General features: G+C 69.5%; 32 protein-coding genes. 12 read left to right on the forward strand and 20 right to left on the reverse strand.

Going from position 1 to position 47,452, the window contains the following annotated elements; all coding sequences use genetic code 11:
- On the reverse strand, positions 1-349 hold a 349-nt coding region (locus ABZ070_RS09520), incomplete at its 3' end, for a hypothetical protein (protein WP_356631688.1).
- Positions 350-466: 117 nt separating this feature from the next.
- Between ABZ070_RS09520 and ABZ070_RS09525 the strand changes: the two genes are divergently transcribed.
- On the forward strand, positions 467-2,068 hold the full coding sequence (locus ABZ070_RS09525) for an alpha/beta hydrolase (RefSeq protein ID WP_356631690.1): 1,602 nt from the start codon (positions 467-469) through the stop codon (positions 2,066-2,068).
- Positions 2,069-2,148: 80 nt separating this feature from the next.
- Here ABZ070_RS09525 and hemQ read toward each other — a convergent pair whose 3' ends face one another.
- Together hemQ and hemG are read right to left on the reverse strand one after the other, a co-directional pair.
- Complete coding sequence (hemQ, locus tag ABZ070_RS09530; RefSeq protein ID WP_356631692.1) at positions 2,149-2,862, reverse strand: hydrogen peroxide-dependent heme synthase; 714 nt, start codon at positions 2,860-2,862, stop codon at positions 2,149-2,151.
- 4 nt (positions 2,863-2,866) lie between these two features.
- A complete protein-coding gene (gene hemG / locus ABZ070_RS09535; protein WP_356631694.1) occupies positions 2,867-4,297 on the reverse strand; it encodes a protoporphyrinogen oxidase in 1,431 nt (476 codons plus the stop codon).
- Positions 4,298-4,427: 130 nt separating this feature from the next.
- On the opposite strand from hemG, the gene ABZ070_RS09540 reads away from it, so the two are divergent.
- On the forward strand, positions 4,428-5,366 hold the full coding sequence (locus ABZ070_RS09540; protein WP_356631696.1) for a DUF4349 domain-containing protein: 939 nt from the start codon (positions 4,428-4,430) through the stop codon (positions 5,364-5,366).
- A 28-nt stretch (positions 5,367-5,394) separates the two neighbouring features.
- The gene (locus ABZ070_RS09545) at positions 5,395-6,777 is read left to right on the forward strand and encodes an FAD-dependent oxidoreductase (RefSeq protein ID WP_356631698.1); all 1,383 of its coding nucleotides are present in this window, start codon (positions 5,395-5,397) and stop codon (positions 6,775-6,777) included.
- Between the two features lie 54 nt (positions 6,778-6,831).
- On the opposite strand, the gene hemE is transcribed toward ABZ070_RS09545, so the two are convergent.
- Complete coding sequence (gene hemE, locus ABZ070_RS09550) at positions 6,832-7,839, reverse strand: uroporphyrinogen decarboxylase (RefSeq protein ID WP_356631749.1); 1,008 nt, start codon at positions 7,837-7,839, stop codon at positions 6,832-6,834.
- A 149-nt stretch (positions 7,840-7,988) separates the two neighbouring features.
- On the opposite strand from hemE, the gene ABZ070_RS09555 reads away from it, so the two are divergent.
- The 5 genes from ABZ070_RS09555 to ABZ070_RS09575 all read left to right on the forward strand — a co-directional run bounded on the left by ABZ070_RS09555 (position 7,989) and on the right by ABZ070_RS09575 (position 15,208).
- Positions 7,989-8,672, forward strand: coding sequence for a DUF3000 domain-containing protein (locus ABZ070_RS09555; protein ID WP_356631700.1), 684 nt, complete (start codon positions 7,989-7,991; stop codon positions 8,670-8,672).
- Positions 8,673-8,915: 243 nt separating this feature from the next.
- Positions 8,916-9,578 carry a response regulator transcription factor gene (locus tag ABZ070_RS09560; RefSeq protein ID WP_005310513.1) on the forward strand — a complete coding sequence of 221 codons (663 nt, stop codon included), beginning with the start codon at positions 8,916-8,918 and terminating at the stop codon, positions 9,576-9,578.
- A 78-nt stretch (positions 9,579-9,656) separates the two neighbouring features.
- The gene (locus ABZ070_RS09565) at positions 9,657-10,937 is read left to right on the forward strand and encodes an HRDC domain-containing protein (protein WP_356631703.1); all 1,281 of its coding nucleotides are present in this window, start codon (positions 9,657-9,659) and stop codon (positions 10,935-10,937) included.
- Positions 10,938-11,858: 921 nt separating this feature from the next.
- Positions 11,859-13,085 (forward strand): acetyl-CoA C-acyltransferase, encoded by a 1,227-nt coding sequence (locus ABZ070_RS09570; protein WP_356631705.1) that lies wholly within the window; start codon positions 11,859-11,861, stop codon positions 13,083-13,085.
- Entirely contained in the window at positions 13,082-15,208 is a 2,127-nt protein-coding gene (locus tag ABZ070_RS09575; RefSeq protein WP_356631707.1) for a 3-hydroxyacyl-CoA dehydrogenase NAD-binding domain-containing protein, read from the forward strand. Before ABZ070_RS09570 ends, ABZ070_RS09575 begins: the two co-directional genes overlap by 4 nt.
- Before the next feature lie 104 nt (positions 15,209-15,312).
- Here ABZ070_RS09575 and ABZ070_RS09580 read toward each other — a convergent pair whose 3' ends face one another.
- The 3 genes from ABZ070_RS09580 to ABZ070_RS09590 are packed head-to-tail and all read right to left on the reverse strand — an operon-like array spanning position 15,313 to position 19,975.
- Positions 15,313-16,824: a hypothetical protein gene (locus ABZ070_RS09580; protein WP_356631709.1), complete on the reverse strand. Its 1,512-nt coding sequence runs from the start codon at positions 16,822-16,824 to the stop codon at positions 15,313-15,315.
- Between the two features lie 43 nt (positions 16,825-16,867).
- Positions 16,868-18,409 (reverse strand): hypothetical protein, encoded by a 1,542-nt coding sequence (locus ABZ070_RS09585; RefSeq protein WP_356631711.1) that lies wholly within the window; start codon positions 18,407-18,409, stop codon positions 16,868-16,870.
- A gap of 45 nt (positions 18,410-18,454) precedes the next feature.
- Positions 18,455-19,975, reverse strand: coding sequence for a hypothetical protein (locus ABZ070_RS09590; protein ID WP_356631713.1), 1,521 nt, complete (start codon positions 19,973-19,975; stop codon positions 18,455-18,457).
- 148 nt (positions 19,976-20,123) lie between these two features.
- On the opposite strand from ABZ070_RS09590, the gene ABZ070_RS09595 reads away from it, so the two are divergent.
- Complete coding sequence (locus ABZ070_RS09595; protein ID WP_356631715.1) at positions 20,124-21,041, forward strand: endonuclease/exonuclease/phosphatase family protein; 918 nt, start codon at positions 20,124-20,126, stop codon at positions 21,039-21,041.
- A 151-nt stretch (positions 21,042-21,192) separates the two neighbouring features.
- Here ABZ070_RS09595 and ABZ070_RS09600 read toward each other — a convergent pair whose 3' ends face one another.
- The 3 genes from ABZ070_RS09600 to galU form a co-directional block, all read right to left on the reverse strand.
- Positions 21,193-25,212, reverse strand: coding sequence for a CDP-glycerol glycerophosphotransferase family protein (locus tag ABZ070_RS09600; protein ID WP_356631717.1), 4,020 nt, complete (start codon positions 25,210-25,212; stop codon positions 21,193-21,195).
- A gap of 331 nt (positions 25,213-25,543) precedes the next feature.
- Entirely contained in the window at positions 25,544-26,701 is a 1,158-nt protein-coding gene (locus tag ABZ070_RS09605; protein ID WP_356631719.1) for a hypothetical protein, read from the reverse strand.
- A gap of 142 nt (positions 26,702-26,843) precedes the next feature.
- Complete coding sequence (gene galU, locus ABZ070_RS09610; protein ID WP_356631721.1) at positions 26,844-27,746, reverse strand: UTP--glucose-1-phosphate uridylyltransferase GalU; 903 nt, start codon at positions 27,744-27,746, stop codon at positions 26,844-26,846.
- Positions 27,747-27,960: 214 nt separating this feature from the next.
- On the opposite strand from galU, the gene ABZ070_RS09615 reads away from it, so the two are divergent.
- A complete protein-coding gene (locus ABZ070_RS09615) occupies positions 27,961-29,058 on the forward strand; it encodes an LCP family protein (RefSeq protein WP_356631723.1) in 1,098 nt (365 codons plus the stop codon).
- An 88-nt stretch (positions 29,059-29,146) separates the two neighbouring features.
- Here ABZ070_RS09615 and ABZ070_RS09620 read toward each other — a convergent pair whose 3' ends face one another.
- Positions 29,147-30,220: a hypothetical protein gene (locus ABZ070_RS09620; RefSeq protein WP_356631725.1), complete on the reverse strand. Its 1,074-nt coding sequence runs from the start codon at positions 30,218-30,220 to the stop codon at positions 29,147-29,149.
- A 114-nt stretch (positions 30,221-30,334) separates the two neighbouring features.
- On the opposite strand from ABZ070_RS09620, the gene ABZ070_RS09625 reads away from it, so the two are divergent.
- Positions 30,335-30,742 (forward strand): NTP pyrophosphohydrolase, encoded by a 408-nt coding sequence (locus ABZ070_RS09625; RefSeq protein WP_356631727.1) that lies wholly within the window; start codon positions 30,335-30,337, stop codon positions 30,740-30,742.
- A 60-nt stretch (positions 30,743-30,802) separates the two neighbouring features.
- Here the strand turns inward: ABZ070_RS09625 and ABZ070_RS09630 are convergent, their stop codons facing one another.
- The 9 genes from ABZ070_RS09630 to ngcE form a co-directional block, all read right to left on the reverse strand.
- A complete protein-coding gene (locus ABZ070_RS09630) occupies positions 30,803-32,317 on the reverse strand; it encodes an amino acid permease (RefSeq protein ID WP_356631729.1) in 1,515 nt (504 codons plus the stop codon).
- 195 nt (positions 32,318-32,512) lie between these two features.
- Complete coding sequence (gene dxs / locus ABZ070_RS09635) at positions 32,513-34,426, reverse strand: 1-deoxy-D-xylulose-5-phosphate synthase (protein ID WP_356631731.1); 1,914 nt, start codon at positions 34,424-34,426, stop codon at positions 32,513-32,515.
- 199 nt (positions 34,427-34,625) lie between these two features.
- Positions 34,626-35,915 (reverse strand): sugar ABC transporter permease, encoded by a 1,290-nt coding sequence (locus tag ABZ070_RS09640; protein WP_356631733.1) that lies wholly within the window; start codon positions 35,913-35,915, stop codon positions 34,626-34,628.
- Positions 35,912-36,700, reverse strand: a complete 789-nt coding sequence (locus tag ABZ070_RS09645) for an ATP-binding cassette domain-containing protein (RefSeq protein ID WP_356631735.1) — start codon at positions 36,698-36,700, stop codon at positions 35,912-35,914. The genes ABZ070_RS09640 and ABZ070_RS09645 overlap by 4 nt, the downstream gene beginning before the upstream one ends.
- A 211-nt stretch (positions 36,701-36,911) precedes the next feature.
- Positions 36,912-38,024 carry a substrate-binding domain-containing protein gene (locus ABZ070_RS09650; protein WP_356631737.1) on the reverse strand — a complete coding sequence of 371 codons (1,113 nt, stop codon included), beginning with the start codon at positions 38,022-38,024 and terminating at the stop codon, positions 36,912-36,914.
- Positions 38,025-38,146: 122 nt separating this feature from the next.
- Positions 38,147-39,355: an ROK family transcriptional regulator gene (locus ABZ070_RS09655; protein ID WP_356631739.1), complete on the reverse strand. Its 1,209-nt coding sequence runs from the start codon at positions 39,353-39,355 to the stop codon at positions 38,147-38,149.
- Positions 39,356-39,600: 245 nt separating this feature from the next.
- Positions 39,601-40,533 (reverse strand): carbohydrate ABC transporter permease, encoded by a 933-nt coding sequence (locus ABZ070_RS09660; protein ID WP_356631741.1) that lies wholly within the window; start codon positions 40,531-40,533, stop codon positions 39,601-39,603.
- A gap of 1 nt (position 40,534) precedes the next feature.
- Positions 40,535-41,476 (reverse strand): sugar ABC transporter permease, encoded by a 942-nt coding sequence (locus ABZ070_RS09665; protein WP_356631743.1) that lies wholly within the window; start codon positions 41,474-41,476, stop codon positions 40,535-40,537.
- 49 nt (positions 41,477-41,525) lie between these two features.
- Positions 41,526-42,974 (reverse strand): N-acetylglucosamine/diacetylchitobiose ABC transporter substrate-binding protein, encoded by a 1,449-nt coding sequence (gene ngcE / locus ABZ070_RS09670; RefSeq protein WP_356631745.1) that lies wholly within the window; start codon positions 42,972-42,974, stop codon positions 41,526-41,528.
- A gap of 512 nt (positions 42,975-43,486) precedes the next feature.
- On the opposite strand from ngcE, the gene ABZ070_RS09675 reads away from it, so the two are divergent.
- The gene (locus ABZ070_RS09675; RefSeq protein ID WP_356631747.1) at positions 43,487-47,326 is read left to right on the forward strand and encodes a GH92 family glycosyl hydrolase; all 3,840 of its coding nucleotides are present in this window, start codon (positions 43,487-43,489) and stop codon (positions 47,324-47,326) included.
- Positions 47,327-47,452 lie beyond the last annotated feature (126 nt).

Raw genomic sequence — 47,452 nt, forward strand, 5'->3', positions numbered from 1 at the left:
GGGCCGGGCACGCCCGGCCGCAGTCGCCGGCCGAGCTGGTGGCTCGGCACGGCCTGCGCGGTGTGCCGGATCCGGCTCTGCGGGCGCAGTTGGGGGCGGCGGCCCGGTTCCGCGCGACGCCGACGGGGACGCACGGGGGCTCGTGGTCCCCCACCTCGTACGGCCCGGAGCCCGTGTGGTGCGCCGGTTCGTCGCCGGGCTCCGGGTGCGGCAGCTCGAGCGGATCGAGCTGCGGCGGCTCGAGCGGGTCCGGCTGCGGCGGCTCGAGCGGGTCCGGCTCCGGTTGTGGCGGTTCGAGCGGCGGCTCCAGCTGCGGCGGCTCGAGCAGCAGCTCCTGACGCACCGGCATCGGAGTCATTGATCCTGAAACCGCCGAGCCGGTGCTTTACTTCGCGAACCTCCCCTGCCAAAGATCCCTTTCGTCCCATGGCTGCCGCCCGGCCGCCCCGCGCACGAAGGGAACGCGATGAGAGCATCTGCGAAGTACGGGGCCGTGGCAGGCCTCAGTTCCTTGGTCCTCGCGTCCGTCGCCGTCGCCCCCGCAGGCGGCGCGGCCGTCATTGACGCCGCGTTGCACGGCACCGTGGTGGCCGCGGGGCGTGCCGCGGCGGCCGGTATCGCGTTCGGCCGCTGCCCCGCCGTGGAGAAGCTGCCCAAGTCGGTGCAGTGCGGCACGGTGAAGGTGCCGCTCGACTACACCGACCCGTCGGGCCGGCAGATCGAACTGACGGTCAGCCGCGTCAAGGCGAGCGGCAAGAAGGCCGAGCGTCAGGGTGCCTTCGTCTACAACCCCGGCGGCCCCGGGGCCTCCAGCATGCACTTCCCCCTCGCCGCGGAGACTCCAGAATGGCGGCGGATCGCCAAGGCGTACGACATCGTCGGCTACGCACCGCGCGGCGTCGGCCGGTCCGCCCCGCTGTCGTGCCAGGACCCCGTGGACTTCCTCGAAGCGCCCACACTCGCGCCGACCCACCCCTCCGCGTCGTACAAGATGGAGCGCGTCGCCGAGGCCCAGGCGTACGCCAAGGGCTGCGCGGACAAGGCGGGCGCGACGCTGCGCCACTACACCTCGCTCAACAACGCCCGCGACCTCGACGTGCTGAGGGCCGCGCTCGGCGAGAAGAAGCTCACCTTCATGGGCGCCTCCTACGGCACCTACTTCGGTGCGCTGTACGCGACGATGTTCCCGTCCCATGTGCGCCGCATGGTCTTCGACTCGGCGGTCAACCCCGCACCCGAGCAGATCTGGTACCGCAACAACCTGGACCAGTCGGAGGCCTTCGAGAGCCGGTGGGCCGACTTCCGTGCCTGGGTGGCCAGACACGAGCGCACGTACCACTTGGGGGCGACGCCCGAGGAGGTGGCACACAGCTACGAAGAGGTGCGCGCCCGGCTCGCGGAGAAGCCCGCGGGCGGCAAGGTCGGTCCCGGCCAACTGCACGCCGCGTTCCTGGGCGCCGGCTACTACGACGAGTACTGGCCGATGCGCGCGAAGGCTTTGGCGGAGTACCTGAAGGGCGATCCGCAGCCGCTGATCGACCAGGCCGCCCCCGACCCCGACGGGGCGAAGGCGGCGGAGAACGGCAACGCCGTCTACACGGCGGTCGAGTGCAACGACGCCCCGTGGCCGGAGGACTTCTCCGTCTGGGACCTCGACAACACACTGCTGGCGCAGCGCGCGCCGTTCGAGACGTGGGACAACGCCTGGATGAACCTGCCCTGCGCCTTCTGGCCGGCGCCCCGGCAACAGCCACTGGACGTCCGCACGGAGCCCCGAGAGCTGCCCGACACGCTGATTTTGGCCGCGGAAAGGGACGCCGCCACCCCCTACGCGGGGGCGCTCGAGCTGCAGCGGCGACTGGCCGGCTCCGTGCTGATCACGGAAGAGGACGCGGGTACGCACGGCATCGGCGCCGGCAGCAACAGCTGCGTCAACACCTACCTGGAGGACTATCTGCTGCGGGGTGAGACACCGGTGCGGCGCGCATCATGCGCGCCGCACCCGGAGCCGGACCCGGTGTCGCTGGACCGGCGGGCGGAGCAGCGGAAGCTGCCGCACACCGTCTGATCTTCCGGGTCACACGGACGGCTGAGTATCCGCCTGGAACGGGCGGAAACTCAGCCGTCAAGTCGTTCGCGGACGGGACCTTACGCGAGTCCCGCCACGAGGTCCGCCACGCTCTTGCGGCGGCCGGTGTAGAACGGCACCTCTTCGCGGACGTGCATGCGGGCCTCGGAGGCGCGCAGGTGACGCATCAGGTCGACGATGCGGTACAACTCGTCCGCCTCGAAGGCCAGCAGCCACTCGTAGTCGCCGAGCGAGAACGAGGCGACCGTGTTGGCCCGGACGTCCGGGTAGCCGCGTGCCATCTTGCCGTGGTCCGCCAGCATCCGGCGGCGGTCCTCGTCCGGCAGCAGGTACCAGTCGTAGGAGCGCACGAACGGGTACACCGAGACGTAGTTGCGCGGCGTCTCGTCGGCCAGGAAGGCCGGGATGTGCGACTTGTTGAACTCGGCGGGGCGGTGCAGCGCCATGTTCGACCACACCGGTTCGAGTGCGCGGCCGAGGCGGGTGCGCCGGAAGCGGTTGTACGCGTCCTGCAGCTCGTCGGCCGTCTCGGCATGCCACCAGATCATCACGTCGGCATCGGCGCGCAGCCCGGAGACGTCGTAGGTGCCGCGCACGGTGACGTCCTTGGCGGCGAGCTGGTCGAACAGCTCCTGGACCTCGTCGGCGTAGCCGGAGCGGTTCTCGGGCAGCACGTCGCGCAGCTTGAAGACGGACCACAGCGTGTACCGGATGACCTCGTTGAGGTCCTTGGCCTTCTTGCCTGCGTTCGGGATCTTTTCTGGCGCACTCATACGGCTATTGTCCCGCCTCCGGATCAGTGCCCCGCGCCAGGGTCGGCGTGGCGAGAATCTCGTCGGCCGCGCGCTGTCCGCTCGCGATGCAGGCGGGGATGCCGACCCCGTCGTACACGGCGCCGCAGACCCTGAGGCCCGGCAGCTCGGCGATCTCGTCACGGATACGGGCGACGCGGGTGAGGTGCCCCACCGGGTACTGCGGCAGGCCCCCGGTCCAGCGGGTGACGTCGGCGGCGACCGGACGGGCCGTGAGACCGACCGCGGCGGCGAGGTCGGTCAGGGAGACGTCGACCAGCTCGGCGTCCTCCCGTTCGAGGGCCTCCTCCTCGCCGTAGCGGCCGACGGAGGTGCGCAGCACGAACAGGTCCCCGGCGCCCCGCGCGACCCAGCCCCACTTGTGGGAGGAGAAGGTGGACGCCTTGATCGTGCGGCCGTCCACGGGCGGGACGAGGAACCCGCTACCGGCCGGCATCCCGGCCACGTCGGAGCGCCGGAAGGCCATGGTGACCAGCGCCATGGAGGCGTACTCGACCTGCCCCAGCTCGGCCGCCGCGACGGGTGACTCGGCGGCGAGCAGCGCCGACGCGGACCACGCGGGGGTGGCGAGCACGACGCCGTCGGCGGTGAGCGTCTCGCGGTCGGTACGGATCTGCCAGCACGTCGCGCCGCGGGTCAGGCCGAGGACCGGTGCCTCGGTGCGGATGTCGCCGCCCTGCGCGCGCACGGCGTCGGCGACGGCGCCCGGCAGGGTGCCGATACCGCCGTCGATGCCCATGAAGACCGGTCCGCCCGTCTGCTGCCCGGCGGCGGCACGTGCCTGGATGTCGCGCACCCCTTCGAGCAGCGAGGCGTGGCTCCTGGCGGCCTCGAAGAGCTGGGGGACGGCCGCGCGCATCGAGATGCGGTAGGCGTCCCCCGCGTACACCCCGCCGAGGAGCGGTTCGACGAGCCGGTCGACGACCTCCCTGCCGAGACGTTCCGCGACGTAGGCGCCGACGGCCACGTCGTCACCGAGTTCCGCCGGCGCGAGGTCCTTCTCATGCTCGATGCGGGCGAGGCCCTCCGGCGAGAGCAGTCCGGCGAGCGCGGACGGGTCGCCCGGGACGCCCATCACATGCCCCTTCGGCATGGGCCGCAGTGCGTCACGGGTCCAGACCGAGGAGGTCGCCGTGGCCGGCGGTTCGAGCCGGTCGCCGAGACCGACCGCGCGGGCGAGATCGGTGCCCTCGGCGCGGCGGGCGAGCATCGACTCGGCGCCGAGGTCCACGCGTACGCCCTCGATCTCGCCGGAGTGCAGCTTGCCGCCGACCCGGTCGGTGGCCTCGAGGAGGGTGACGCGCAGGCCGGAGGCGAGCAGCCGGTGAGCGGCGGCGAGACCGGCGATGCCGCCGCCGATGACCACGACGTGACGCGCTGATGTGTCCACGTTCATGGTCCAACTCTCTCAAACGCCGTTCCGAGTCCTGACCGTGACCGCTTCGGGACCGTAACCGGGCAACCCGGCCCTGCGCCGCCACGTCGAACCTGCAAACACGTTCACAACCCAATCCCGGGGGGCCGGTATGCGTGCACGGCGTGCGTTCGCGGTACTACTTCTCACTGCCTCGCTCGGCCTCGCCGGGTGCGGCGCAGGCGATTCGTCCGGCGACGCCGCGCAGAGCGCGGAGAAACCCGCCGCGGCCGACGCCAGGGAGGGTGCGGCCGGCTCCGGCTACGCCGCCGACGAGGCTGCCGGGAAACCGGCGGAGGGCGGGACGGGGCAGGACGGCGCCGCCAAACCGTCCGCGCTGCCGAAGACGCACGTCATCCGCACCGCCGAGCTCGCCGTCGAGGTCAAGGACGCCACGAAGGCGCTCGCCGCCGCCCGGCGTGCGGCGGAGAGCGCCGGCGGCCGGGTCGAGAACGAGACCACGGAGCGGATCGACGACACGCACATCACCTCCCATGTCGTGCTGCGCGTCCCCCAGGAGCGGTACGACTCCGTCCTGGCCGAACTCGCGGGCGCGGGCAAGCTGTTGTCCCGCAAGGCCGACGCGAAGGACGTCACCGACCAGATGGTGGACGTGGAGAGCCGCATCGCGACGCAGCGGGCGAGCGTGGCAAGGGTGCGGGAGCTGATGGACCGGGCGACGCGGCTGTCCGACGTCGTCACCCTGGAAGCGCAGCTGAGCACCCGTCAGGCCGATCTCGAGTCGCTGCTGGCACAGCAGGCGGCGCTGAAGGACCGCACGTCCCTGGCGACGATCACGCTGACGCTCTCGGAGAAGGAACGCAAGGAGACCAAGAAGGAGGACGACGGGCCCGGCTTCCTGGACGCGCTCGGCGGCGGCTGGGACGCGCTGGTCGCGACGCTGCGCTGGATCACGGTGGCCATCGGCGCGGTGGCGCCGTTCGCGGCGGTGGGCGCGGTGCTGTACGTGCTGTGGCGGTGGCTGGTGCGGCCCCGGCTGCGCAAGCGTCCCGCCGCCGCTTCCCCGGCTCCTCCGGCCGCGCAGGACTGAACCTCCGCTTGTTTGTAGCGTGTTCCCCATGACAGCGACCGAGCGTCTGGTAATCATCGGGGGCGATGCGGCGGGCATGTCCGCCGCATCGCAGGCACGCAGGATGAAGAACGCGGACGAACTGGAGATCGTGGCCTTCGAGCGGGGTCACTTCAGCTCGTTCTCCGCGTGCGGCATCCCGTACTGGGTGAGCGGCGACGTGGCCGAGCGCGACGCGCTGATCGCCCGGTCACCGAAGGAGCACCGCGAGCGCGCCATCGATCTGCGGATGCGCACCGAGGTGACGGAGATCGACGTCCCGGGCGGGCGGGTGCGCTCGCGCGACCTGGCAAGCGGCGAAGAGTCCTGGACCGGCTACGACAAGCTGGTGATCGCCACCGGCGCCCGGCCCGTCCGCCCCGCGCTTCCCGGCATCGACGCGCCGGGCGTCCACGGTGTCCAGACCCTCGACGACGGTCAGGCGCTCCTGGACTCCCTCTCCCGGACAAAGGGGCGGCGCGCGCTGGTCGTGGGCGCCGGATACATCGGCGTCGAGATGGCGGAGGCGCTGCTCAAGCGGGGCTACGAGGTGACGGTCGTCGACCGCGGCGAACAGCCCATGTCGACGCTCGACCCGGACATGGGCCGTCTGGTCCGCGAAGCGATGTCCCGGATGGGCATCACGACGATCTCGGGAACGGCCGTCAGCAAGATTCTGACCGGGGACGACGGCCGCGTCCGGGCGGTCGCGACCGATGACGCCGAGTACCCCGCGGACGTGGTCGTCCTCGGGATCGGCGTCGAGCCGGAGACCGGCCTGGCCCGCGCGGCGGGCCTGCCGCTGGGCCGCCACGGCGGCATCCTCACCGACCTGGCGATGCGCGTCCGCGGCCACGACAACATCTGGGCGGGCGGCGACTGTGTCGAGGTCCTCGACCTCGTGTCAGGCCGCGAACGCCACATCGCGCTCGGCACCCACGCCAACAAGCACGGCCAGATCATCGGCGCGAACGCGGGCGGCGGCTACGCCACCTTCCCGGGCGTGGTCGGCACAGCGGTCAGCAAGGTCTGCGAACTGGAGATCGCCCGCACGGGCCTGCGCGAGAAGGACGCACGCGCGCAGGGTCTGCAGTACGTGAGGGCGACGATCGAGTCGACGAGCCGCGCCGGCTACTTCCCCGGCGCGGCCCCGATGACCGTCAAGATGCTCGCGGAACGCCGCACGGGCCGCCTGCTGGGCGTGCAGATCGTGGGCCGCGAGGGCGCCGGCAAGCGCGTCGACATCGCGGCGGTGGCCTTGACGGCCCGCATGACGGTCGAACAGATGACGACCCTTGACCTCGGCTACGCCCCGCCGTTCTCCCCGGTCTGGGACCCGGTCCTCGTGGCGGCCCGCAAGGCGACGGCGGCGGTCCGGAAGGCGGGGGCGTAGCCGCTGCGGCGGTACCGGGCGCGGGCGGCCGCGCCGGCCGCTGTCACGTCCGGCCTACCGCGCCGTCTGCTCGTGCACGTACGACACCAGCCGGGTCAGCGCGTCCGGGTCCGTCGTCGGGAGGACGCCGTGGCCCAGGTTGAAGATGTGGCCCTCGAGACCGGCCGCCGCGTCCAGGACCTCGCGTGTCCGCGTCCGGACCGCCTCAGGGGTGGAGAACAGCACGGCCGGGTCCAGGTTGCCCTGGAGCGCCTTGCCGGGGCCGACCCGGCGTGCGGCCTCGTCCAGCGCGACGCGCCAGTCGACGCCGACCACGTCCGCGCCCGCCTCGCCCATCAGGCCGAGGAGCTCGCCCGTACCCACGCCGAAGTGGATGCGCGGGACACCGTAGGACGCGACGGACTCGAAGACCTTCGCCGACGCCGGCATCACCGAGCGCCGGTAGTCGGCCGGGGCGAGGGCGCCGACCCACGAGTCGAAGAGCTGGACCGCGGAGGCGCCCGCCTCGATCTGGACCTTCAGGAAGGCGGAGGTGATCTCCGCGAGCCGGTCCAGCAGGTCGGCCCACAGCTGCGGGTCGCCGTACATGAGGGCCTTGGTGTGCTCGTGGTTGCGCGACGGGCCGCCCTCCACGAGGTAGCTCGCGAGGGTGAACGGCGCTCCCGCGAACCCGATCAGCGGAGTCGGCCCGAGCTCACGGGTGAGCATCCCCATCGCCTCGGTGACGTAGGGGACGTCCTCCGGTGTGAGGTCCCGCAGCCGGGCGAGGTCGGCCCGCGTACGGATCGGCTCCGCGATCACCGGGCCGACGCCCGGCTTGATGTCGAGGTCGACACCGATCGCCTTCAGCGGCACCACGATGTCGCTGAAGAAGATCGCCGCGTCGACCTTGTGCCGCCGTACCGGCTGCAGTGTGATCTCGGTGACGAGCTCGGGCCGCATGCACGACTCGAGCATCGGGATGCCCTCGCGCACCTTCATGTACTCGGGCAGTGAGCGCCCCGCCTGACGCATGAACCACACCGGCGTGTGCGGAACCGGCTCGCGGCGGCACGCCTTCATGAAAGCGGAGTCGTACGTCGTCGTCTGGTGGCCCAGGGGGCGGATGTTGGCGCTCACGCCCTGAATCTTCGCATGCAGGCGAGAAGTGGCCGCCCCGGCCCGGGTGTCCCTCCCTGCGCGAAGCGCCCGTTCCGCCTACTCTTCCCCGCATGGCTGCGGCTCAGGGACATTTTTCCGATCATTCCAACAGCGCTGAGGACAAGGGGAGTGCCGAAGCGAGCGCCGAACCCGATGCCGTGCCGCACGCGTTCCGTCAGGCGGTCGAGGCGCTGCGGTCGGCGCGGTTGCGACCGGAGCTCGAGATCGAACCGACACGGCCTCCGCAACGGCTCGCCCCGCACGCGTACGCGCTGGAGGCGGCGGTCGTCGACGGCGACGACGACCTGGCGGACGGCCGTCTGGTCCTGCTGCACGAGCCGGCGGGCCACGACGCGTGGCACGGCACGTTCCGGATGGTGACGCTGGTGCGCGCGGAACTGGAACCGGAGATGGCGGCCGACCCGCTGCTCCCCGAGGTGTGCTGGTCGTGGCTGACCGGCGCGCTGGAGGCACGCGGGCTGTCGTACGGGGAGCCGAGCGGCACCGTCACCCGCGCGGGGTCTCACTATTTCGGAGGACTCGCGGACCGCCGTCCCGCGACCCAGATCGAGATCCGTGCGTCATGGACCCCGCGCGAGGGCCAGGGCGGCGTCCCGGACGCGGCCGCACACCTCGCGGCCTGGTGCGATCTGCTCTGCCAGGTGGCCGGGCTGCCGCCGTCGACGGCGGGTCCGGCGGACAACGCGACGGGTGTGGTGAGCCTGCCGCAGCGCCGCGGCCCGCAGCAGGCCTGAGAGGGGGCGGACCGCGGTCCGGGGAGACTGGCCGCGGCCGTGCGCAGGAACGTCGCGCTGGAACGGTTCGCTCGTAGGATGATCGATCGCCTGTCCGAATTGCCCCGATAATTACTCACCAAATCGTGATCATTCTCTAAAGGCGGACGGGTTCGGTGCCGAAGAGGTCAATGACCTAACTGCACGGTTCGCCCCGGCTTCATCCCCGAGCCGGCTCCGTCCCGCACCTTTCCAGGAGGCCTGGTGTCCGTTCTTCTCGAGCAGCCCGCAAGCCTGGTCGCCTACCGCCCGAACAAGCCGACGGCCATGGTCGTCGTGGCCGACCCGCGCGTCCGCTCCACCGTCACCCGCCACCTGTGGGCACTCGGAGTCCGTGACGTCATCGAGGCATCGTCCATCGCGGAGGCACGTCCCCGCGTCGGCAACCCGCGCGACATCTGCGTGGCCGACGTCCACCTGCCCGACGGTTCCGGGCTGACCCTCCTCTCCGAGACCCGCGCGGCGGGCTGGCCCAACGGCCTGGCACTGTCCGCGGCCGACGACATCGGCGCCGTGCGCAACGCACTGGCCGGCGGTGTCAAGGGCTACGTCGTCACCGGCACCCGTACCAACATCGGACACCCCACCCGCCCCGGCGCCGCCCCCATCGGCGCCGCGGCAAACCGTATGCACCGCCGCCCCCCGGGTGCCCCGAGCCACCCGGGCGGCTACCGCGAGCTGTCCGGCCGGGAGGTCGAGGTGCTGCGCCTCGTCGCGGAGGGGCAGTCCAACAAGGCCATCGGTGTCTCGATGGGCCTGTCCGCGCTGACCGTCAAGAGCCACCTCGCACGTATCGCACGCAAGCTGGGCACGGGCGACCGGGCCGGAATGGTGGCCGTGGCGCTGCGCACCGGAATCATCCACTGATCCCCTGACCTGTCTTCCGCGCCCGTCGACGGAACGTTCCGTCGACGGGCGCGTTCCGTTCACAGATACCCTTGACACGTGACCGACGCCCAAGAGACCGCAGCAGACACCGCACTGCGAACCACCGGGGGCGCTCCCTCGGACGACGTCGAATCGGCGCCGATCCCCTTGTTGGAGCCCAGGGAGGGCATCCCGCCGGTGGTCGCCGACGAGGACGCCCTCGCCGCGGTGATCGCCGCCTTCGCGGCGGGAACCGGCCCCGTCGCCGTCGACGCCGAGCGCGCGTCCGGCTACCGGTACGGCCAGCGCGCCTACCTCGTACAGCTGCGCCGTGAGGGCGCGGGCACCGCGCTCATCGACCCCGTCGGCTGCCCCGACCTGTCGGGGCTCGGTGACGCGCTCGCCGGCGCGGAGTGGATTCTGCACGCCGCCACACAGGACCTGCCGTGCCTGCGCGAAATAGGCATGGTGCCCACCCGGATCTTCGACACCGAGCTCGCCGGGCGGCTCGGTGGCTTCCCGCGGGTCGGCCTCGGCGCGATGGTCGAGGGCGTCCTCGGCTACGCGCTGGAGAAGGGCCACTCGGCGGTCGACTGGTCCACCCGCCCGCTGCCCGAGCCCTGGCTGCGGTACGCGGCCCTCGACGTGGAGCTCCTGGTCGACCTCCGCGACGCGCTGGAGAAGGACCTGGACCGGCAGGGCAAGCTCGAATGGGCCCGCCAGGAGTTCGACGCGATCGCGTCCGCCCCGCCGCCGCCTCCGCGCCGCGACCCCTGGCGGCGTACGTCCGGGATGCACAAGGTGCGCCGGCGTCGGCAGATGGCGGTCGTACGGGAGATGTGGACCGTCCGCGACCGGGTCGCCCAGCGCCGTGACGTGTCCCCCGGCAAGGTGCTCAGCGACGCCGCGATCGTGGAGGCGGCGCTCGCGCTGCCGGCGAACGTGCACGCGCTCACGGCGCTCCCCGGGTTCGGGCACCGGATGGGCCGACGCCAGCTCGAGCAGTGGCAGGCCGCGGTCGAGCGGGCGAAGGCACTGCCCGACGCCGAGCTGCCGCAGCCCGGCCAGCCGCTGAACGGCCCGCCGCCCCCGCGGTCGTGGGCCGACAAGGACCCGGCCGCCGCCTCGCGGCTCTCCGCCGCGCGCGCGGCGATCTCCGCGCTGGCGGAGGAGCTGAACATGCCGCAGGAGAACCTGATCACGCCGGACACGGTGCGGCGGGTGTGCTGGGAGCCGCCGGTCGCCGAGGTGACGGTGGCGTCCGTCGCGGACGCGCTGACCGAATTGGGCGCACGTCCGTGGCAGGTCGAACAGGTCTCGCCGCTGCTGACGCAGGCGCTGAGCACGGGCCCGGTGTAACCGGGGGCGCCCTTCGGCGCCTTGTCGGGGCTCCGCGTCCTTCGGGGCTCCGCCCCGTACCCCCGCGCCTCCAACGCCGGCGAGGCTCCAGTTGCCCGCCGGCGCAGCCGGGTCGTCACGCAGCGGCAAGATCAGCCCCGCTGCCGACCCGGCCTTGGAACACTCCCGACGCAAGCAGCACCAGCCTCCGCCGCCCGTCCCGCCGCGGAGGCCGGCCCGAGGCGCCGTGCCCTCTCGCCTTCCGAGAGCTGCGCATTCGCCAGGTCCCGAGGCGTTGCTGCTGTTCTTGGTTGAGCTGGTTCCCGTCGCGGCGCTGCCGGGCGACACATTGGCCGATGTCATCACCGCGCCAGGTGACCCTGGGTTGAATGTCTTCGAGGCCGGTGTCGTCTTCGAGGAGCGCGCGTGGGCGGGTCCGTACCGGACAGGACTGCGCGAGGACTCGAGGGGATGCGCGGGGCCCGGGAGACGAAGCCACCGAGACAGGGCGGCTGCCCCTGGGCGGAGCCAGCCCCGGTCTTTCAGGCCGAAGAGCAGACCTGTGCTGCCGGAGGGACGGAGCCCCTGGAACGCCATGTGCACGCAGTGGCGGTCCGGGCGGAGCCCGACGGGGCAAGCTCCGGCGCACCACAGCCGCTGGGCCGCAGGCCCGAGGGCGGCGGGGCTCCACAGGGGAGGCTGCGGCACCGAGCCCCCGCGGGGCGCGGGACCGGGTCCGGGCGGAGCCCGGTTTCGGGGAGGGGCGGGGTGGGGAACAAGCCCGCCGCGGGCGTCGCCCGTGCCCCGCCCCGTGTGACGTTCACCGCTCCCGCCCCCGGGACTGTGCACTCCGGTTACCCGCAAGTAGCATGAGGGAAGCAAGCGCACGCTCAGGCGTGTGCGCCGCAGCAGTGCCACCCCGCACCCTGGAGGAGAGCCATCGTGCCTCGTACCGTCAGGGACGTCGTCTTCGTCGACGGCGTCCGCACCCCGTTCGGCAAGGCGGGCCCGAAGGGCATCTACCACGAGACCCGCGCCGACGATCTCGTCGTGAAGGCCATCCGGGAGCTGCTGCGGCGCAACCCGGCCCTCGACCCGAAGAAGATCGACGAGGTCGCCATCGCCGCGACCACGCAGATCGGTGACCAGGGTCTGACCCTCGGCCGTACCGCCGGCATCCTCGCCGGTCTGCCGCAGTCCGTGCCCGGCTACTCGATCGACCGTATGTGCGCCGGCGCTCTGACGGCCGTCACGAGCGTCGCCGGTTCCATTGCGTTCGGTGCGTACGACGCCGTCATCGCCGGTGGTGTCGAGCACATGGGCCGCCACCCCATGGGCGAGGGCGTCGACCCGAACCCGCGCTTCGTCAGCGAGAAGCTCGTCGACGAGTCGGCCCTCTTCATGGGCATGACCGCGGAGAACCTGCACGACCGGTACCCGCAGATCACCAAGCAGCGCACCGACGAGTACGCCGTGCGCTCGCAGGAGAAGGCCGCGAAGGCGTACGCCGACGGCAAGATCCAGCAGGACCTCGTACCGGTCTCGGTGCGCCGTACCAACCCCGAGGCCGGCGAGACCGGCTGGGGCCTGGTCACCGCCGACGAGCCGATGCGCCCGGGCACCACGCTCGAGTCGCTCGCGGGCCTGAAGACGCCGTTCCGCGTCCACGGCCGCGTCACCGCCGGCAACGCCGCGGGCCTGAACGACGGCGCCACCGCCTCGATCATCGCCTCCGAGGACTTCGCCCGCGAGAACGGTCTCCCGGTCAAGATGCGCCTCGTCTCGTACGCCTTCGCCGGTGTCGAGCCCGAGGTCATGGGCTACGGCCCGATCCCGTCGACCGAGAAGGCGCTCGCCCAGGCCGGTCTGTCGATCGAGGACATCAACCTCTTCGAGATCAACGAGGCCTTCGCCGTCCAGGTCCTCGCCTTCCTGGACCACTACGGCATCGCCGACGACGACCCGCGCGTCAACCAGTACGGCGGCGCCATCGCCTACGGCCACCCGCTCGCCTCCTCCGGTGTGCGTCTGATGACGCAGCTGGCCCGCCAGTTCGAGGAGCAGCCCGAGGTGCGCTACGGCCTGACCACCATGTGCGTCGGCTTCGGCATGGGCGCCACGGTCATCTGGGAGAACCCGAACCACAAGGACGCCGGAGGCAACAAGTGAGCACCACCGAACTCCTGAAGGGCGCGGCCGAGCTGTTCCCGGACGAGGTCGTCACCAGCGCGCACGTACGCCACCTCGACCTCCCCTCCGGCGCCGGGCGCTTCGCTCTCATCACGCTGGACAACGGCCTGGACCACACCAAGCCGACCACCTTCGGCCCGCAGTCGCTCGCGAACCTGAACGCCGCGATCGACCAGGTCGAGGCCGAGGCCGCGGCCGGCGACATCGTCGGTGTCGGCGTCACCGGCAAGCCGTTCATCTTCGCGGTCGGCGCCGACCTCAAGGGCGTCGAGCTGCTGAAGCAGCACTCCGACGCGCTGGCCATCGGCAAGGGCGGCCACGACGTCTTCAAGCGCCTCGCGGGCCTCGCGGTGCCGACCTTCGCGTACTACAACGGCGCGGCCATGGGCGGCGGTGTCGAGGTCGGCCTGCACTGCTCGTACCGCACGGTCTCCCAGGCGATCCCGGCCTTCTCGCTGCCCGAGGTGTTCCTCGGTCTCGTCCCCGGCTGGGGCGGCTGCACGATCCTGCCCAACCTGATCGGCGCGGACCGCGCGGTCTCGGTGATCATCGAGAACTCGCTCAACCAGAACAAGCAGCTCAAGGGCGCTCAGGTCTACGAGCTGGGCATCGCCGACGCGATCTTCGAGGGCGCCGACTTCCTCGAGCAGTCCCTCATCTGGACCGCGTGCGTCCTCAAGGGCGAGATCGTCGTCGAACGCGCCGACGTCGACCGCGGTGAGGGCTGGGACCAGGCCGTCGCCCGCGGCCGGTTCATCGCCGACTCCAAGGTGCACGGCGCGGCCCCGGCCGCCTACCGCGCCCTCGACATCATCGAGGCGTCCAAGGACGGCGACCTGCAGAAGGGCTTCGACGCCGAGGACCTGGCGCTGGCCGACCTCATCATGGGCGGCGAACTGCGCTCCGGCATCTACGCGTTCAACCTGGTGCAGAAGCGCGCCAAGCGCCCCGCCGGCGCCCCGGACAAGAGCCTGGCCCGCCCGGTCACCAAGGTCGGCGTCGTCGGCGCCGGCCTGATGGCCTCTCAGCTCGCCCTGCTGTTCCTGCGCCGCCTCGAGGTGCCGGTCGTGCTGACCGACATCGACCAGGAGCGTGTCGACAAGGGTGTGGGCTACGTCCACGCCGAGATCGACAAGCTGCTCGGCAAGGGCCGCATCAACCAGGACAAGGCCAACCGTCTCAAGGCCCTGGTGAGCGGTGTGCTGGACAAGGCCGAGGGCTTCGCGGACGCGGACTTCATCATCGAGGCCGTGTTCGAGGAGATGAGCGTCAAGCAGAAGGTGTTCGCGGAGGTCGAGGCGGTCGCCCCGGCGCACGCGATCCTCGCCACCAACACCTCGTCGCTGTCGGTGTCGGAGATGGCCTCCAAGCTCCAGCACCCCGAGCGTGTGGTCGGCTTCCACTTCTTCAACCCGGTCGCGATCCTCCCGCTCCTGGAGATCGTCCGCGGCGAGAAGACGGACGACGCGTCGCTGGCCACCGCTTTCGGTGTCGCGAAGAAGCTGAAGAAGACCGCGGTGCTCACCAAGGACGCCCCGGCGTTCGTCGTGAACCGCATCCTCACCCGCTTCATGGGCGAGATCCAGAACGTCATCGACGAGGGCACCCCGGTCGTCACGGCCGAGAAGGCGATCGAGCCGCTCGGTCTGCCGATGTCGCCGCTGGTGCTGCTGGAGCTGGTCGGCCCGGCGATCGGTCTGCACGTGTCCGAGACGCTGAACCGCGCCTTCCCGGAGCGCTTCACGGTCTCCCCCAACCTGAAGGCGGTCGTCGAGGCCGGCAAGCGCGGCTTCTACGTGTACGACTCCGGGAAGCCGGAGCTGGACCCGGAGGTCGCCGCACTGCTGAAGCAGGGTGACAGCGTCCTGACGGAGGAGCAGGTTCGCGACCGCGTCCTGGACGCGGTCGCGCAGGAGATCGGCCTGATGCTGGAGGAGGGTGTCGTTGCCGAGGCCCAGGACATCGACCTCTGCCTGATCACGGGCGCCGGCTGGCCCTTCCACCTGGGCGGCATCACGCCGTACCTGGACCGCGAGGGTGTCTCGGAGCGCGTGAACGGCAAGCGGTTCCTGGCGCAGGGCGTGGCGAGCGTTCCCGCGTAACACCTGTACGGAAACGAAGAAGAGGGCTCCCGCTCCTGCGGGGGCCCTCTTCTGTTGTGCCGTTGGATCAGTGCCGCGGCGCGCGGAGCGCCGTGCCGCGCGGGTCAGTAACCGAAGTGCGACGCACCGGCCGCGGCGGGCAGCACCGAGAAGGGCACGAGGGCCGCCGGGGACTCCATGCCGTGCACGTCCACGGCGAACACCTCCACCGTGTGCATGCCCTCCTGCCAGGGCCAGCCGGATTCCCACGTCCACCGTCCGTCGGCGGCGACCGGGCTGCCGCCGAGGAGCGTTCCGCCCGCTCGGAAACCCACCCGAGACGCTCCGGCCGCGAAGCCGGTGAACTGTACTGCCGCCCCCATCACGTGCTGGTACGCCTCGGGAGCCTGAACCACCGGCGCCCCCGCCGGCTGCCCGTGCACACCGGGCGCGACGCCCTGGGCACCGGCCGGCACCGGCATCCCGGGCGCCGCGGCCGCTGCCGCCCCGTCCACCGTGGTGAACGCGACCTCGACGCCCTTCGTGTGGCCTCCCGCCGCGTCCCACGCGACGCACTTGACCCGGTGTTCGCCCTTGCTCCACGGCTTGCTCAGTTTCCAGGACCAGGTGCCGTCCGGCGCCACGGAGGGCGAGCCCAGGAACTTGCCGTGCTCCCACAGGCTCACCCGTACAGCACCCCTGGCGGTGCCACTGAAGTACACACCGTCCCGGGGAAGCCGGGTACCGGGCACCGGGTGCAGGACGACGGGCGGCAGGATGTCGGTGCCCTTGTCCCGGGAGTTCGCGGACAGGTAGGCGTCGATGGCCGACGTGTCGCGGTCCGGCTCCTCGTAGCCGTTGCGCACCATGCCCAGCCGCGGGGGGAGTCCGTCGGCGAGCATGTTCACCAGTCCCATGAGGAACGGCACATTGCGTCGGGTGACCTGGGCGTGGCCGGTGATGAAGGGGGACTCGCTGTAGATGAAGTTGAAGTTGTCGTATCCCTGGAAGAGCCCCAGGAACGGCTCGACCTGCTCCGGGTACTGCTCGTCCTGCGGGGAGGAGAGCAGGTAGATGTTGGTGTGCCGGCTGTGTCCCGACCGCACGAGGTCGGGAATGATCGAGTCGACGATCCGTACGTTCTGCTCCGGCACCCCCCCGCCGAGCATGAACCGGGCGACCTTGGGGTGCACCTTCTGCACATAGGTGCCGACGAGGAACTGCGGCACGAGGGAGACGATGTTGCGGAACCCGTAGCGCAGGCCGAAGAAGAGAGCCGCGCTGCCGCCCTTCGAACCTCCCCACATCGTGACGTCGTCCGGTGTCAGGTCCAGGGCTTTCATCACCTTGGTGATGACCCCGGCCACGGACTGCTCCAGGCCGAAGTCCATGTCCTTGCACAGGTAGTAGCTGTTCATGCCGTGGAACTTGTCGCGGATCCACAGGATGTTGGCCCGCACCGGGTCGAGGACGCCGTTCGACCAGCCGTAGTCGTCAGTGACCGCGAAGTTGGCGAACACGACGACAAGATGCCGGTTGCCGCCCTTCGCGTGGGCGAACCGGTACTCGACGGGATACGCACCGGAGGTGTCGATCCCCTGGATCAGCTCGCGACCCTTCGACGCTGCTTTGGGCATGTGTGGCTTCCACTCGTGAGTTGTTCGAAAACGACGAAGGCGTTCAGTGCCGCGGGCTGAAGTACCCGGCCGGTTCGGACGCGTTCATGACGGTGAAGGTCACCGTGGCCGGCGGTGACTCCATGCCGTTCGCGTCCACCCCGATGACCTCCACCAGGTGCGGCCCCGGCGGCCACGCCCAGCCCGGCTCCCAGATCCAGGCGCCGTCCGGCCGGACCCCGCTCCCGCCCAGCAGCGCACCGTTCTGCCGGAACCTGACCTGCACCGCACCGGCGGCGGCGCCGTGGAAAGCGACCGTCGTCCCCGCCACCGCCTGCTGCGGGCCGGGGGCCGAGACGACCGGCGTCGGCACGCCCTGGGCGGCGGGGTCCGGTCCTCGCACCGGCGCCGGCGTGCCGAGCGCGACGCCCGCGGCCACGGCCTCGGCGGGCACGGCCGTCGGAGCGACGGCGGCCCCGTCCGCCGCCGTGAAGGGGATCTCCGTCGTCGGCGAGTGGTACCCGGCCGGGTCCACGGCGAAGATCTTGACGCGGTGCTCCCCCTTCGCCCAGGGCTTGGCCGGCTCCCAACTCCAGGTGCCGTCCGGGCCCACGGGCGGTGAACCCAGGAACTTGCCCTTCTCCCACAGGCTCACCCGGACCGCCCCCGAGGCGTACCCGGTGAAGCGCGAACCGGTGAGCGGCACCAGGCCGCCCGCCGCCGGAACACTCACCACCGGGGGCGGGAACGCGTCGGCCTGCACCTTGGCGGTGGAGGCGAGGAAGGTGTCGATGGCCGACGTGTCCCGGTCGGGCTCCTCGTAGCCGTTGCGGATCGTGCCGATGCGCGGCGCGATTCCGTCGACCAGCAGGTAGCCGATCCCCAGGAGGGGAGGCACGTTCCGCACGGTCACCTTGTTGTGCTCCGTGATGAACGGGGACTCGCTGAAGACGAAGTTGAAGTGGGGGTACCGCTGCAGCATCCCCAGGAACGGCTCGATCTGCGTGGGGTACTGCTCGTCCTGCGGCGACGACACCAGGTAGATGTTGGCCTCCTGGTTCGCGCCCGCCATCAGCAGATCGGGGAGGACGGAGTCGAGGACCCGCACGTCCTGCTCGGCGAGGCCCTCCCCGAGCAGGCTCCGGCCGACCTTCGGATAGACGTCCCGGACGAAAGTGCCGATGCGGAACTGCGGCGCGGAGGCCACGATGTTCCGGAAGCCGTACCGAAGCCCGAAGTAGAGGGCGGCGCTGCCGCCCTTCGAGCTGCCCCACAGCGTGACGTCGTTCGGCGTCAGGTCGAGGGACTTCATCACTTTGGTGATGAGGTCGATCACGGACCTCTCGACGCCGAAGTCCATCTCCCTGCACAGGTAGTAGGTGAGCCCGCCCGCGAAACGGTCACGGATCCAGAGGATGTTCGACCGCAGGTCGTCGAGGACTCCGGTCGACCAGCCGTAGTCGTCCGGAGCGGCAAGGTTGGCGAACACCACGGTGAGGTGGCGGTTGCCCTTCTTGGCATGGGCGAACCGGTACTCGACGGGATACACACCGGACGTGTCGATCCCGGTGACGATGTCGCGCCCCTTCGACGCTGCTTTGGGCATGTGCGGCTTTCCTCGTGAGTAGTTCGGAATCGGCGCCGTGGGCGGTCAGTACCGCGGCGTGAAGTAACCGGTCGGCGCGGAGGCGGCCATGACGGTGAAGGCGGCCAGGGTGGGCGGGGACACCATGCCCGTCGTGTCCACCGAGACGGCCTCGACCAGATGCGGGCCCTCCGGCCACGCCCAGCCCGGCTCCCAGCCCCAGTGCCCGTCCGGTGCGACCCCGACCGAGCCCAGCACCACGCCGTTCTCGTGGAACCGGACCTCCGCCGCGCCCGTCGCGTGCCCGTGGAAGGCGACCGCGGTCGCCACCTGGTGCTGCGGGCCGGGCGCCGTGACGACCGGCGGGCGGAGCAGCCGGCCCTGATGCAGCCCGCTGTCCGCGGCGAACGGGGCGCCGGGGCCGGGGTTCGCGCTCGTGACGGGAGCCGCGGCCCGGTCCGACACCGTGAAGGGCACCTCGACCCGGGCCGAATGGAAGCCGGCCGGGGACACCGCGAAGATCTTGACGAGATGCTTCCCCTGTGCCCATGTCCTCTCCGGCTGCCAGGACCAGGCACCGTCGGGGGCGACCTGCGGCGATGCCAGGAACTTGCCGTTCTCCCACATGCTCACGCGCACCGCGCCGGGGGCCCGCCCGGTGAAGCGGACGCCGGTGGCGGGAACCTCACTGTCGGCGCCCGGGGTCGTCACGGCCGGGGGCGGGAACGCGTCGGTGTTCTGGACCTTGGCGGTCGAGGCGAGGTAGGCGTCGACGGCCGACTGGTCGCGGTCGAACTCCTCCTGGGCGTGGCGTGCGAACCCGAGGCGCGGGGCGTAACCGTCGGCCAGCAGGTTCAGCAGGCCGACCAGCGCCGGCACGTTGCGCCTCGTCGCCGTGGCGTGGCCCTGGATCGTCGGCGATTCGCTGTGCAGGTAGTTGAAGTTCTCGTAGCCCTGGAACATGCCGAGGAAAGGCTCGACCTGCACGGTGTAGTGCTCGTCCTGCGGGGAGGAGAGCACGTAGATGTTGGCGCCGCGGTTCGCCTGGCGCCGCACGAGATCGGGGAGGAGCGCGTCCAGGACCCGTGCGTTGTGCGCCGGCGCACCTTCGCCGAGCATGTAGGCGGCGACCTTCGGGTGCCGCTTCTCCAGTGCGTCGCCGATGAGGAACTGGGGCACGATGGCCACGATGTTCCGGTAACCGTGGGTCAGACCGAGGTACAGGGCCGCGCTGCCGCCCTTGGAACCGCCCCACAGGGTGACCTGGTCCGGCGTCAGCCCCAGCGCCCGCATGAAGTTCGCGATCAGGGCCTGCACCGAGTCCGCCAGGCCGAAGTCCATGTTCCGGCACAGGTAGTAGGCGTTCATCCCGTCGAAGCGGTCGCGGATCCACAGGATGTTGGCACGGACGTTGTCGAAGACGCCGTTGGACCACCCGTAGTCCTCGGGCGCCGAGAAGTTGGCGAACACCACGACGAGGTGACGGTTGCCGCTTTTCGCGTGGGAGAAGCGGTACTCGACCGGAAACGTGCCCGAGGCCTCGATCCCGTTGAACAGCTTCCGCCCGCTCGAGGGTGCTTTGGACATGTACGGAACTCCAGTCTCATGACGGTTCGGTGGAGCCGGCCGGGCGGGCACAGCAGGGGCGCAGGCGCTTCGTGGACGGGGGCGGGGCGGGGGCGGGGGCGGATCGGCACATTTGCGGCCGGAGCGGCGAAGCGGACATGATGGCGGGATGCTTCTGGTGGCCTCCCCGCTCCAGGCCGCCCTGCGCCGGCACCGCCGTCCGCTCGCCGCGGCCTCGGCTCTCGCCCTGTCGCTGGTCCTCGCCGCCGTGACGTACGTGCAGAGCGCCGCGGATCCGGCGCGGACCCTCTCCGCGAGCCGCACCCTGACGGTGGCGACGTGGAACATGTGCGGCGTCCAGCGGTGGGGCTGCGCGGACACGGGAAGCGACGACGCCAAGAGGCAGGCGGTGAAGCGGCTCGCCGACGCCGGGGCCCACGTCGTCCTTCTTCAGGAAGCCTGCGCCGGTCAGATCGAGACGGTACGCGGGGAACTCGGCCGGTCCTGGCACGTGTCCTTCCGGCCCTACTCCTGGAGGGACGGAACCGGGCGCTCCAGCACTGCCCCGTGCGACGGACGCGGCCAGGGCGCGGCCGGCTTCGCGATTCTCTCGGCCCACCCGCTGTCCTCGGTGCGTGTCGTGCCCGCGCCGCAGCCCGTGGTGGGGCTCCAGCGGGGCATCCTGTGCGCGACGGTCGCGGCCCACGACGTCCGGCTGTGCAACGCCCACCTGAGTGTGCCGGACAGCGACCAAGCCCATCCCGGTCGGGAGTACCGCGACGACCAGTTGCGGGCGTTGATGGCGGCGGTGCCGAAGCGGCGCACCGTGTTCGGCGGCGATTTCAACGTCACACCGCCGGGCGCCCGCAATCCCTCGGCCTGGGTGTGGCCGGCCGGCGCCTACCGCACCCATCGGGAGTGCGCCCAGGATTCCGGCTCCGACCGGTCCGGGCGCCCGACCCACGCTTCCGGCCACAAGCTCGACTATCTGTTCACCGGACTGCGCACGACCCGGTGCTCGGTGCGCGACACGGGCGTCTCGGACCATCGCGCCTTGCTGATCAGCGTGGACGCGGGCACCGGCTGAGGCGACGCCGATGGAACGCTCGGCCCTTGCTCCGGGATCGGGAAGCGGACCGAGCGCCCAGGGCGCGAACGGCGGCGCGCTCATGGGGTGCCGGGGCCGTCCGACACGGCCGGGCACACCGACGGCCGACCGGCCCGCGGAGCATGCGGGGTCACGCGATCACGCCTTCGTGGGTCCGGTCCTCGGTGGGCGGCGTCTGCCCGGGCCGGTCGGTCGGCTGCTGGATCCGCACCGGCATCATGGGCGGAACCTGCGTGTGCTGCTGTTGCTGCGGCGGCACCTGCACACGCTGCTGCTGCGGCACCTGAGCGCGTTGCAGCTGCTGCGAAACCTGCGCGTGCTGCTGCGGCACCGGCTGCCCGGCCGTCTTCTGCCGCTGCGGAGCGGCATCGTGCGCCGGAGCGGGCTGTGTGAACGCCGAACCGGCGAGCGCCGCGGGTGAACGCCTCGCGGTGAACCACGGCCCGGTGCTCGGCCGGATCGGGGTCATGGCCCGCCCCGTGTGCCGGGTGTCGACACGCCCGACGGCCGGTGCCTGCGCCTGCTCGGGCGGGAGGTCACCGCCTGCGACCAGCAGCCGGTCGGCGAGCCGCGCGGCGGCGTAGCCGTCGTCCAGGTCGCAGAACTCGTCCTGGAACCAGCGGTATCGCTCGGCGTAGCGCTGCTGGATGTCGTCGATGTCGCGGATGGCCGCCACCAGCTCCGCGGAGCTGTAGAGCAGAGGCCCGGGGGCGCTGCGTTCGAAGTCGAAGTAGAAACCGCGCAGGGTGTCGCGGTAGTGGTCCAGGTCGTACGTGAAGAACAGGATGGGCCGCCCGGTGTTGACGTAGTCGAACATCAGGGAGGAGTAGTCCGTGATCATCACGTCGGTGATCAAGGAAAGGTCCGCCATGTCCGGGTAGTCGGACACGTCGAAGACGAATCCGTCGCCGGCGCCGGGTACCGGGTCCACGACATTGGGGTGGCGGCGCACCATGAGGACGTGGTCGGCTCCCAGGCGGGCCCGGGCGTCCTCGAGGTCGATACGGAAGTCGAGCTTGTACTTGCCGGGGGCGTAGAACTGGTCGTCGCGCCAGGTCGGTGCGTACAGCACGACCCGCTTGCCCTCCGGCAGCCCGATGCGGCGGCGGATCTCCTGCTCCCGGCGCTCCATGCCCGGGCGGCGCAGCATGTCGTTGCGCGGGTAGCCGCACTCGACCATCTCGCCGGGGAAGCCGAAGGCGCGCTGGAGGATCGGGGTGGAGAAGCTGTTGGGCGAGACCAGCATGTCCCAGTTCCGCACCTCCTTCTCGACGCGCTCCAGGTAGCGCTGGTCGGCGAAGTGGATGGCCTCGATGTCGTGGCCGATCTTCTTCAGCGGTGTGCCGTGCCACGTCTGCACGACGACCTGTCCGTCCCTCTTCTGGAACCAGTCGGGGAGGTGGTTGTTGGCGACGACGTACCGGCTGGTGGCGAGGGCGTCGTACCACTCGGGCGACCACATGCGCACGGGCCTCGCGGTGGGCGGCACCTGGATCTGGTCGTCGCGGACCACCCACAGGTGTTCCAGACCGGCCTGACGCCGCACGAGTTCCTCGTGCAGGGCGCGGGGGCTGTCGGAGTACTGGGTGCCCTTGAAGGCGTCGAAGAGCACGGCCTGGCGCACCGGCTGCCGACGGGCCGCGGGGTAGGCCTTGGTGCGCAGCAGCTTCTGCCGGTACGGGCCGCGGGCGTCGTCGGGCATCGCCGAGTGGACGAGGAGGGACAGCCGGTCGTACGCCTCGGACTGGAGGTCGTAGCGCCGCTCGCCGAGCTCGACTTCTTGGGGCAGTTCCGGGACGAGCTCCTGCTCCAGCTTGATCATCAGGTCTTCCTGACGTTCCTCCGGCCGGACCGCGGAGAGGTCCTGCCGGCGCAGGAAGAAGTCCCAGCGCCCGGCGGCGAGCGGAATGCTGCCGGCGACCGTACGTACCGCGGCCGGGGTGACCACGCACCGGAACGTGTCGCCGTTCCACTCGATCGGGAACTCGCGCTCGGCGCCGTGCGCGCGCGAGCGGACGATCATGTGGGAGGCGCGGTACTCGTCCTCGGACAGCCGGTCGGCTGCCGTGTACTTGCCGTGGATCCGAAGCGAGCCGTCCTCGAGCCACGCGACGTCCGTCGCGGTGGGCAGCGTGGCCCGTTCGAAGAGGACCACATAGCCGGAGCCGTTGCGGTGGACCACCACCTCGCGGTCGCCCTCGGGCGCCTGGAGTGCCTGCGGCATCCGGTAGCGGCCGTCCGGGGTCTCCTCCGCCATGACGGGGTAGATGGGCGCCTTGCGGCCCTCGACGTGCAGGGTGGTCTTCCAGCCGTTGCTTCCCATGCCCCAGGAGCGGGGGATGTTGGCGTCCTCCTCGCTTCGGGAACCGGGGACGAGGCCGCTGAGCGGTATGCGGGTGGTGAAGGTGCACCAGCCGTCGCCGCCGCGGGTGAAGTGGACCCAGGAGTCGTGCTGCGCGGCGCCGCTGAGGCTGCGCACCCGGAACTTGCCCCACTCGGGGACGGTGGGGCCGAGGTAGACACCGCCGAGCTCGAGCTGGCTGCCGACGACACGATGACGGGTGATACGGCACCGGACGACTTCCACACGGAGCTTGAGTGTTCCCTGCAGGAACAGCGGCACGATTCGGGTGTTCTTGTCGACGTAGCGATACGGCGGGTTGGAGGCGCTTCCCGCGCCTCCGCGAGCCAGCCCCTTGTAGCGGAACAGACCACGGCTCAGCACCCCGGCGGCCACGTCCCAGGTGCCCTCGACCCACTGTCCCTTGCGCTTGAGCCGGGTGGTGTCGATACGGGTCTCGAAGCCGGACCAGTCGTAGCAGTAGCGGTTCTGGTTCGAGTGCTCGGTGGCCTGCGGGTAATAGGTGGTCTTCGCCGTGGTGACGAGGGTCCGCCCCTGCTTCTTGTTCCGCAGGGCGAGAGCCTTCACCGACATCCGGCGCTTGTGGACGTTGATGAAGCGGATGTAGGCGGCACCCGAGAGGTGCAGCCAGTCGCCCGACCACTGTGCTTCGGCGACCGAGCCGTGCAGGGACAGCTCCTTGTCGAGCCGGTACGCCTTCTTGTCGACGCCGACCTCGCGGTCTCCGAGATAGGGGTAGTTGAGATAGCGGTGGAAGCGGCGGCGCACCGGAATGGGGCCGCCCTTGCGCTCGAAGGCGATGACCTCGAGGAGTTCGTCGAGCTTCCCCGCACGGACCAGGTGCCACTTGACCCGGGCTTCGGCCGTGAGGTCGTCGATGATGTCCGGGTCGGCCTCGTCGAGGAACTGGTTGGCCCACTCCAGGAAGGCCTGCTGGTACTCCTCGTCCGCGTCGGGCAGCACCTTCAGATGCAGCATGAGGTCCGACTTCAGGCAGGCGAGGTCGTACTTGCGCTTGTGCTCGAGGAAAGAACGCGAGCGGTGGCTGCCCAGGAACCGGCTGACCGACTGCACGGCCGCCACCCGGTCACGGAGGTTGCTCAGTTCGGTGTGCCGCTGGGTGATAGAGGGCGCGGCCGCGCCGTCGCGGCGCCGCCAGAAGTAGACGAAGTCATGGATGACGTCGACCTTCTCCGCCCGGAAGTGGGCGACCATGTTCACCCAGGAGTCCTCGTACAGGACCCCTTCGGGGAAGGCGATGAAGTGGTGATCCCAGAACGAACGCCGGAATACTTTGTTCCACACGGTGCGGTCGTAGATCAACGCCTCGAACCGGGTGATGTGGGTGTGCCGCTTGTCCTTCGCCATCGGACCCTTGTGCAGCGGTGACTGCCACTTCGTGGTGGAGTTCATCATCTGCACATTGCCGGAGACGAAGTCCGACTCCGAACCCTCGAGCCGGCGGATGAGCAGTTCGTAGGCGTACTCGGGAATGACGTCGTCGCCGTCGACGAAGGCGAGGAACTCGGCCTCCGGGTGAGCGGCGCGGATTCCCGTGTTGCGAGCGTGGCCGGGGCCGTGCGACTGCTGCCGGATCAGCTTGAAGCGGGAGTCGCGGGCACAGAACTCCTCCGCGATCCGGGTCGAGGAGTCGGTCGAACCGTCGTCGACGAGAATGACTTCGAGGTCCTTGAACGTCTGCCGCGCGATCGACTCCAGACACTCGTCCAGGTACTGCTCGACGTCCATGAAGGGCACGACGACACTCAGCCGAGGCCTACCGGACAAATCGCGCTCCTCCGTTGATTTGTGTGCGACGGCCTACGGGCGATGTCGGCCGTCGGCAGACGTCCCCCGAGCGGCGCCTCTGCCAACAGCCCCGCAAATGGCACGTTGTCCGTCGTTGAACGGAAGTGAACGCTTATCTGTCCTTCACAGGGCCTGCACATAGTAGGACACGATCAGATTCGATAACAGCCTTGGATCATTACGTGCGATTACAGGAAGGACCTGGTCAACTTCGCAATAAAGCACGGTCATTGAGTGGCTTGGAGCCGTCTCGCAGGGCAGGTCGGACGCCGGTACGTGAGGCATCCCACTCTCCGCATGACGGTCGTGGTCAGCCGACCTCGCGCCACGGCTCGAAGGCCAGGCCGGGATCGAGCATGTCCTGACGGGCGACCCAAAGGGTTCCATCGGGGCGAATCACCGCAAGCACGACACGTCCCATGCCGTCGACCTGCACGGCGGGCCGGCCGATGCACGGTTCGCCGACCGGCGCCCACCAAGTGCCGTAGACCTCTCCCTCGGTGGGATAGGCCGCGACCTCTGGGGCGCCGTCCGCGCCACGCTGGACCAGGACGGTGCAGTCGTACCCGTTGACCGATGCCCGCACCGCGCCGACGGGACCTTCGCCGGAACCTCCGCCCAGAGACGTCAGCACACCCGACGGGCCCGACCTGTCCGTCTGGAGGCGATATGCGACGACTGTGCCGTCGGCCGCGTGACGCCAGTAGAACGTCACACTTCCCGGGCCTGTCTCCAGCCCGGTGTGCGTCAGGTCAACGGCCGGCTGGGCGGGTCGGCCCAGCAGGCGAAATGCCGTGTCCGACGCGTCTCGAGCCCAGTGCACGGCCCCCTTGCTGAACATCGCGAGGGCCTGGACCGAACCCGTGGACGTGGGCACCGCCACCAGGGGGGTACGCACCCATCTGTTGTCCAGGCCCGCCCACGGCTCCCAGCTGCCTTCGGGGTCACGCCTGCGGGTGCGGACCGAGTGCCCGAAACAGTGCATGAAGAGATGGAGCGCACCGGAGGTGTCGGCGGCGACGAACGGGTCTCCGAGCCTTTCCGGCGGTACGTCGTCTCCGCGGAAGGGGTTGCCCAGCACATGCCACTCACTGAGCGGGCGGCCGGTCTGGAACTGCGTGGCGAGGACGATCTCACGGCCGCCCGTGGCGTCTTCGCGGTACCGCGTCCCGGCGAAGTAGACATAGCCGTCGGGTCCCTGGCTGAAGGCGGCGCGCCCCGCCCAGTCCTCCACGGGGAAGAGCTCGGGGCCGATCCACTGCGTGGAGCCGGGTTCGGTCTCGGTCCATCGGGCAACACCCTGCGGCACCGAGCAGTACGCGCTCAGCCGGCCGTCGCGGCCGAGGAACAGCCACCGGGCGGCGGGCGTCGATCCCGAAGCGACGGCAGCGGCGATCTCGGCCGGGGAAAGATCCCGTCCAAGGGCAGGAGAACCGGCGCCCACCACCGCACGCCTGCGTCGTGCCATGTCCTCGGACCCACCTCTCCTGCATGAACTGGCAGACAATAACACCGGGCGTCGCCCTACCCTCACGCAGCCGACCACAGGGTGACGGAAGGGCAAACGCGCCCGAAGAGCCGGAAACAGAACCTCTGTCGGGCGGCCCCGATCAGAGCTCGTCGCGCACCCAGTCCCGCAGCCACGCCCGGAAGTCAGGACCGAGGTCCTCGCGCTCACAGGCGAGACGGACGATGGCCCGCAGGTAGTCCCCACGGTCACCCGTGTCGTACCGACGCCCCCGGAAGACAACGCCGTGCACCGGCCCTCCCAAGGACGGATCCAGAGCCAACTCCTCCAGAGCGTCGGTGAGTTGAATCTCACCACCACGACCCGGAGCGGTGCGCCGCAGCACGTCGAAGACGGCCGGGTCGAGCACATAACGGCCGATGACCGCGTACGAGCTCGGAGCCTCACCCGCTGCGGGCTTCTCGACAAGACCTGTGATGCGCACCACGTCGTCGTCCGCCGTCGTCTCGACCGCGGCGCAACCGTAGAGGTGGATCTGAGCCGCCGGCACCTCCATGAGCGCCACGACACTGCCCCCCAGAGCCTTCTGCGCCTCGATCATTCGGGCGAGCAGCGGATCGCGGGGGTCGATGAGGTCGTCACCCAGGAGCACGGCGAAGGGCTCGTCACCGACGTGGGCGGCAGCCGACAGCACCGCGTGCCCCAGTCCCCTCGGGTCGCCCTGGCGCACGTAGTGCACCGTCGCCAGGTCCGCCGACTCCCTGACCATGGACAGGCGTTGGTCGTCGCCCTTGCGGCTGAGCGCGTGCTCGAGCTCGTAGTTGCGGTCGAAGTGGTCCTCGAGAGCCCGCTTGTTGCGGCCGGTCACCAGCAGGACGTCGTCCAGTCCGGCCGCCACGGCCTCCTCGACGACGTACTGGATGGCCGGCTTGTCGACGACCGGGAGCATCTCCTTGGGGGTCGCCTTCGTCGCAGGCAGGAACCTGGTGCCCAGGCCCGCCGCGGGGATCACGGCCTTGACGACTCCAGGGTGCGCTTCATTCACAGAAGTGTCCTGCTCCTTGTGCGGGTTGTGCGATGCGGCGGCATCGTGAGGGCGTTGTGCCCCTCCGGTGAACGCGAAGAATGTAACCGGCGACCGCGCCAACTCGAAAATTTGTCTATAGTGCACGGTCAGCCACTTGTTTACTGTGGACCGGCGCCCCCCACCCGAGTCCCGACCCGCCACGGCGGCCATCTGAGCAGAGGACTCGAGGAGCATGACCGACACCGTGACGACTCCTGCCGCGCGCCCGAGCAGGCGCGCCAAGCCGAACGGCAGGAAGCGCAAGGAGCGCACCCGCGCGCAGCGTGTTCGCCGGGGCATCCTGTGGACTCTGCTCGTCCTGGTCCTGGCGGCCGCCGGCACCGGCTACTGGCTCTACAACCGCCTCGACAGCAACATCGAGTCCATCGACCTCGAGGACGCGATCAACGGCGAGCGGCCCGAGAAGCTCGCCACCGGAGCCAAGGACATCCTCGTGCTGGGCTCCGACTCGCGCTCGGGCGACAACAAGGACCTGGCCGGCGGCAACGTCGGCGGCACCGCCCGGTCCGACACGGCGATGGTGGTCCACATACCCGAGGGCCGGGAGAAGGCCGTCGCGGTCAGCATTCCGCGCGACACCCTGGTGTCCCGGCCCGAGTGCACCAAGAAGGACGGCTCCACGCTCGCGCCCGCCGAGCGTGTGATGTTCAACTCGGTCTACACCAGCGCCGGACCGGCGTGTGTCATCAAGACCGTCGAGAAGATGTCCGGCGTCCGGATCGACCACTACATGGAAATCGACTTCTCCGGCTTCAAGGAGCTGGTGGACGCGATCGGCGGCGTGACCGTCAAGGTCGAGGAGCCCATTCACGACAAGGAGTCGGGCCTGGACCTCACGGCCGGGTCCCACAAACTCAACGGCACCGAGTCGTTGGCGTTCGTGCGGACGCGGCACGGGGTCGGCGACGGCAGCGACCTGGGGCGGATCGGTCTGCAGCAGCAGTTCATGATGGCGCTGCTCACCGAGGTGAAGTCGCAGGATCTGCTGGGCAGTCCGGCCAAGTCGTTCAAGATCGCGGACTCGCTCACCAAGTCGCTGACGACCGACTCCGGACTCGACTCGCTCACCAAGCTCGGTGAGTTCGCCCGCAGCATGGACGGCGTCGACCCCGCCTCGATGGAGACGATCATGCTGCCGGTCGCCTACGACAAGGTGGACCCGAACCGCGTCGTGGCCGCCGAGCCGCAGGCGGGACAGCTGTGGAAGGCGCTTCGGGACGACACGGAGATCCCGGCCTCCGCGAAGAAGTCGCCGGCCACCGGCGGCTGACCGGACCGACGGAAGGAAGCCCCGGCACGACGGTGCCGGGGCTTCTCGCGTCGCTCCCCTCCCCTGGCAGCCGCGACCGGCCGCTCCCTCACGTCAGGGGTTTCCAGCGGCCCAGTGCGAAGCCGCCCGCCTCCGTCTTCTGACGGGTGGCTATCGGGCGGCCGTCGTCGTCGAGGGCAAGGGCGATCAGCCCACCACTGGCCTGCTCTCGCAGGGCCAGCGGCACCTGGCTCGCGCCGGTCGACGTGTGGGTCCACCAACTGCCCGCCGACTCCTCCTCCGTGGGGTAGGCGGCGAAGGCGACCCGGCCCCGATCAGCTTCCTGGGCCAGGATCGTGCAGTCGTACCCGTCTATCACCGTGCGCGTCAGCGCCAAAGGGCCGGACCCGGCCGCTTCCATCAGCGGACGGGGGTCCGGCTCCCGCTGCGGCGCCCATACCTGGATGGCCCCGTCCTCGTCGGTGAAGAACAGCGACACGGAACCGGATGTCGTGGCCAGCGCGGAGAAGGCGCCGGGAGCGGACCGGACGTCGAGCCGGTCGGCCAGGGAGAACGGGGCGCCCCGCTTCTCCTGGGTGTACCGCGCGATCGACTTCTGGTCCGGTACGAAGACCTCGACGAGCCCCTCGCCGTCCGCGGCGGCTGCCAGAATCTCCCCCACGCCGGAGCCGCCCAGGTCCTGCCAGCGGCCCCAGCCGCCGCGCTCGCCCTGGATCCGGCAGCTCACACCGGTGCCTCCGTTGCGCAGGAACAGGCAGAGCCGGCCGGCTCCGTCGACCGCGGTGGCAGGGTGGCCGGTGAAGCGCGCGACCTTGTTGGGGTGGCCGAGCGAGTGCCAGCCGAGCAGCGGGCGGCCCGTCTGGAACTGCACCGCGTGCACCAGTTCGACCTCGTCGCCGTCGCCGGCCCGGCGCATGCCCACGAGGTGGACGTACCCGTCCGCTCCCTGGGCCACGGTGAGCAGGGGCAGCAGCCCCGGCGCGGGCAGCCGCTCAGGACCGCTCCATCCGGATGCGGACTCGGTCCAGCGCAGGACGGCACCGTCCGCGGGTGCCCAGACGGTGAGCACGCCGTCCTTGCCACGGGTCAGCCAGTCGCCGAAGAGGCCTTCGGGGCCGGTCCGATCTTGGTCTCGCGGCGTAGTCGCACGCGCAGTTGCCATGGGAAATCCAGTGCGTCAGAACGGGTCGGGTGATGATCATTCAACCCCTGAGCATTCTTTCAGCATAGTTGCGCCGGGCCCGCCGCGGCCCCCGGCACCTGCGACGCTGATCCCATGGACACACTTCTTGTCGTCGACGGTGCCAACGTCGTCGGTTCCACCCCCGACGGCTGGTGGCGCGACCGGCGCGGGGCCGCGGAGCGGTTGCGGGACCGGTTGGTCGCGGTGGCCCCGACCGGGGTGGCCTGCTGGCCGGGCCCGCTGGAGATCGTGCTCGTCGTGGAGGGCGCTGCCCGCGGGGTGAGCTCGGTGCCGGGCGTCAGGGTGGAGTCGGCGGACGGCAGCGGCGACGACCTGATCACCGAGCTGGCCGCGTCGGCGGCCGGCGCCGGGCAGCCCTGTGTCGTGGTCACCGCCGACCGGGGGCTGCGGGAACGGGTGACTGAGCACGGAGCGCGGTGCGCGGGGCCGCGCTCGGTGCTCCGTGCTCGGTGCTCCGGCGGAACGACATCGGCCGACTGACGCGGACGCGGCGAAGCCCCGTACACACCGGGGTGCCTACGGGGCCCCCACAGCCGCGGGCTAGTACATGGCGTCCTTGCCCTGGCGGCCGAGGCGGCTGTGGCTGCGGCCGTAGGCGTAGTACACGACGACGCCGATCAGCATCCAGACGCCGAACCGGATCCAGGTTTCGGTCGGCAGGTTCAGCATCAGCCAGAGCGAGGCCGCGATCGACAGGATCGGGATCGCCGGTACCCACGGGGTACGGAAGGCGCGGTGCAGGTCGGGACGGGTACGGCGGAGGGTGATGACGCCGAGCGCCACGACGACGAAGGCGAAGAGCGTGCCGATGTTCACCAGTTCCGCGAGCTTCGCGAGGCTGGTGAAGCCCGCCACGACGGCGATCACCACACCGAGCACCACGGTCGCCCGGTAGGGGGTGCGGAACTTCGGGTGGGTGACGGAGAAGAAGCGCGGCAGCAGTCCGTCACGGCTCATCGCGAAGAACACCCGGGTCTGGCCGAGCAGCAGGATCATGGAGACGGTGATGAGGCCGACGGACGCACCGAGGCTGATGGCACCCGAGAAGAAGGGCTGGTTCACGGACTTGAAGGCCTCGGCGAGCGGGGCGGTCGGCGACATCTGCGAGTAGTGCTGCATACCGGTGACCACCAGCGTCACCGCCACATAGAGCACCGTGCAGATGAACAGCGAGCCGAGGATGCCGCGCGGCATGTCCCGCTGGGGGTTCCTGGTCTCCTCCGCGGCGGTGGCGACGACGTCGAAGCCGATGAAGGCGAAGAAGACGAGGGAGGCCGCGGTGAAGATGCCCATGACGCCGAAGTTCGTGGCCTCGTAGCCGAAGAGCACTTGGACCAGCGGTGCGTGGAGGCCGCCGCCGGCGGGCTGTGGCTCGGCCGGGGGAACGAACGGGGAGTAGTTGTCGGCCTTGATGAAGAACAGACCGGCGACGATGACCATGAGCACGACGGTGACCTTGATCGCGACCACGATCGCCGTGATCCGCGCCGAGAGCTTCGTCCCGACGACCAGGATGGCGGTCAGCGCCAGGACGAGCAGGAAGGCCAGCAGGTCGAAGTGCCCTCCTTCGTCAGGCCCGGACAGCGCGACGGGCATGTCCCAGCCCAGGTTGGTACTCATGAGGTGGCGCACGTACCCGGACCAGCCGACCGCCACCACGGCCGTGCCGAGAGCGAATTCGAGGACCAGGTCCCAGCCGATGATCCAGGCGGGCAGTTCGCCGATCGAGGCGTACGAGAAGGTGTACGCCGAGCCGGCCACCGGCACGGTGGATGCGAACTCTGCGTAGCAGAGCGCAGCAAGGGCACAGACGACGCCCGCTGCCACGAAGGAGAGGGCCGTGGCCGGTCCGGCGTTGTTCCGGGCCGCGATGCCCGTCAGGACGAAGATGCCGGTACCGATGATGACACCCACGCCGAAGACCGTGAGGTCCGTGGCGGAGAGGGATTTCTTGAGTGCGTGCTCCGGCTCCTCCGTGTCCCTGATCGACTGCTCGACCGTCTTGGTACGGAAGACGCCGCCCCGACTGCCCGGGGGCTCTGTATCTGTGCTCACCGTTGCACCTCCACGCTTGTCGTCCCCGCCATGATCGGGACGGTGGGTGGTCCGTGGGGCGCCGTAACGGATGGAGTTCCACCGAATGGGCCGGAGGACCACCCTTACAGGGTGACCCTCCGGCCCGGCATCGGCACTTTCTGCACACGATCGGCCCCCTATGTTCACGGGGCGGTCGCGAGCATGTCGAGCGGTTCAGTCGCGGGCGGGCTCGACCGCTTCGCTGTCGATACGGCCGTCGAGCTTGGAGACCAGACCGGTGACCTGACGGGCGATGTCCGGCGCGGTCAGACCGATCTCCGCCATGACCTCCTTGCGGGAGGCGTGGTCGAGGAAGCGCGGCGGGATGCCGAAGTCCCGCAGCGGGACGTCGACGCCCGCGTCGCGCAGCGCCTGGGCGATCGTGGAGCCGACGCCGCCGACCCTGCTGTTGTCCTCGACCGTGACGACGACGCGGTGCCGCTCGGCGAGCGGTGCGAGTGCCTCGTCGACGGGCTTGACCCACCGGGGGTCGACGACCGTGGTGGAGATGCCCTGGGCGTCCAGGAGGTCGGCGATCTCGAGGCACATGGGCGCGAGGGCGCCGACGGAGACCAGCAGAACATCGGGGCGCTCGGCGTCCGGGTGACGCAGCACGTCCATGCCGCCGGCCTTGCCGACGGCCTTGACGGCCGGTCCGACCGCACCCTTGGAGAAGCGGACCACCGTCGGGGCGTCGTCGACGTCGACGGCCTCGCGCAGCTGGGCGCGGACCTGGTCGGCGTCGCGCGGGGCGGCGATGCGCAGGCCGGGGACCACCTGGAGGATCGACATGTCCCACATGCCGTTGTGCGACGCGCCGTCGGTGCCGGTGACGCCCGCCCGGTCCAGTACGAAGGTGACACCGCACTTGTGCAGGGCCACGTCCATGAGGACCTGGTCGAAGGCGCGGTTGAGGAACGTGGCATAGACGGCGAACACCGGGTGCACACCGCCGGTCGCCAGGCCCGCGGCGGAGACCGCGCCGTGCTGCTCGGCGATGCCGACGTCGTAGACCCGGTCGGGGAAGGCCTTTGCGAACCTGTCGAGGCCGACGGGCTGGAGCATCGCGGCCGTGATGGCGACGATGTCCTCGCGCTCCTTGCCGAGCTTGACCATCTCCTCGCCGAACACGGACGTCCAGTCGAGGCCGGAGCTGGAGATCGGCAGGCCCGTGTCGGGGTGGATCTTGCCGACGGCGTGGAAGCGGTCCGCCTCGTCCTGCAGGGCCGGCTGGTAGCCGCGGCCCTTCTCGGTGAGGCAGTGCACGATGACGGGGCCGCGGAAGCGCTTGGCGCGGGCGAGCGCCGACTCGAGCGCCTCGATGTCGTGGCCGTCGATGGGGCCGACGTACTTCAGGCCGAGGTCCTCGAACATGCCCTGCGGGGCGATGAAGTCCTTGAGGCCCTTCTTGGCGCCGTGCAGGGTGCCGTAGAGCGGCTTCCCGACGACGGGGGTGCGCTCGAGGATGTCCTTGCCGCGGGCGAGGAAGCGCTCGTAGCCGTCGGTGGTGCGCAGGGTGGCGAGGTGGTTGGCCAGGCCGCCGATGGTGGGGGCGTACGAGCGCTCGTTGTCGTTGACGACGATGACGAGCGGGCGGTCCTTGGCGGCCGCGATGTTGTTGAGCGCCTCCCAGGCCATGCCGCCGGTGAGAGCGCCGTCGCCGATGACGGCGACGACGTGGTCGTCCTTCTTCAGCACCTCGTTGGCCTTGGCGAGGCCGTCGGCCCAGCCGAGCACGGTGGAGGCGTGCGAGTTCTCGATGATGTCGTGCTCGGACTCGGCCTGCGAGGGGTAGCCGGAGAGGCCGCCCTTCATCTTGAGCTTGGAGAAGTCCTGGCGGCCGGTGAGCAGCTTGTGGACGTAGCTCTGGTGCCCGGTGTCCCAGAGGACCTTGTCCTTGGGCGAGTCGAAGACACGGTGGAGCGCGATGGTCAGCTCGACCACGCCGAGATTGGGTCCGAGGTGTCCGCCGGTCTTGGAGACGGCGTCCACCAGGAAGGTCCGGATCTCTGCTGCCAGCTGCTCCAACTGCTCCGGGCCGAGCCGGTCCAGGTCGCGCGGTCCCCTGATACGGGAAAGCAGTGCCACCCGTGCCTCCTTGCATTCGAGCTGCATTCGAGCTGATCGAGTCTGAGCTGATCCCGCCCGAGTCTAATGTTCCGCGAGCGCGCTCGGTCATCGGGCGGTGCGTCTTGTGTCACGCCCATTACGTGTCACGGGTCGGGCCATGACACGGACACAGCAGTGCCCGGCACCGCCGAGCGGCGCCGGGCACTGCGTGGTCGTACTATGCGCGACCCGCGGTCTTCTGCGTCTTGCGGGTGACGGAGTCGATGACGACGGTCGCCAGCAGGACACCACCGGTGATCATGTACTGGATCGGTGTGGCGATGCCCTCGAGGGCCAGGCCGTACTGGATCGAGACGATGACCATGACGCCCAGCAGGGCGTTCCAGGTGCGGCCCCGGCCGCCGAAGAGGCTGGTGCCGCCGATGACGGCCGCGGCGATGACGTTCATCAGCAGGTCGCCCGCGCCGGCGCTCTGGTTGGCCGCCGCGATCTTGGACGCCCAGAACAGACCGCCGACGGCCGCGAACAGGCCCGCCAGCGCGAAGACCGAGATCCGTACCGCGGTGACGTTGATACCGGCGCGGCGGGAGGCCTCGACGCTGCCGCCGAGCGCGAAGATCTTGCGGCCGTAGGCGGTACGGCGCAGCACGAAGTCGGTGATCACGAGGACCACCAGGAACAGCACCAGCGCCAGGGGCAGGCCCTTGTACTGGTTGAACATGGCCGCGGCGGCAAAGGCGATGACGCCGAGGATCACCGTGCGCATCACGATGTCGGACAGCGGCCGGGACGGGATGCCGGCGGCGGCGCGACGGCGGTTGTCGAAGAAGGACGACAGGAAGAATCCGGCCACGGCGACGGCGGCGAGCCCGTAGGCGGCCGCGATGTCCGAGAAGTAGTACGTGGTCAGCTGACCGACGACACCCTCGCCGTCCAGGTTGATGGTGCCGTTCTCACCGAGCAGCTGGAGCATGAAGCCCAGCCAGAACAGCAGGCCTGCCAGCGTCACGGCGAACGCGGGAGCGCCGATCTTGGCGAAGAAGAAGCCGTGCAGCGCGCCGATGGCCGCGCCGCTGACGAGGGCGACGACCAGGGCGAGCCATTCGTTCATCCCGTGCGTGACGCTCAGGACGGCGACAAGCGCGCCGGAGACGCCGCTGACCGAGCCGACCGACAGGTCGATCTCACCGAGCAGCAGCACGAAGATGATGCCGACGGCCATCATGCCGGTGGCGACCATGGTGACGGCGATGTTGTTGAGGTTCTCCGCCGAGAGGAACTGCGAGTTCATGCTCTGGAAGATCACCGCGATGACGATCAGTCCGACGACGACCGGGATCGACCCGAGGTCACCGGCGTGCATCTTGCGCTTGAACTCGGCCAGGTAGCCCTTGAGGCCCTGCTCGCGTACCAGCAGTCGGGGGTCGACCGCGGTCACCGCGTCGTGCGCGGCGTCCGGGTTGCCGACCGGCGTCCCGACGGCGGCGGAGGTCTTGTCGATGCTCACTTGGAAACCTCCGCGTTGCGCGCCGCACGGCGGGTCACGGCGTTGTCCGTGGCACCGGTGATGGCCGAGATGATCTCTTCCTGCGAAGTCGACTTGACCTCGAAGACACCGTTGTTCCGGCCCAGCCGGAGCACGGCGACCTTGTCGGCGACCGCCTTGACGTCGGCCATGTTGTGGCTGATGAGGATGACGGCGTGGCCGCGCTCCCGCAGCCGCTCCACGAGGTCGAGCACCTGTGCGGTCTGCTCGACACCGAGGGCGGCGGTGGGCTCGTCGAGGATGACGAGCTGGGGCTCGCCGAGCATGGACCGGGCGATGGCCACGGTCTGGCGCTGACCACCGGAGAGCGAGGCGATCGGGATACGGACACTCGGGATCCGGATCGACAGCGTCTTCAGCAGTTCGAGGGCGCGTCGCTCCATCTCGACCTCGTCGAGGACGCCGCGCTTGCGCAGCTCCCGGCCGAGGTAGAGGTTGCCGACGACGTCGATGTTGTCGCAGAGCGCGAGGTCCTGGTAGACCGTCGCGATCCCGAGGTTCTGGGCGTCGTGCGGCCGGTTGATCGAGACCTTCTTGCCCTCCCACTCGATGGCGCCTTCATCGATGGGATGCACGCCGGCGATCGTCTTGACCAGCGTGGACTTTCCGGCGCCGTTGTCGCCGACCAGGGCGACCACCTCACCGGCGTGGACCTCAAGCTCTACGTCGGTGAGCGCCTGGACGGCACCGAACCGCTTGGAGACCCCGCGCAACGCCAACACGGGCGTAGCGGACACGTGAACCATCTCCTTCGCCGCCTGACCGGCGGGGATGCCGCGCCGGGGGAAGGTGGCGCGGAAGGTTGAGCAGACTGGACTTGCGCGAGTGTTCCGACCGGTGCCCCGCCCTGCGGCGGGGGCTGGATGGCGGGACGGGGCACCGGAAGGTTTCTGCGGGGACGGGGACCGTCCCGGACAGGGGCCGGAGCGTCAGCAAGCGGCGCTCCGGCATGCGGCCTTACTTCAGGCCCAGCTGGTCACACGCGGCCTTGAACTTCGGGGTGCAGATCTCGGCGACCGTGTAGACGCCGTCCTTGACGACAGTGTCCTTGATGTTGTCCTTGGTCAGCGAGACGACCGGGACGAGGACCGACGGGATGCCCTTCTGGGTGGGGCTGTCGACCTTCTCCTTGGCGATGGAGTCGAGGGACTCGCCCTTGGCGAGCGCGACGGCCATCTCGGCGGCGGCGGCGGCCTCCGGCGCGTACGGCTTGTAGACGCTCATGAACTGCTCGCCGGCGACGATGCGCTGCACGCCCGCGATCTCGGCGTCCTGGCCGGTGACCGGCGGGAGCTTGGAGAAGCCGGCCGACTTCAGGGCGGTGATGATGCCGCCCGCCATGCCGTCGTTGGCGGAGTAGACGCCGATGATCTTGTCCTTGCCGAGGGCCGAGATCGCGGCCTCCATGTTGGCGTTGGCGTTCTCCGGCTTCCACTCCTTGGTGTCGTACTCCTTCCCGATGTTGACCTTGCCGTCGAGCTCGGCCTTGGCGCCCTTCTTGAACAGGGCGGCGTTCGGGTCGGTGATGGCACCGTTCATCATGACGATCTGGCCGTCCTTGGCCTTGTCGCCGAGGGCCTCGAGCAGGGCCTTGCCCTGGACGTGGCCGACCTCTTCGTTGTCGAACGAGGTGTAGGCGTCGATCGGGCCTTCGGCGAGGCGGTCGAAGGCGACGACCGGGATACCGGCTTCCTTGGCCTTCTTCACACCGCCCGCGATGGCCTTGGAGTCGACCGCGTCCACGATCAGGGCGTCCACCTTGTTGGTGATCATGGTGTCCACCTGCTGCGTCTGCAGCGTGGCGTCCTGCTTGGCGTTGGCGTAGACGACCTTGGCCTTGCCGTCGGTGAGCTCGCTGATCTTCTCCTCGATGAGCGGCTTGTCGAACTTCTCGTAACGAGCGGTCTGGTTCTCCGGAAGGAGCAGGCCGATCGTGATGTCGTTGCCCTTCTTGGGGCTGGACTCGCTGGTGCTCTCGCCCGACTCCCCGGCCTTGCCGCACGCGGCAAGCGAGACAGCCATCGCAGAGGCAGCGACAGCAACGGCGGCACGACGCAGATGTGCGTTCACGTTTGGAAACCTCCCTGACGAGGCCGCGTCGTTGCGGCCGAGGTGGCTGGAAGTCAACTCGGCCCCGCAGCCAGCGTCAAGGAGTAAATCCTTAACGAGATGACAACGGTGCCATTCGTTATCTAAGTGAAGGCGGGCGCGCCCACCGGCAACGCTCCGTCAAGCCCTTGCAAAAGCGTCGAATCGCCCATCTCACTGAGCACGAGGGCGAGCGCTCCCAGCACCTCGGCCCGTCCGCCGAGGGCACCCGGGGCCACCGAGAGCTGCCTCGCCGCGCTGGGGATGGCGTAACGCGAGACCGACTCGCGGATGGGGCCGAGTACCAACTCTCCAGCTTCCGCCAGATCGCCGCCGAGCACTACCCGGCTGGGGTTCAGGAGATTGCAGAGGTTCGCCACGCCGCTGCCGATGTGGCGGCCCACGTCGGCCACCACCCGGCGGCAACCGGGGTCTCCGTCACGGGCGAGCTGGACGACGCGCTCCATGGTCAGTTCGGCCCCGTGACTGGACTGCAGCAGCGGGAGCACATACCGGGCGGCGGCGAAGGTCTCCAGGCAGCCGCGGTTGCCGCAGCGGCAGACCGGGCCCGACTCGTCCAGCGTGATGTGCCCGATCTCGCCGGCCGTGCCGCCGGGTCCCCGGTAGATCTGCCCGTCTATCACCAGGCCGGCGCCGACACCGCTGGCCACCTTGATGTACGCGAGGTCCTTGACCCCGCGACCGCTGCCCCATACCAGCTCGCCGAGCGCGCCGAGGTTGGCGTCGTTGTCCACGTACACCGGCACGCCCAGGCGGCCGGAGAGCTCCTTGCTGGGGTTGATGCCGGTCCAGCCCGGCAGGATCGCCGTGGAGCCGAGCGTGCCGGACTCCACGTCGATGGGGCCCGGCACGCCGAGCCCCACGCCGATGACCTTGTCCGGGCCGATGCCCGTCGCCTCGATCAGCCGGTTGACCAGCGCTTCCGCCCGACCGAAGCCCTGCGCGGAGGAGGCGTCCACATCGAGCGGCTCCGCCTCTTCCGCGAGCACCTGGTGGGCGAGGTTGCCGATGGCTACGCGCAGGTGGGTGTGGCCGAAGTCGACGCCGATCACGATGCCGGCGTCACCGCTGAGGGAGACGCTGCGGGCCCGCCGTCCGCCCGCCGAGGTCGGTGTCACCTCGACCGTGCCGCCGTCCTTCAGCTCACGCACGATGTTGGAGACGGTGGCCGCGGACAGGCCGGTGCTCCTCGCGATCTCCGCCTGCGTGAGCGAGCCCGCGATGCGCACGGCGCGCACGACCCGCTCGAGATTGGCCCGGTGCAGAGATGTCTGCGATCCCGGAGTCTCCATTGACTCATCCACTCCTGCCCCCGGTGGGCGGCGCGACGGCCGCCCCCGGCCGGGGCACCCAGCCCCGGCTTCTCTCCAACTTATGAACCCTAAGCTGACCCTTTTGGGGCTTATCCCGTCAAGACCTTGAGCGGGGTGAAACTCTGATGAGCGCCGGGCCCCCGGGGTGAATCGCGCAGCCACCACGGAAAACGCCCGTCCGCCGCGCGGCTGCGCGGCAAACGGGCGTCCCGGAGCGGTTCCCCTTACTTGAGCGCCCCCGCGGTGAGCCCGGCGACCACCTGCCGCTGGAAGACGATGTACGCCGCGAGCACCGGGAGCATCGCCATCACCAGGCCGGCGAAGAGACCGGACCAGTCGCCCTTGTAGCCCTGGCTCACCGCCAGCTGTACCAGGCCCTGGGAGAGCACCTTCTTGCTCTCGTCGGTGTTGAGCACCGTCGGCAGCATGTACTGGTTCCACTGGCCCAGGAAGTTGAAGATGGCGACGCTGATCAGCCCCGGCTTGGCCATCGGGAGCATCACCTGGAAGAAGGTCCTGGTGTGCGAGGCTCCGTCCATGAACGCCGCTTCCGCCACGGAGGTCGGCAGGGTGCGGAAGAAGGCGGTCAGGAAGAAGACGGTGAACGGCAGCGAGTAGGCGATGTAGACCAGGATCAGTCCGTGGATCGTGTTCAGCAGCGCCATGTTGTTCATGACGTAGAACAACGGGACCAGCGCCAGGATGATCGGGAAGCTCATCCCCCCGATGAACAGGAAGTAGATGAACCGGTTCCCGGGGAAGTCGAAGCGCGCGAGCACATAGGCCGCCATCGAGCCCAGCAGCAGGGTGCCGACCAGCGAGCCGCCGACCACCAGAACGGTGTTCAGGAAGTAGTCGCTCATGTGCGCCTCGGTCCAGGCGCGCGACCAGTTCTCGAAGTGCAGCTTGTCCGGCAGCGCCCACGGCGAGGTGAAGATGGACCGGTCGTCCTTGAAGGACGTCATCACCGCCCACAGCAGCGGCATGACGACCATGAACGCCCAGAGGATCAGAATGCCGTGCGAGAAGGCGTTGAGAACCCTGCCCTGGCCGCCACTCCTGCGACGCGACTGAGGTTCGACGCCCGTCGTCTTGGCCACGGGGCCTTCGCCGCCGTCTTCGGAGATGCCGACCGGAGGGGATTGGGTGGTCTTCATGTCAGTACTCCAGCCGCTCGCGCCGGCCCAGCCGCATCACGACCGCCGCGAAGAGCAGCGTGACGATGAGCAGGGCGACACCGATCGTCGTTGCGTAGGCGGCCTGACCGTCACGGAAGGCCTTCTGGTAGACGTACAGCGGCATCACGATGGTCGAGTAGTCGGGGCCGCCGCCGTTCGGGCCGACGGTCATGATCTGTACGACCGCGAAGGACTCGGCGCCGAGCGCCAGGATGCCCATGTAGACCCAGCCGGACTGCACCGTGTCCCACAGCAGCGGCAGGGTGATCTTGAAGAAGGTGGTGATGCGGCTCGCGCCGTCGAGCAGCGCGGCCTCGTAGAAGTCGTTCGGGATGGAGGCCATGCCGGCGGAGAACAGCACCACGAAGAACCCGACGGTGCTCCAGATCAGGACCGCCATGACGCACCACAGGGCCAGATCGGGATCGCCCAGCCAGACCGGCTGAACGCTGTCCAGGCCGACCGCCTTGAGGGCCGAGTTGATCGCGCCGCTGTTGGGGTTGTAGGCGAACTGGAAGAGCAGCGCGACGATCGCGATCGAGAGCACCTGTGGGAAGAAGTACACGATCTTGTAGAAGGACGACCCCCGGACACCGCTCACGGCGCCGGCGGCCTTGCCGTTCCTGCGGTGTCGGCCGCCGACGTTGAGCATGAAGGCGAAGAACAGTGCCAGGCTGAGCGTCACCAGCGGCAGCAGCAGTGCGAAGGTCAGGCTGTGTTGCAGCGACTTCCAGAAGATGTCGTCCTCCAGCATCCTGCTGAAGTTGTCGAAACCGACCATCTCGAAGTCGGGGCTCAGTCCCGTCCAGTCCGTGAACGAGTAGTAGATGGACTGGATGAACGGCCAGATGACGAAGAGTGCATACAACGCCAGGGGCATGGCCAGGAACCCCACGATGAAACGGTACTTGCCGTGCTGCATGCCTACCGACCCCGATCCTGTCGTCGCAGCCGCCGCTGGTGACGCGTGCTCACTGGTGCTTGTAGTGCTTGATGGAGTCGTCCTTGGCGGCCTCGTCGGCGAAGGCCTGGATCTTCTTGATCGCCTCTGCAGGGGTGAGGCGGCCTGCCATCATCTCGCCGAGACCGGCCACGCCGATCTTCTCCTTCTGCAGGGCGACGTACCAGTCCTGGATACGCGGGTTCACCACGTTTTCGCCGGCCTTCTCGAGCGCGGCGACACCGGACTTCAGACCCGGCGTCAGCTCGATGCCGTCGGTGCCTCCGTTGAACGCCGTCAGCGACTTGACCTGTGAGGTGAAGTTCTTCGACGACGCCTCGCTGAGCATGATGCGCAGCTGCTCCATGCCGCCGTCGGGGTTCTTGGCCTTCGCCGGGACGATGAAGGGCTCACCGCCGGACGCCCACATGGTGCCGAACGGCATCTTGTCCGAGCTGTCGAGGCCGCTGGGCGCGGAGACCGCGAGGTCGAAGTCCTTCGGCATGGTCTTCGCCGCCTCGTTCTCCACCCACGAGCCGTTGGGGATGAAGAGCGCCTTGCCCTCGGTCCAGGCGGTCTGGGACTGGATGTGGTCCAGGCCCGGGGTGCCCTTCAGGATGTAGCCCTTCTTGTAGAGCTCGTAGTAGGCCTCGAAGCAGGCCTTGACCGCCGGGTGCTTCCAGGCGTTTGGCTCGAGGTTGTCGATGGCGTCGATGACCTCGCGGCCGCCGACCTTGGCGATCATCGGGTAGAGCGAGAAGGGGATGTAGTACGGGTGCTTGCCCGCGTACGTCCAGCCCGCGATGCCCTTCTTCTTGGCCTTCTCGCAGACGGCCAGCATGTCGTCCCACGTCTCCGGGTACGTGGCGTCCAGGCTGTCCAGGGCCTTCTGGGAGTACCACACGCCGTACACGGTGTAGGCGTAGTAGAAGATCCAGACGGGGTCGCCGTCGAACTGGCCCATCTCGACGATGCCGGGGCGCAGCGTGTCGCGGACCTTCTTGTTCGGGTCGTCGACCGACGGGGCATCGAGCAGGGGGGTGAGGTCGGCGAGCTGCTTCTTGCCGACCAGGACGCCCATGTCCATCTGCTCCGCGCCGGAGTTGTCGATCAGGTCCGGCGGGCTGCCCTGGTTGAAGCGCGGCTGCAGGACGGACTGGATCTTCTGCGTCGCGGAGAACTTGACCTTGGGGGCCTTGGGGAAGTTCTTCTGGTAGACCGCGACGGCATCCTTGGCGTACTGCGTGCCGAAGCCGCCGTCGAAGATGACGACTTCCAGCTGGGCCGTGTCATTGACGCCGAGAGGGTTCTTGGCGGTCTTCTCGCCCTTCTCGACCTTTTTGTCCGTGCCGCCGTCGCCGCTCGCGCAGGCGGACAGGAAGCTCATCGTCGGAATCGTGAGCAGGCCGAGCGCGGCAGAACGCTTGATCAGCGCGCGACGGCCGACACCCTCGTTGTTGTGGGCGGAGGTGGATCCCATGCTCAAGTCCTCGCCTTCTCCAGGACTCAGGCGGTGTACCGGTCGCCCGTACCTTCTCGCCTCAGGCGAAGGGCCCCGCCACCGCGTTCAGTTGCTGTGTTTCCCGAAGGGAAACCCAATTGGAAGCTTGGGTCGTGCACGGCTGACAGCGGGAACGGTGTTTTCTGCGGCCGGCGGTCACGTGCTCGGCACGCGCCCGTCGCCCCCCGTCCCCCCTGGTCCGCAGCCATCCGGAACGGCTATGCGGACCCGACAGGTATAGTCCACTTCCGGCCGTGTGAGCAAGATCAAATGCAAGGTTGGGCGGCCATCTTTCCCGAGTTGAGACCTCGCGGACCCATGAGCCCCAAAAGCACCCTTGCGGCCACCGCATTGTTCGCGGAACACCCGATTTCCACCCTGCCGCTGCGTCAACACCCTTGACACCGTATGACACTTGCCTCCCTACTGGAGCCTGCGCTTCGCGCCTGACAACGTTGTCCAGCCTGACTTCCCCTGGAGGAAGACCCGGGATGCAGCCCAGAACGAGACCCCGGCCCACACAATTCAGCGCGCTCACCCTCGTGGTGACCGCTTCCATGCTCGTGTTGACGGCCCCTTCCGCCGCCGTCGCCCTGCCCTCGGAGCGGGGCCAGAAGCCCTCGGCAGACCGGGAATTCAGGTCGTCCTTCGAATCGGACGAAGCCCAGCCGGACTGGCGTAATGCCGTAGAAGTCGGCACCGACGGAAAGAAGCGGTCATCGGGCGTCGATGGCGGCTTCTCCAGCGGAATTCCGGGCAATGTCACCGACAAAGTGATCGATTTGCGCGCCAGCGGCGAGAACACCGGCGGAGGCGAGACCAAGGAGAACCTCGTCGATCTGCTGTCGACCAGCAAGTGGCTGGCATTCGAGCCGACCGCCTGGATCGAGTTCGACACCGACGAGCCCGTCAAGGTCGCCACCTACGCGATGACGTCGGCCAACGACCACGCCGAGCGCGATCCCAAGGACTGGACGCTCAAGGGCTCCACCGACGGCAAGACGTGGACCGTTCTCGACTCCCGCTCGGGCGAGACGTTCGCCAAGCGCTTCGAGACGAAGACGTACGACATCGGCTCGCCCTCCGACGTGACCGCGTACGCGCACTACCGGCTGGAGATCACCAAGAACAACGGTGCCTCCGACGCCACCCAGCTGGCCGACGTCCAGTTCTCCAACGGTGACACCAGTACCCCCGTCGCCGACGAGATGCGCTCCCAGGTCGACCGTGGCCCGAGCGGCTCGCCCACGGCCAAGGCGGGGGCGGGCTTCACCGGCAGGCGCGCCCTGAAGTACGCGGGCAACCACAAGCCGGACGGCCGGGCCTACTCGTACAACAAGGTGTTCGACGTCGACGTGGACGTGCGCCGGGACACCGAGTTGTCGTACAAGATCTTTCCCGCCATGGCGGAGACGGATCTCAACTACCCCGCGACCAATGTGTCCGTCGACCTCGCCTTCACCGACGGCACGTACCTCAGCGACCTGCGCGCGACCGACTCGCACGGCGGGCTGCTCACGCCCGAGGGCCAGGGAGCTGCCAAGCGGCTCTACGTCAACCAGTGGAACGCCGTCGCCTCCGGCATCGGCACGGTCGCCGCCGGCAAGACGGTCGACCGGATCCTGGTGGCGTACGACTCACCCAAGGGTCCGGCGAAGTTCCAGGGCTGGATCGACGACGTCGCGATCGCGCCCAAGGCACCCGAGAAGCGGCTCGCCCATCTCTCGGACTACGCCTCCACGACCCGGGGCACCAACTCCAGCGGGTCGTTCTCCCGGGGGAACACCTTCCCCGCCACCGCTGTCCCGCACGGCTTCAACTTCTGGACGCCGGTCACCAACTCCGAGTCCAAGAGCTGGCTGTACGAATACTCCCGCGGCAACAACGCGGACAACCTGCCGACCGTGCAGGCCTTCAGCATCAGTCATGAGCCGAGCCCGTGGATGGGCGACCGGCAGACCTTCCAGGTGATGCCGTCGGCCGCGGCCAACGTCCCGGACACCTCGCGCACCGCACGGGCGCTGCCCTTCCGGCACGAGAACGAGACCGCCCGTCCGCACCACTACGGCGTCACCTTCGAGAACGGTCTCAGGGCCGAGATGACTCCCACCGACCACGCGGCGATGATGCGCTTCACCTACCCCGGTGACGACGCGAGCGTCATCTTCGACAACGTCACCAAGGAGGGCGGCCTCACCCTCGACCCGGCGACGCGCTCCTTCACCGGGTACTCGGACGTCAAGAGCGGTCTGTCCACGGGCGCCACGCGACTGTTCGTGTACGGCGTCTTCGACGCGCCGGTGACCGACTCGGCCTCCGAAGGCGTCACCGGCCGGCTCCGCTTCGACGCCGGCAAGGACCGCACCGTCACGCTGCGGACCGCGACGTCGCTGATCAGCGTCGACCAGGCCAGGAAGAACCTCGCCGACGAGATCCCGGCCGGCACCCGCTTCGAGCGTGTACGGGACAAGGCGCAGGACGCCTGGGACGACATCCTGGGCAAGGTCGAGGTCGAGGGTGCCACCCGCGACCAGCTGACCACGCTCTACTCCAGCCTGTACCGGCTGTACCTCTACCCGAACTCGGGCTTCGAGAACACCGGCACCAAGGCACGCCCGAAGTACCAGTACGCGAGCCCGTTCTCGCCGATGGCCGGCCCCGACACCCCCACCCGTACCGGCGCGAAGATCGTCGACGGCAAGGTGTACGTCAACAACGGCTTCTGGGACACGTACCGCACCACCTGGCCCGCGTACTCCTTCCTCACCCCGAAGAAGGCCGGCGAGCTGGTCGACGGCTTCGTCCAGCAGTACAAGGACGGCGGTTGGATCTCCCGCTGGTCCTCCCCCGGTTACGCGGACCTGATGACCGGCACCAGCTCGGACGTTGCCTTCGCCGACGCGCATGTCAAGGGCGTCGACTTCGACGCGGAGGCGGCGTACGAGGCGGCACTGAAGAACGCGACGGTCGTGCCGCCGACGTCCGGCGTGGGGCGGAAGGGCATGGAGACCTCACCGTTCCTCGGCTACGCCTCCACCTCGACCCACGAGGGCCTGTCCTGGTCGCTCGAGGGCTACCTGAACGACTACGGGCTCGCCGAGATGGGCCAGTCGCTCTACAAGAAGACGAAGAAGGAGCGCTACAAGGAGGAGTCCGAGTACTTCCTCAACCGGGCGCGCAACTACGTCACCCTCTTCGACTCCGAGGCCGGCTTCTTCCAGGGCCGGAACCTCAAGGGCGACTGGCGCGTGGAGAGCTCCACGTACGACCCGCGGGTGTGGGGTTACGACTACACGGAGACCAACGGCTGGGGCTACGCCTTCACGGCCCCGCAGGACAGCCGGGGCCTCGCCAACCTCTACGGGGGCCGCACCGGCCTCGGCGAGAAGCTCGACACCTACTTCTCCACCCCCGAGACCGCGGGCCCCGAGTTCGTCGGCTCGTACGGAGGCGTCATCCACGAGATGACGGAGGCGCGTGACGTACGGATGGGCATGTACGGCCACTCCAACCAGGTCGCCCATCACGCCACCTACATGTACAACGCCGCCTCCCAGCCGTGGAAGACGCAGGAGAAGGTGCGCGAGGTGCTCTCCCGTCTCTACACCGGCAGCGAGATCGGCCAGGGCTACCACGGCGACGAGGACAACGGCGAGCAGTCCGCCTGGTACCTCTTCTCCGCGCTCGGCTTCTACCCGCTGGTGATGGGCAGCGGCGAGTACGCCATCGGCTCGCCGCTGTTCACGAAGGCGACGGTGCACCTGGAGAACGGCCGCGAGCTGGTCGTCAAGGCCCCTAAGAACAGCGCGAAGAACATCTACGTGCAGGGCCTGAAGGTCAACGGCAAGAAGTGGAACTCCACGGCCCTGCCGCACGAGATCGTGGCCAAGGGCGGCACCCTGGAGTTCGCGATGGGGCCGAAGCCCTCCGCCTGGGGCACGGGCAAGGACGCGGCCCCCGTGTCCATCACCCGGGACGACAAGGCGCCCACGCCGCGGCACGACGTCATCGCCGCGCACGGTCCGCTCTTCGACAACACCTCGGGCACGGCGGCCGAGTTCACGTCGGTCGAACTGCCGGTGTCGAAGGGGACGGAGGCGGCGCAGTACACGCTCACCTCCGCCACGAAGGACAAGGCCCCGTCCGGCTGGGTGCTGCAGGGCTCCCAGGACGGGCAGTCCTGGACCGATCTGGACAAGCGGTCCGGTCAGTCCTTCCAGTGGGACAAGCAGACCCGCGTGTTCGACGTGGACAAGCCCGGCACCTACGAGCACTACCGCCTGGTGGCCACCGGGGCGGCGACGCTGGCGGAGGTGGAACTGCTCGGGTAAGGGGGGCCGAACGCCTGCCGGTTGTAGCGATTCCGGTACAGGAAAACACGTTCGACCGACCCCGCCGGCGATTCCGGCTGCGACGCCGCGCAGGCTGGCCGGACCGGAGTGGGAGCTCACCGAGGC

The sequence above is a fragment of the Streptomyces sp. NPDC006283 genome (assembly GCF_040613325.1).
In the GTDB taxonomy this organism is placed as follows: domain Bacteria; phylum Actinomycetota; class Actinomycetes; order Streptomycetales; family Streptomycetaceae; genus Streptomyces.

Coding starts and splice junctions, on each gene's coding strand:
- ABZ070_RS09625 (WP_356631727.1), top strand. CDS start 30,335: ATGGACACACTTCTTGTCGTCGACGGTGCCAACGTCGTCGGTTCCACC.
- hemE (WP_356631749.1), bottom strand. CDS start 7,839: ATGAAGGCGTGCCGCCGCGAGCCGGTTCCGCACACGCCGGTGTGGTTC.
- ABZ070_RS09620 (WP_356631725.1), bottom strand. CDS start 30,220: ATGGCAACTGCGCGTGCGACTACGCCGCGAGACCAAGATCGGACCGGC.
- ABZ070_RS09595 (WP_356631715.1), top strand. CDS start 20,124: ATGCTTCTGGTGGCCTCCCCGCTCCAGGCCGCCCTGCGCCGGCACCGC.
- ABZ070_RS09655 (WP_356631739.1), bottom strand. CDS start 39,355: ATGGAGACTCCGGGATCGCAGACATCTCTGCACCGGGCCAATCTCGAG.
- ABZ070_RS09605 (WP_356631719.1), bottom strand. CDS start 26,701: ATGGCACGACGCAGGCGTGCGGTGGTGGGCGCCGGTTCTCCTGCCCTT.
- ABZ070_RS09525 (WP_356631690.1), top strand. CDS start 467: ATGAGAGCATCTGCGAAGTACGGGGCCGTGGCAGGCCTCAGTTCCTTG.
- ABZ070_RS09585 (WP_356631711.1), bottom strand. CDS start 18,409: ATGCCCAAAGCAGCGTCGAAGGGGCGCGACATCGTCACCGGGATCGAC.
- ngcE (WP_356631745.1), bottom strand. CDS start 42,974: ATGGGATCCACCTCCGCCCACAACAACGAGGGTGTCGGCCGTCGCGCG.
- ABZ070_RS09590 (WP_356631713.1), bottom strand. CDS start 19,975: ATGTCCAAAGCACCCTCGAGCGGGCGGAAGCTGTTCAACGGGATCGAG.
- ABZ070_RS09615 (WP_356631723.1), top strand. CDS start 27,961: ATGACCGACACCGTGACGACTCCTGCCGCGCGCCCGAGCAGGCGCGCC.
- hemG (WP_356631694.1), bottom strand. CDS start 4,297: ATGAACGTGGACACATCAGCGCGTCACGTCGTGGTCATCGGCGGCGGC.
- ABZ070_RS09545 (WP_356631698.1), top strand. CDS start 5,395: ATGACAGCGACCGAGCGTCTGGTAATCATCGGGGGCGATGCGGCGGGC.
- ABZ070_RS09645 (WP_356631735.1), bottom strand. CDS start 36,700: ATGGTTCACGTGTCCGCTACGCCCGTGTTGGCGTTGCGCGGGGTCTCC.
- hemQ (WP_356631692.1), bottom strand. CDS start 2,862: ATGAGTGCGCCAGAAAAGATCCCGAACGCAGGCAAGAAGGCCAAGGAC.
- ABZ070_RS09675 (WP_356631747.1), top strand. CDS start 43,487: ATGCAGCCCAGAACGAGACCCCGGCCCACACAATTCAGCGCGCTCACC.
- ABZ070_RS09665 (WP_356631743.1), bottom strand. CDS start 41,476: ATGCAGCACGGCAAGTACCGTTTCATCGTGGGGTTCCTGGCCATGCCC.
- ABZ070_RS09540 (WP_356631696.1), top strand. CDS start 4,428: ATGCGTGCACGGCGTGCGTTCGCGGTACTACTTCTCACTGCCTCGCTC.
- ABZ070_RS09580 (WP_356631709.1), bottom strand. CDS start 16,824: ATGCCCAAAGCAGCGTCGAAGGGTCGCGAGCTGATCCAGGGGATCGAC.
- ABZ070_RS09660 (WP_356631741.1), bottom strand. CDS start 40,533: ATGAAGACCACCCAATCCCCTCCGGTCGGCATCTCCGAAGACGGCGGC.
- ABZ070_RS09555 (WP_356631700.1), top strand. CDS start 7,989: ATGGCTGCGGCTCAGGGACATTTTTCCGATCATTCCAACAGCGCTGAG.